A 56,799-nucleotide genomic window follows, 5' to 3' on the forward strand; every position below is an offset into this window, starting at 1 on the left:
TCCGCCATGGGCTTCTTCAGCCGCCTCTACGGTCCCGGCACGGATGCCGCCAGCCTGGCCTGGCTGCTCGTGGGCGGTGTGGTGTCCGTGGCCATCGTGGCCGTGGGCGCCTGGCTGGTGCTGCGCGGCGAGCGGGTGCTCGGTTTCTTCACCGCCGCGCTGGCCGTGGTGGTGGCCTCCCCGGTGGCGTGGACGCACCACTGGGTGTGGGCGGTGCCGCTGGCCGTCGCGCTGTGGGAGTCCGCGCCCCGCGTGGCCCCGATGATGCGCCTGGCGCCCGGGCACCTGCGCGCGCTCGCCGGGCTGGTGGCCCTGGTGCTGGTGGCCGACGCCCACTGGTGGGCGCCGGGCCGCGAGATGAAGGAGCTCCACTGGAACCCGCTGCAGATGGTCGTGGGCAACGACTACCTGCTGGCCTTCCTCGTGCTGCTGCTCGTGCTGGGGGCCGGCGTGGTGCGCGGTGGGGCGCTGGCGCCCTGGCGCGAGGGTGCTGCCAGCCGCGACTCCCGCGCTCAGGCCTCCGGCGAGGCGAGCTCGGCGGGCACCTCCTCGGCATCGAGGATGCGGTAGGCGTACCCCTGCTCGGCGAGGAAGCGCTGGCGGTGCGCGGCGAACTCGGCGTCCACCGTGTCGCGCGTGACCACCGTGTAGAAGTGCGCGGTGCGCCCGTCGCTCTTGGGGCGCAGCACGCGACCCAGCCGCTGGGCCTCCTCCTGGCGTGACCCGAAGGTGCCGGAGACCTGCACGGCCACCGACGCCTCGGGCAGGTCGATGGAGAAGTTGGCCACCTTGCTCACCACCAGACGGGTGATCTCCCCGGTGCGGAAGGCCTCGAACAGCCGGCCACGCTCCTTCTGCGGGGTCTCGCCGGTGATGATGTCGCAGTCCAGCCGGTTGGCGATCTCCTCGAGCTGCTCCAGGTACTGGCCGATGACGAGCAGCTGGTCCCCGGCGTGGTGCTCCACGATGCGCTCGAGCACCGGCAGCTTGGCCGCGGCGCAGGCGGCCAGGCGGTAGCGGGTGTCCGGCTCGGCGGTGGCGTAGGCGATGCGGTCGGACTCGGGCAGGGTGACGCGCACCTCCACGCAGTCCGCCGGGGCGATCCAGCCCTGGGCCTCGATGTCCTTCCACGGCGCGTTGTACCGCTGCGGGCCGATGAGGCTGAACACCTCGTCCTCGCGGCCGTCCTCGCGGACCAGGGTGGCCGTCAGACCCAGCCGGCGGCGGGCCTGCAGGTCGGCCGTCATCCGGAAGATCGGGGCCGGCAGCAGGTGCACCTCGTCGTAGACCACCAGGCCCCAGTCGCGGGCGTCGAGCAGGTCCAGGTGCGTGTACACGCCCTTCCGGCGGGTGGTGAGCACCTGGTAGGTGGCGATGGTGACCGGCCGCACCTCCTTGACCGCGCCGGAGTACTCGCCGATCTCGTCCTCGGTGAGGGTGGTGCGGCGCAGCAGCTCGGCCTTCCACTGCCGGGCCGACTGGGTGTTGGTCACGAGGATCAGCGTGGTGGTCTGCTGGCGGGCCATCGCCCCGGCGCCCACCAGGGTCTTGCCGGCGCCGCAGGGCAGCACCACCACGCCGGAGCCGCCGTCGGCGAACCCGTCCACGGCGTGCTGCTGGTAGGGGCGCAGCTCCCAGTCGCCCTCCAGCGCGATGGGGTGGGCCTCGCCGTCGACGTAGCCGGCCTGGTCGTCGGCGGGCCAGCCGGCCTTGATGAGCTCGCTCTTGAGCGCGCCGCGCTCGGAGGGGTGCACGGCGATCGTGTCGTCGTCCACGCGGGCACCCAGCATCGGGGCGATCTTCTTCTGGCGGGAGACCTCGGTGAGCACCGCGCGGTCGGTGGAGTGCAGCACCAACCCGGCGGTGGGGTGCTGCTCCAGGGTGAGGCGGCCGTAGCGGTCCATCGTCTCGGCGATGTCCACCAGCAGCGGCTGCGGCACCGGGAAGCGGCTGTGGCTCACCAGGGCGTGCACGACCGTCTCGGCGTCCAGTCCCGCGGCGCGCGCGTTCCACAGGGCCAGCGGGGTGATGCGGTAGGTGTGCACGTGCTCCGGCGCGCGCTCCAGCTCGGCGAACGGCGCGATGGCGCGGCGGGCGGCCTCGTAGCCGTCGTGGTCTACCTCGAGGAGCACGGACTTGTCGCTCTGGACGATGAGGGGACCGGTCATGGGGGCGACAACGCGGCGGCCGGTCGCGCTGTTCCGTGGCAGCGGGTCTGCGTGGGGTGTGGGGCGTCGGGGGTGGGCCCCGGCGCGCGGCCCGGCGCACGGGAAGGCTCACCCGGCACGGGAAAGGTACTGACGGCACGGGACGTTTCGCGTGCGGGCACCACCCTTCCCGTGCCGTGTGGGGTTGCGCGCGCGGAGCCGTGGAGCCGCGGCCCGGCCCGGGGCACGCCCTCTCCCGCCCGGCCCGCCCGGTGGCACACCGCACGCGGTGCGAGGATGGGGTGACCCACGTCACCGTCCCCGAGGAGCCCCCGTGCGCACCGCCCAGATCGAGACCGCCCGCGACCTCACCCCGGACCTGGGAGCCGTCGGCGGCATGCCTGAGTCGGTCACCATCTACGAGGTCGGCCCGCGCGACGGGCTGCAGAACGAGAAGGGCGTGATCCCCACCGAGACCAAGGCCGAGTTCGTGCGCCGCCTGGTGGACGCCGGTCTGGACACCGTGGAGACGACGAGCTTCGTCCCGCAGAAGTGGGTGCCTCAGCTGGGTGACGCCGAGGAGCTCATCGGACAGCTCGGTGACCTGGCGAAGGGGCCGAAGCGGCCGGTCCTCGTGCCCAACATGAAGGGCTTGGAGCGCGCGCAGGCCCTGGGGCTCTCCAGCATCGCGGTGTTCGGCTCGGCCACCGAGGCCTTCGCGCAGAAGAACCTCAACCGGGGGCGCGAGGAGCAGTTCGAGATGTTCGCCCCGGTGGTGGAGCAGGCGCGCGCCGAGGGCATGTGGGTGCGCGCGTACGTCTCCATGTGCTTCGGCGACCCGTGGGAGGGTTCGGTGCCGGTGGAGCAGGTGGTGGACACCTGCCAGCGCCTCATGGACCTGGGCTGCGACCAGCTGAGCCTGGGCGACACCATCGGCGTGGGTACGTACGCGCACGTGCACCACCTGCTGGACGGTCTGGAGGCCGTGGGCCTGGGCACCGACCGCATCGGCGTGCACTTCCACGACACCTACGGTCAGGCCCTCTCGAACACGATGGCGGCCCTCTCCCGCGGGGTGCGCGTGGTGGACGCCTCCGCCGGTGGCCTGGGCGGCTGCCCGTACGCCAAGTCGGCCACCGGCAACCTCGCCACCGAGGACCTCGTGTGGGCCCTGGAGGGCATGGGCATCGAGCACGGCGTGGACCTGGAGAAGCTCGTGGCCACCAGCACGTGGATGGCCGAGCAGCTGGGCAAGCCCTCGGCCAGCCGGGTGGTCAAGGCGCTCGCCGGCTGACCGGGCCCCACCCCGCAGACGCAGATCCCCGCCTGCGGTCCAGAGATCCGCCCTCAGGGGCGTACCTCCGGACCGCAGGCGGGGATCCGTGGTTCAGGCGTGCGTCGATGCGGGGGCGACCGTCAGGCGGTGACCTTCCGGTCGTCGTGCTCGCCCAGCACCAGCGCGCGCATCTCGGTCTCGGAGACCTGCGCCACGGCCGTGCGGCGGCTCACCCAGAAGGCCAGGCCCAGGGCCACCCACACCACCAGCGCGATGAGGGAGGGCATCTTGAGCGCGGCCGGCGAGCCCGGCACGAGCAGCAGGCCGAGGAAGACCACGCCCGCCACGGCGCCCAGCAGCGCCATCACCTTGTTGCGGGTGGAGCGGCTGCCCTCCGGCTCGCCGGGCACCGCCGGGCTGCCGGACCAACGGAGCATCTTGTACGCCGCCGCGCAGGTGTACGTGTAGGCGATGGTGACGCCGATGGAGCTCATGTCCACGATCCACGTGAGGGCCTGGCGGCCGAACCACGGGGAGAGCAGGCAGATGCCCATGACGAAGTACACGGCGAACGCCGGGGTGTGGTGGGCGTTGAGCCCGGCGAAGCGCTCCGGGATGATCCGCGAGCGGCCCATGGCGAACAGCAGACGGCTCGAGGCCACGTAGAAGCCGTTGAGGCCGGTGGCCACCCCCATGGCCACGGAGACGCCGAGCACGAGCAGGCCCACGGTGCCGAACAGGGCGCTGATGCCGTCGGCCGTGCCCCAGATGGGCTCCTCCGCCACGAGTTGCTCCCACGGCTGAGTGGCCGCGGTGGCCACCACCATCGCGATGTAGATGGCCGCCGCGGCCACGATGGCGAAGACGATGAGGCCGAAGGCCTTGGCCGGCGGGAAGTCGAACTCCTCGGCGGCCTGGGGCACGTTGTCGAAGCCGACGAAGGCCCACGGCGCGATGGCGACGATCGCCAGGATCGCCGGCAGCGGCCCCACACCCGAGGGGACGCCGGGGGAGACGTTGGACCAGGTGCCGTCCGGGTGCAGCAGCACGCCGGCGAGAATGAGGGCCACGCCCACGAGCATCGCCATCACCATGAGGAACTGCGCGCGTCCCGACAGGGCGGTGCCGCGGGTGTTGAGCCAGGCGAAGGCCGCAAGCGCCAGCGAGGCGACGACCACCTCGCCGAGGTAGACCTGCCACCCGGCCACCTCCCACAGCGGCACCCACTCCACCAGCCACGGCACGAGGCGGCGGAAGAGCAGGGCCACGGCCGAGGCGTTGAGCGCCACGATGGCTGCGTAGCCGAGGGTGAGGAACCAGCCGCACACGAAGGCGTGGTTGCGCCCGAAGGCCTGGAAGGCGTAGGCGAACTCACCGCCGGACACCGGGAAGGTGCGGATGAGGATGCCGTAGCTCACGGCGATGAGGCACATGAGCGCCGCACCGACGGCCAGGCCGATGGCGGCGCCCAGCGGGCCGGAGGTGGCCAGCCAGTCGGTGGGGAGCACGAAGGCGCCCCACCCGATGGCCGAACCGAGTGCGATGGCCCACACCCAGTGGGGTTTGAGGGTCGATTCCAGGCTGTCGCGGTCGGCCAGCACCTCGGCGTGCGTGGCCCCGCTGTCGCGGTTGTCCATGAGTTCTCCGATGAGATGTGAGGGGACTCGTCACGCGGAATTCCACAGCTGTGACGACGGTCCATCATGCCGTGGGGAGGGTGCCGGGGTGCGATGCCGAGCCCCGCGCGCCGCCCGGAGGCCCGGCGGTGGGTGGTGCCGGTCACCGGCAGTGGGATGGACGCACTTGACAGGTCATGTTAGTTACCGTCACTGTGCCCGTGGCACGCGTCCCCGTGCCTCCAGGTTCCCCATGCTCCCTCACCTCCCTCAAGGACATCGCATGCTCACGACCACCCGTTCCCCGCGTGCCGCGGGCGCCGTCTCCGCCACTGCACTCGGCCTCGGCGCCGCAGCCGTGGCCGCGTCGGCCTCCACCGCGCACGCCGCCCCCACCACCTCCTACCTCGCCGCCGGCGACGCCGTCTCCGTCCACGTCGCCCCGGAGCCCGGTTCCGCCACGGTCGACACCCTCCTCTCGGGCCAGGCCGTGCAGGGCACCCCGCTCGACAACGGCTGGGTGCAGGTCGAGGGCGGGTACGTCCGCGCCGCCTCGCTCGTGGTCGACGAGGGCGCCGCCGCCACGGACCCGACCCAGCCCCCCGCCGCGGGTTCCGCCGCCCCCGCCGAGGGCGAGCAGGCCTTCGAGGTGACCACCTGGCTCAACGTGCGCGAGCAGCCCACCGTGGCCTCCGGCATCCGCAAGGTCTACGCCCCCGGCCAGCAGGTCACCGGCACCCCGCTGGGCAACGGCTGGGTGCAGACCGCCGACGGCTTCGTGCACGGCGCCTACCTGCGGGCCACGCAGCCGGCGGACCCCGCCACCCAGCAGACCTACCGCCTCGACCGCTCGGCCAACCTCCGCTCGGGCCCCGGCCTGCGCTTCGGGGTCGTGGGCAAGGTCCCGGCCGGCACCGTGACCGCCGGCGAGCGCGTGGGTGCCTGGATCAAGACCGACCGCGGCTACTTTTGGGGCCCCTTCGCCACCCTGGTCACCGACACCCCGGTGGACCCGCCGGTCGACCCGCCCGTGGACCCTCCGGTGGACCCGGTGGACCCGGGCGAGCAGGTCGTCAAGTACATCGACCCCGCGGGCGGTGCCCAGTTCACCCGGGTGTACACCGCGCCCGGCAGCGGGTACGCGGGCAGCGTGCCGGAGGGCGGCATCCTCCGCGGCTCCTACACCCCTGACGGCCAGTGGTTCCAGGCCGGCCCCACGAGCTTCGTCCCGGCCTCCGAGCTCACCGACGTCCACTACTCCTACACCGGCACCAACGGTCGCCTGGACCCGAGCACGCTGTGCGCCAACCCCCTCCCGGGCAAGGAGCACATGCTCATCCAGTGCGGCGCCGTGCAGCCTCTGGCCGAGCTCAACAAGGAGTACAAGAACACCTTCGGCCACGACATCGGCATCGGTGAGTGCTACCGCACCTACGAGACCCAGGTGCTGTACAAGATCCGCCGCGGCTTCTGGGCGGCCATCCCCGGCACCTCGCAGCACGGCTGGGCCGCGGCCTGCGACATCGCCGAGGGCGAGGCGCAGATCGGCTTCGGCACCCCCAAGTACAAGTGGCTCGACGCCAACGCGCCGCGCTTCGGCTGGGTGAACCCCTCCTGGGCCCGCGAGGGCGCGTACAAGCCGGAGTACTGGCACTGGGAGTTCGCCGCCCTCACCAAGTACTGAGCAGCCCCTGCTCGATGACGGAGCCCCGCACCGCTGACCTGGTCACCGCGGTGCGGGGCTCCGCCGTCTCCGGGGCCCGAGGGTCCGCCGCGGACGTGACCGGTGGCACAGTGTGCCCATGACTGCCAACCTCGGACTCTCCCTGGACCACCGCGACCCGTCGGTGCGCCCCCAGGACGACCTCTTCCTGCACGCCAACGGCACCTGGCGTGCCACCACGCAGATCCCCGACGACCGCTCCAGCTACGGCACCTTCCACATGCTGCGGGAGAAGTCCGAGGCGGACGTGCGGGCCCTCATCGAGGCCGCCGCGGAGCGGGCCGGGCAGGACGCGCAGGACGCCGACGCGGCCACCGTGGGGGCGCTCTACGCCTCGTTCATGGACACCGACGCCGTGGAGGCCGCCGGGGTGGCCGCGCTGGGGCCGGACCTGGCCGTGGTGCGCGAGGTGACCGACGCCCGCAGCCTGGCCGTGGCCCTGGGCCGCCTGCAGGCCGTGGGCGTGGCCGGCCTGGTGGTGCCCTTCGTGGACAACGACAACGAGTTCCCCGACCGCTACTCGGTCTACCTGGAGCAGCACGGCATCGGCCTGCCGGACGAGGCGTACTACCGCGAGGAGCAGCACGCGCAGGTGCTGGCCGCCTACCGCGAGCACGTGGGGCGCCAGTCGCTGGCCAGCGGGCTCGTGGCCGACGAGGAGGACGCCGCCGGGTTCGCGCAGCGCGTGGTGGACCTGGAGCGGCGCATCGCCGCCCTGCACTGGGACACCGTGGCCACGCGCGACGCCGTGAAGTCGTTCACGCCGTGGACCCGCGAGGAGCTGCTCGCCGCCACGGACGGCCTGCGCCTGGACGCGTGGGCCGAGGCGCTGGGCCTGCCCGAGGCGGGGCTGGAGCGCGTCATCGCCCGCCAGCACACCTTCCTGTCCGGGCTGCCGGCGCTCGTGGAGGGTCCCGAGGCGGCCGACGCCGCGACCTGGCGCGACTGGCTGGCGTGGCGCGTGGTGAGCTCGCGCGCGCCCTACGGGCCGGCCGCGGTGGTGGAGGAGAACTTCGACTTCTTCGGCCGCACCCTCACCGGTGCCCCGCAGATGCGCGACCGCTGGAAGCGCGGCGTGGCCTTCGTGGAGGGTGCCGCCGGCGAGCTCGTGGGCAAGCTGTACGTGGCCGAGCACTTCCCGCCGGAGCACAAGCAGGCCATGGAGCAGCTCGTGGCCCACCTCGTGGAGGCCTACCGCCGCCGCTTCGCCGAGGTGGAGTGGATGGGCGACGCCACCCGGGAGCGCGCGCTGGAGAAGCTCGAGGCCTTCCGCCCCAAGATCGGCTACCCGGAGAGGTGGAAGGACTACTCGGACCTGCACGCCGACGCCGGTGACCTCATGGGCAACGTGCGTCGGGCCGCGCAGTCCGAGACCCGGCGCGAGCTGCGCAAGATCGGTCAGCCGGTGGACCGCGACGAGTGGTTCATGCCGCCGCAGACCGTGAACGCCTACTACAACCCCGGCCTCAACGAGATCGTCTTCCCCGCGGCCATCCTGCAGCCGCCTTTTTTCGACGCCACCGCCGACGACGCGGCCAACTACGGCGGCATCGGTGGCGTCATCGGGCACGAGATCGGCCACGGGTTCGACGACCAGGGCTCCCGCTACGCGGCCTCCGGGGCGTTGGAGGACTGGTGGACCGAGGAGGACCGGGCGCGTTTCGACGCGCTGGCCCAGCAGCTCATCGCCCAGTTCGACGCCCTCGAGCCGGTGGACGCCCCGGGCACGCACGTGAACGGTGGCCTGACGGTTGGCGAGAACATCGGCGACCTGGGCGGTCTGGCCATCGGGCTGGCGGCCTACCGCATCTCCCTGGGTGGAGAGCCCGCCCCGGAGCTGGATGGCCTCACCGGTGACCAGCGCTTCTTCCTGGCCTGGGGCCAGATCTGGAACGGCACCGTCCGCGAGGCCGAGGCCCGGCGGCTGCTCGCCATCGACCCGCACGCGCCGCTGGACGCCCGCGCCAACGTGGCCCGCAACCTGGACGCCTTCCACGAGGCGTTCGGCACGCAGCCGGGCGACGGCATGTGGCTCGACCCGGCCGACCGGGTGCGCATCTTCTGAGGCACCCCGGCACGCGAGAACCCCCGTCACCCGAGGGTGGCGGGGGTTCTCCTTGTCCTGAGAAGGCAGTCGTGGTGACGACCGTCATCACACGACAAGGAGGCTCTCGACCCGGAGGGCCGGGAGCCTCGCACGGTGGGCGGGCAGACCCGCCTCACCTGCTCAGAACTTGATCAGACCGCGCTTGACGGCGTTGACCAGACGGCGGGGGATGGTGACCTCCTGGCCGTCGATGGTGCGCGTCTGCAGGGTCGGCGTCTCGGCCTTCCACTGCGAGCGGCGGTGGCGGGTGTTGCTTCGGGACATCTTGCGCTTCGGAACTGCCATGAGGGGCAGTCTACGCGAGTCCGACCCTCCTGCTTACCACGGCTGCGCCGGCGAGGCCGGCGCCACCCCACTGATGCGGTGGATGCTCCACGCCCGCGGCAGGCGCTCGGCGTCCTTCACGCCGAACAACCGGCCGCCGTCCACGCTCGTGGGGGTCACCAGGGTGCTGCGCACCGCGCCCAGGTCGTCGGTGTGCCAGATCCACACCGGGGCGCCGTCGGCGGCGGCATCGCGCAGCGCGGCCTGCACCACCACCGGGTCGCTCGTGGTGCGTGGCGGCGGGGTGGGCCCGGCCGCGCGGGTCGGCTCCCCGGCATCGGGGGTGGCGGCGGTGGCCGCCCGCAGGGCGCGGGCGCGGTCGGCGGCCAGCTCGCGGGTGAGCGGGCGCGAGCGCACCGGCGGGGCGCCGCGGGGCGTGACCCGGGCCGGGCCGGTGGTGGCGTCCTCGCCCACCGACGGGCCGTAGCCGTGGTCGCGCAGGAAGGAGCGGGCCTGGGTCGAGGAGAGGTGGCTGGTGAGCACCGTGGGCGCCACCTGTGTCAGGCCCACCGGGGCCAGTTCCGGGTCGTGGAGCATCCGGCTGGCCAGGGCGGGGTCGTCCACCGCGAGCACGGCGCGGGCGTCGCTGACGTGCACCCGCCCGTGGCCCGCGGAGACCTCGCGCAGCAGGTAGTCCACCGGTTGCGGCAGGCCCGTGGCCGATGCGGCGCTGATCGCCTCGCGCAGGTCTGCCGCCTGGTGGCCGGCGTCCAGGGCGCGGCGCAGGCTGCGTTCGCTGAAACGGTGCGTGGACGCGCCACCGCGGGACTCCACGTCCGTGGCCGCGTGGAGCAACCGGGTGAGCGCGGGGGTGGGCCGGCCGGGGACGACGGCCGTCAGGTCGGCCTGCACCAGCATCGAGGAGGTGGCCTCCGGCAGGGCGTCGGCCAGGGCGGCCGTCACGGGGCCGAGCGGGTCCTCGGGCGTGCTTCCTCCGGCCAGGGCGACCAGCCAGGGGCTCGCGGCCCAGCGGTCGGTGTGGCGCAGCGGGCTGGAGGCCAGCCCCAGCAGCCGGGCCTGCTCCAGCAGGCGGGCCACCTCGGCGGCGGCCGGTGGGCGGCGCAGCGGGTGACGCCAGGCCCAGCGGGCCAGCAGGTCCTCGGCGCCGGCGGTGGTGCCGCCCAGGTCGGCCAGCTCGGTGAGCAGGTCCTGGCGGCGGCGTCGGGCGGTGGGCGAGGCGGCGGCCGGGGCCAGGGCGTTGGTGCGGCGCTCGCCCTCGGTGTGCCCGGCATCGAGGGGGGTGGTCCACCACGCGGCCAGCAGGCGGGCGGCGCGCTCGGCGTCGTCGAGGGCCTGCCAGCGGTCGGCCTCCGGGGTGGGTCCCCACCGGTGCTCCGCGGCGCCGGGCAGGGCGCCGACGTCCACCAGGTCGGCGGCGTGGGCCACGGTGAGCAGCAGGTGGGTGGCATCGGTCTCCAGGCCCAGGCGCCGGCCCAGGGCAGTCACGTCGCGGACGCCCACGCCGCCGTTGGCCAGCACGGGGGCCGGGTCGCGCTCGAGGGTGAGCAGCAGCTCGTCCGTGAGGGCCAGCAGGCCGGAGACCTCTGCCGCGGCGGCGTCCACGCGCTGCGGGTCGTCGCCACGGCCGTCCGTGGCCGTCGGGTCGGTGGGGGTGGGCGGCTCGGTCTCGAGGTGGCGGTGGGTGCGGCCCTCGCGGAGGGCCAGGGCCACCTCGCGGGGCAGCTGCACGCGGGTGGGCGAGAGGTCGGTGAGCACGCCGTCGGCCACCAGGGCGGTGCGGGCCTCGCGGGTGGCCTGCGGGGCGCGGGCGGTCACCTCGCCCACGGGCGGTCCCCAGAGCAGGGCGTCCACGAGGGCGCGCTCCGGGCCGGTGAGGGCGGCCAGGCGGTCGGTGGGCACGGTGGGGGCCGGGGTGGCCGCGGGGGCCAGGCCGGCCGGGGTGGGCAGCAGCTCGGCCAGCACGCGCACCGGGCGGAGGCCCTCCGGGCTGCGCCAGAGCAGGGCGGCGGTCCACAGGGCGTCCAGGTGGGCGGACACGGTGGCGACGTCGGCGCCCGTGGCGGCGGCCACCGCATCGGCGGTGGCGGGGGCCAGCACCATGGCCGACTCGAGGACCTGCAGCTCCGGGCGGGTGAGGGCGTCCAGGGCGCGGGTGAGCGAGGCGGTGGTGGTGGCGGCCGCGGCCAGGGACGCGAGGTCGCCGATGGTGTGGCGCGCCAGGTCGGGGCGGGTCAGGAGCAGGTCGGTGAGCTCGGCCTCGGAGCGGCCGCGCAGGTCGGCCGCCAGGGAGCGGAAGCCGCCGGAGCCGTCGGAGGGGGTCATTCGGCCCACGGTAGTGCCCGGGCGGGGTGGTGGTGGGCGCGGCGCCCGTGTCCACCTCGAGGTCGTACCGGATGCCGCGGTGCACCGCATCGGCCTGGCGGGCGGACCGCTGAGCAGGGCGTCCTCCACGAGCACCCGGCCACGCCGATGCTCCCGTCGGCGGCGAGTCCCGGCCCTCGCCCGAGAGCAGGCGCGGCGGCATCGCCTCGAGGAGGTCGTCCACCGTCAGCCGGAGCCACGGGTCGGCCAGCCTGCCACCGGACCTCACGCGATGCCGGTGACGGGCCCCTCGCCGGTGTCGTGGGCGCGGTACATGCCCGGGGAGTTGAACGCCAGCACCACCTCGCCGGCGGGGGTGACCGCCACGAGGCCGCCGTCGCCGCCGCGGGCACCCACGAGCTCGTCGAGGGCCTCGCGCACCGCATCGGGCAGGGCCTGGCCGGCCCAGCGCAGGCGGGAGTGCACCTCGTGGGCCACCGCGCCACGGACGAACAGCTCGCCGGTGCCGGTGCAGGAGACGGCCACCGTGGCGTCGTCGGCCCAGGTGCCGCAGCCGGCCAGCGGGGTGTCGCCCACGCGGCCCGGCAGCTGCGCGGTGATGCCGCCGGTGGAGGTGGCCGCGGCCACGTGCCCCGAGGCGTCGCGGGCCACGGCGCCCACCGTGCCGTGGCGGTACTCGGTGAACGAGCCGGTCTCGCGGAGCATCTGCAGGCGGGCCTCGGTGACGTAGTACTCGGGCCCCACCAGGTCGAGCCCCCAGTGCTCCAGCAGCTCGCGGGCCGGCGCGGCCATGAGCACGTGGTCGGTGCGCTCCATCACGGCGCGGGCCGCCATGACCGGGTTGCGCGGGCCGGTGGCGCAGGTGACCGCGCCGGTGCGCGAGTCGCCGGACATGACGGCCGCGTCCAGCTCGGCCACGCCCTCGGTGGTCAGGGCCGCGCCACGGCCGGCGTTGAACGACTCGCTGTCCTCCAGCACGCGCACCGCGGCACACACCGCGTCGAGGGCGGGACCGCCGGCGTCCAGCACCTCCCGGCCGGCGCGGACGGCCGCCTCGAGGGCCGCGGTGGCCGTGCGAGCCTGCTCGTCGGTGAGCGATGCCGGGTCGACGCCGGCGCCGCCGTGCAGGGCCAGGGCCGGGCCGTCGCCGGCGGGCAGGTGGGTGAGCTGGACGGTGGGGAGAGCCATGGGGCCATTGTGCGTCGGAGGCCGGGCCACGGGGTGCCGGGGACCAGAGGGGTGGGAATGTCGCTTGCCGCGCCGCGCCGGGGCGGGGCCGGGTTCGCTGGGAGCCATGACCCTGCACGCCGACGAGCACCCCGTGACCGAGGCCGACGTCCGCCGCCTGCTGGATCGTCAGGCGCCGCGATGGGCCAGCCTGCCGCTGCGCCCGGCCGGTGGAGGTGCCCGAACCGGTGGTCGCCGGGGAGCCCGACGAGGGGTACCCCTTCGTCTGGGCCGTGCACCGCTGGATCGAGGGGGAGGAGCCCTCGGAGGCGACGGGCACCGACTGTGCCGAGTTCGCGCGCGGGTGCCGCGACGGCATCGCCGAGGTGCTGGCAGGCTGAGGATCAGCGCAGGGCCCGCTGCCCCGCTCGGACGGGGGTGTCCACGGCTCAGCGGAAGCGGTAGCCCACCCCACGCACCGTCTCGATGTGCTCGGCGCCCACCTTGGAGCGCAGCTGGCGCACGCACACGTCCACCACGTTGGAGCTCGGGTCGTGGTCCACGCCCCACACCTCGGCCAGCAGCTGCTGGCGGCTGAGCACCTGCCCGGGGTGGCGCATGAACTCCGCCAGCAGCCCGAACTCGCGGGTGGTCAACGCCCGGTCCACACCGTCGCCGCGCACCTCGCGGGTGCGGTGGTCGAGCACCAGCCCGCCGGCCTCCACCGTCATCCCGTCGCCGGTGGAGGCGGACTCGGTGCGGTCGGCCAGCCGCACGCGCACCCGGGCCAGCAGCTCGGCGAACTGGAAGGGCTTGGTCATGTAGTCGTTGGCGCCACCCTCCAGGGCGGAGACGGTGTCCTCCACGCTGTCGCGGGCGGTGAGCACCACCACCGGCACCGTGCCGCCCTGGCCCCGCAGGGCCTCCAGCAGCTCGGCCCCGTCCAGGCCCGGCAGACCCAGGTCGAGCACCACCAGGTCGAACCCGCCGTGCAGGGCCAGGGTGAGGCCCGAGCGGCCGTCGGCCACCACCTCGGTCTGGTAGCCGGCGGAGCGCAGGCCCTTCTCCAGGAAGGAGGCGATGCGGTCGTTGTCCTCGACGATCAGGATGTGCGGCATGTCAGGCGTCCTCGTCCGGGCTGTCGTGGGTGGTCGGCACGTGGCCGGGAGTGGGTACCGAGAGGGTGAACGTGGCACCGCCACCGGGGGTCTCGCTGACCTCCACGGTGCCGCCGTGTCCCTCGGCGATGGCGCGGACGATGGGCAGTCCCAGGCCCGCACCCGGGTGGTGGTGGCTGGCCCCCTCGGACCGGTGGAAGCGCTCGAAGACCCGTTGCTCCTGGCCTGCTGGCACGCCCGGCCCGTGGTCGGTCACCGCGAGCTCCAGGAACCAGCGACCGGGCTCGCGCTCCACCCAGCGGGAGGCCAGGTGGATCCGGTCGCCCTCGGCGGTGTGCTGGACGGCGTTGCGGGCCAGCTGCAGCACGGCCTGGGCGAGCCGCTGGCCGTCCACGGCCGCGGTGCCCTCGGCCACCTCGTCGAGCACCCAGTCACGCGGGCCCAGGCGCTGCACGTTGGAGTCCAGCTCCAGCGTCAGGGCGGCCACGTCCTGCGGGCTGCGGCGCACGTGGTCGGGGCGGTCGGCCTTGGCCAGGGTGAGCAGGTCGGCCACCATCCGGCTCATCCGGTCGAGCTCGCTGGTCACCAGGGCCAGGGTCTCCTCGCGCTCGACGGGGTCGTCCCCCATCAGCTCCAGGTGGCCGCGGATGATGGTGATGGGCGTGCGCAGCTCGTGCCCGGCGTCGTCGACGAACTGGCGCTGGGAGGCGAACGCCTCCTCGAGGCGGTCGAGCACCCCGTTGAAGGTGCGGCCGAGGTCGGCCACCTCGTCGTTGCCGGAGACCTCGAGGCGGCGGGTGAGGTCCCGCTCGGAGATCTCCTGGGCGGTGCCCTGGAACCGGCGCAGCGGCGTGAGCACCCGCCCGGCCAGGAACCAGGCGGCCACCCCGGTGAGCAGTAGGGCCACCAGCGCGACCGGGGCCGCCCGGCGCACCACCGCGGTGAGCACCTCGTCGTTGCGGTGGGGCAGGGCCAGCACCGTGAGGGTGCCCCGGGAGCCGCCCACGGTGACCGTGGCGTTGCCGTAGCGCGCCTCGCCGAGTGGGGTCTCCACCACACCGGAGTCCCCGGAGCGGATGTCGTGCCACAGCGCGGTGTCGGCCAGCAGCTGGCGGGTGTCGCCCACCGAGGCGCCGGAGACCTGCAGCACCTGGCCCTCCTGGGTGCGCCCGACGATGAGCTCGGCGGAGCTGGGCTGCTGGCGGGAGAGGAAGGTCTCCAGCAGGCCCTCGGGGTCGGCGAAGGGCTCGCCGGTCTCCGGGTCCACGCCGTTCTGGGTGAACTGGCGGAACTCCCGCAGCTCCTGCACCACGTCCTCGTTGGCGCGGGTGGCGTTGTCGGCGCGCACCAGGCCGTAGGTGAGGGCGATGAGGGAGGCCAGCGCGAGGGCGACGATGCCCACCATCGAGAGGACGATGCGGCCGCGGAGCCCCAGCCGGCGCGGGTGGCGGTCAGTCGTCGAGGTCGTCATCGTCGTCCTGGTCGTCGGCGGTGTCGTCCTGGTCGTCCGCGTCGTCGCCGGTGGGGGCGGGCGGCGTCGGTGAGGGGTCGGACGGCGGCTGCACCGTCCGCGTGACCGTCGGGGGGACCGTGCGCGGCTCGGTGGACGTGGGGCGGGGCGCGGCGTCCGGGGCGCCCTGCCTGGTCGAGGGGGAGGCGCTCGGTGCCGGGGTCGACGGGACGTCCTGCGAGGGAGCACTCGGGGGTGTGCCGCCCGGCTGGGAGGGAGAGGTGGAGTCCGACGGGGTGGGAGCGGAGTCCGACGGGGCGGTGGCGGCCGGGGCCGGCACCTCCCCCAGGTCGGTGGTGTCCGGGGCGCCGGGCGTGCGCAGCCCCATCGCCAGGAGGGGCAGGGCCACGGCCAGCAGCACCAGGGTCAACAGGGCGGGCAGGTACTTGCTCACGGGGTCCTTCCGGGCAGGAGGGCGTTCTCGGGGATGGTGCCGTGCGCGGCCGACACGAGCGACAGGGGGGTGGGGCTGTCCAGGTCCCAGGTGGGCCAGCCCGGTGGGCGGTCGCCCCCGACTGAGAGCACCACGCCGGGGTAGTTCTCCAGGGCACGGTGCACCTGCTGCAGGGCCGGTCCGGAGAGGCGGTCGGCCACCCCGTCCAGCACCAGGAGGCGCGGTGCGCCGTACAGGCCGCGGGCCAGCTGCAGCAGCACACGCTGCTCGCGGTCCAGCGGCTCACCGCCCCGGCGCAGGGTGGTGCGTTCACCCCTCGGCAGCGCCGCCACCACCTCGTCCAGGCCCACGGCCGCCAGCACCGGGTCGATGGGGTCGTCGGAGTCCGGACGGCGGTAGCGCACGGCGCGCGACAGGCGTCCCTGCTCCAGCGGCGCGTCGGCGGCCACATAGCCCAGCAGGCGGCGGCGCCGGCGCGGGGCGACCGCCGTGAGGTCCCAGCCGTCCAGCTGCGCCCACCCGTCGGCCGGGGCCTCGTCACCCACCAGCAGGTCCACCACGTGGGCGGTGCGCTCCGGGTCGGTGCTGTGCACGTGCACACGGCTCCCCGGGGCGGCCAGCAGCTCCGGGAGCGGGGTGCCCAGCCCGTCCTGCAGGCCGCCCAGGTGCAGCAGACCGCGGGCGCTGCCCCGTCGGCGAGGGCGCTCCGCCTCCGTGACGGGGGCCGGCTCATCACGGCGCAGGGCCCTGGCCAGCACGAGGCTCGCAGCCAGGTGCCCCTGGCGGTACTCGCCCACCCGGCCCAGGTCCTGCACCGGGGTGGACACCAGGCCCACCAGCAGCAGGGCCGTGGCGAAGCGCTCGGGGGTCAGGTCGGTCCACGGGGCGGTGAGGCCGGCGAGCACCATGGCCACCACCGCCACCGCGGCGGCCCCGCCCCGCATCACGCCGGCCGCCCGGGCCCGGCGCACGGCGAGGTGGCGCACCCTCTCGCTGTGCTCCTCGACCCGGCGGACCTCCCGTTCCTCGCCTCCCGCGGCGCGGATGACGCTGGCGGCCTGCACCGTGTCGGCGATGTGGGAGGCCATGCGCCCGCGGCGTCGGCGCAGCTCCCGGCTGCGCCGCAGCACGGGACCGGCGAGGGCGAGCAGCAGCACCCCCATCGCCAGCAGCGCAGCGCCCACCGCCACGCCCAGCTCCCAGGCCATGAGCGACAGCGCCACCACGACGCCGACCAGCAGCGGCACGCCCGAGACCAACGGGGCGATCCCCATCGCGATCCACGACCGGACGGCCGAGAGGTCGTTGGTGGTGCGGGCCACCAGCACCCCGAGGTGGGCGTGGCGTCCCGGGCGCAGGGCAGTGCCCACCAGCAGCCGGCGCACCTCCATCACGTAGTGCTGGCCCAGCATCTCGGCCAGCACCCACTCGGCCCACCGCATCGCGCCCACGGCCAGGGCGGCCGCGATCAGCCCCACGGCCAGGGCGGTGCGCGCAGCGGCGTCCGGGGCGCCCAGCAGCTGTGGCGTGAACCAGGCGATGCCGGCCGCGGCCGCCGACTGCAGCAGGCCGCACAGGACCAGACCCACCAGGTGGGTGCGGCGGACGCCGTGCCACACCGGGGGGAGCTCGGCGGCCGCGTCGCGGGCGCTCTGCTCCTCCCCGGGGAGACGGGTGCTGGGGAGGACCCGCATCAGAGGCCCAGCAGGGCGCGCACCGTCTCCGGCTCGGAGAGGGTGAAGGTGTCCACCAGCGGCAGGTCGAGCACCGCGGCGGCCTCGCGGGAGGCCAGCGGGGAGGCGGTCACCGCGCCGGAGACGCCCACCACCGGCAGGCCCGCCTCGCGCAGCGTGCGCACGCCGGCCACCGCCCCCAGGGCCTCGCCCACGGCCAGCACGATGCCGTCGGCGTCGGCCAGCGAGCCGTCGTGGAGCAGGTGGTGGGTCTCGCGCTGGAACAGGCCGTCGGCGATCTCCACAACCACCACGTCGGGGGCGTCGGCGGCCAGCTCGTCGCGCACCGAGCGCACCAGGTGGCCGGTCTCCTCGAGGTCCAGGCGGAAGGTGCTGCCGTAGCCGAAGTCGGTGAAGTCCAGCACCTTGGCGGCACCGGAGTCGGTGAACAGCCCCGGGTCGCCCCACGCGCCGGTGCCGGTGGCCTTGCCCGCGGCAACGGTGAGCCCGGCCCGGCTCAGGCCGCGCACGATGTTGGCCACCACGGTGGTCTTGCCGGCGTTCATGGAGCTGCCCAGCACCACGACGGTGCGGGTGGCGGTGTCGCGGCGCGTGGGGGTCGGCTCGGTGGAGACCGCGCAGGGGGACACGTCGCGGAGGGTGATGCGGCGGCCGTCGGCCTGGGCCAGCAGCCCCAGCGGCTCGAGGACGGTGGGTGCCTCGGTCCTGCCGTGGCGCTCCACCACGTCGGCGGCCAGCCCACCGGCGGCGGCCAGGTGGGTGTGGGCCAGCGAGCCGGGCACGACGGCCTCGAACTGGTCGGGGGCGTAGCGGTCGCCGTAGGCCACCAGCACCTCGTCGCCGGGGTAGAGGGTCTGGCGGCGGCCGCCGGCGCCCGGCACCTTCTTGTGGTGGCCCATCGAGACGACGCGGGCGAGCACCACGTCGCCGGCGCGGGGCGCGACGTCGGCGCCGGCCAGCAGGTGCAGGTCCTCGGCGTCCTCGGCCAGTCGGGCAGCCAGGTGACGGGTGGTGTAGGCCACCTTGGCGGCGCGCAGGCGGGCGGCGTCCACGGGTGTGGTCGTGGAGCTGGTGGGGCGGGTGGCCGCCGAGGGGTCGCCGGCCACCGGGGCGATGCCGGCCACCAGGTCGACGGACGGGGTGGTGCGCTCCGGGTGGCCGGTGGTCGGCGGGGTGGCGAGGGTGGGGGCGGTCTCGAGGGTGGCGGTCACGGGGGTTCTCCTTCGGTCGGCCGGCACGCGCGGTGCCGGGAGGGGTGCCTGCGGGAGGCGGTGCCCTGCACGCTAGGAGCCGGCCGTGAGGGCGCCATGAGCCGCGGATGAGGATCCCCTCATGCAGGGGCGCGCCCGCTGGGGAGTCGGTCACGGCCCGGCAACGGGGCGGTGTGCGGTCCCGGTGGCCGTGGCACAGTGGTCCCCACTGTGATGCCCCTCACGTCCTCAGGAGGACCCATGCCCGCTCCCGCCGCGCTCTCCTACGTCTCCGGCACCTCGGAGCTGCCGCTGCTCGGCCAGACCATCGGTGACAACCTCGACGCCACGGCCGCCCGCTTCGGCGACCGGGACGCCCTCGTCGAGTGCGCCACCGGGCGCCGCTGGACCTACGCCGAGTTCGTGGCCGACGTGGACCGCCTGGCCAAGGGGCTGCTCGCCCGGGGGCTGGGCGTCGGCGAGCGCATCGGCATCTGGTCCCCCAACTGCGCGGAGTGGACGCTGCTGCAGTACGCCACCGCCAAGGTGGGCGCGGTACTGGTCAACGTGAACCCGGCCTACCGCGAGCACGAGCTGGACTTCGTGGTGCGGCAGTCCGGCATGCGCTGGCTGGTGAGCGCCGTGGAGCACAAGACGTCCCAGTACAAGGCGATGGTGGAGCGTGTGGGGGCCAAGATCCCCGAGCTCGAGGAGGTCGTCTTCATCGGGGAGGAGTCCTGGGACGCGCTCGTGGCGGCGGGCGACGGCATCGACGACGCGGCGCTGGCCACGCGCCAGGGCGAGCTGGGCGCGGACGACCCCATCAACATCCAGTACACCTCCGGCACCACGGGATTCCCCAAGGGCGCCACCCTCAGCCACCACAACATCCTCAACAACGGGTACTTCGTGGGTGAGCGCGTGCACTACACGGAGGCCGACCGCATCTGCCTGCCGGTGCCCTTCTACCACTGCTTCGGCATGGTGATGGGCAACCTCGCGGCCACCAGCCACGGGGCGTGCATGGTGATCCCCGCCCCGGCCTTCGACCCCGTGGCCACGCTGCGCGCGGTCTCCGAGGAGAGGTGCACCAGCCTCTACGGCGTGCCCACCATGTTCATCGCCGAGCTGGGGCTGCTCGACAAGGGTGAGGAGGAGTTCGACCTCTCGGCCCTGCGCACCGGCATCATGGCCGGCTCGCCCTGCCCGGCGGAGATCATGCGCCGCGTCATGAACGAGATGAACATGGCCGAGGTGGCCATCTGCTACGGCATGACCGAGACCTCGCCGGTGTCGCTCATGACCATGTCCGACGACGACGTGGCGCACCGCACCGAGACCGTGGGACGCGTCATGCCGCACGTGGAGGTCAAGGTGGTGGACCCGGTGACCGGGCGGCCGGTACCCCGCGGTGAGACCGGTGAGCTGTGCACGCGCGGGTACTCGGTGATGCTGGGCTACTGGGAGCAGCCGGAGAAGACCGCCGAGAGCATCGACGCCGCGCGGTGGATGCACACCGGGGACCTGGCCGTCATGGCCGAGGACGGGTACGTGGCCATCACCGGGCGCATGAAGGACATGGTGATCCGTGGCGGGGAGAACATCTACCCGCGGGAGATCGAGGAGTTCCTGTACCAGCACCCCGCGGTGCAGGACGTGCAGGTGATCGGCGTGCCGGACGAGAAGTACGGCGAGGAGCTCATGGCCTGGGTGGTGCTGCGCGAGGGTGCGGAGACGGTCGATGCCGATGCGGTGCGGGAGTTCTGCACCGGGCAGCTGGCGCACTACAAGATCCCGCGGTACGTGCACGTCGTGGAGTCCTTCCCGATGACGGTGACGGGCAAGGTGCGCAAGGTGGAGATGCGGGAGAAGGCGCTGGCGATCCTGGGGTTGGAGAAGCGCTGAGCCGGGTGGCCCTGTGGGCGGGTGTCCACAGGGCCGGGCGGTTGGCCGGGTGCAGGCGGGTGCTCGTCCACATGTTCGGGTGAGGGTCTGCGGATACTGGCTCACATGTACTACTCTTGGTGCATCGCGTCGGACGGGGGTCTGGCGGGTGGGACCTGGGGAGGCACGGTGGCACCACGCATCACGGAGGGCGGTGGCGGTCCGATGGGGGCTGTGCCGGCGTTGCGCGGTGCCCGGGAACGGGTGGCTGCGGTGCACCGGGAGCTCGACGGGGTGCTGGCGGAGCTTGCGGCGCTCGGTGACGGCCCGGGCGTGGCCGTCGAGGAGCTGCGAGCGCTCGACGATGAGGTCTTCCGGGCCCGCAACCGGCTCGAGGCGGTGCGCTTGCGGATCGCTGGGCTGGCCCGCCGGGAGCGCGAGGCCGGCCGGTCCCACCACCTGGACGAGGGGCAGTTCCTCGGACGGGGCGGGCGGCTGGACGGACCCACGGCGGCGCGGGCCGGACGATTGGCGGAGGAGCTCGGCAGCGGAGTGCTGGCACCGGGTGAGCCGGGCCAGGAGTGCACGGCGGAGGCGCTGGACGCGGGGACCATCACGCCGGAGCACGCGCGATCCGTCGCGCAGGCGTTGCGGGACCTGCCGGAGTGGGTGACCGCGGAGGACCGTCGCCGCGTCGAGCGGCATCTCGTGGAGAAGGCCACGCGGCTGTCCCCTCGGTCCGTCCGGGAGGAGGGACGCCGGTGCCTCGCTGCCCTGCCGGTGCCGCCGGAGGTCGTCGACGCCCACGAGGACGAGCTGCTCAGCGGCCAGGAGCGGGCCGCGCACGAGGCGGCGTCGTTCACCATCCACCACGGCCCGGACGGCGTCTCGCACGGCAGGTTCTCCGTGCCCACGCTGCAGGGGCGCCTGCTGGAGAAGGTGCTGGCCTCGCTGAGCGGCCCGCGGCGGCGGGTACGGCCCGGTGCGGGTGCCGAGGGGCGTGGTCGGCAGGGTGCTCCCGGGCAGGGAGTCGACGGTGCGCCGGTGGCTGACCCGCCTCGCGACCGGGCCCCTGAGAACGCTCGCGACCGGGCCGCCGAGCGGGGTCAGGCGCTCGCCGAGCTCATCGACCACCTGCCCACGGACCACTTCGGTGGGCGGACGGCGTACACGGTCATCGTGTCCACCGACCTGGCGGCGCTCCGGGGTGAGACCGACCGGGCGGGCCTCACCGACGTCGGGGAGAAGGTCTCGGCGGGGCAGGTCCGGCGCATCGCCGCCCAGGCGGGGATCGTCCCCACCGTCATGGGCGGGGAGTCGCTGCCGCTCGACCTGGGCACGCAGCGCCGGTTCTTCACCGAGTCGCAGCGGATGGCGCTGGCCCACCTCTACGCGCGCTGTGCGGCCGAGGACTGCGATCGGCCGTTCGCCTGGACGGAGATGCACCACGTGGATGGCTGGTCCGGGCGGAGGGGTGACGGTCCTGCTGGGACGGGGCGCACGGGAGCGGGCCGAGGCCGGACCGACCTGGCCAACGCGATCCCGCTGTGCGGTCGGCACAACCGGATGGTCGAGGACCCACTGGTGGAGCACGTGGTCACCCGGGACGCCGAGGGGCGGGCCACGGTCCGCCTGCGGAGAAGACCACCGGGCCCGCCACCAGGGCGTCGGGGCGACGGGGGCAGGAGTCCAGAATGGGCCGCGTGAACCCCTCCACCGCTGCTGCCCGCGTCCTGGTCGACGAGCTCGTGCGTTGTGGCGTGACCGAGGCGGTGCTGTGTCCGGGGTCGCGGTCGGCCCCGCTGGCGTACGCGCTGGCCGCGACCGACGCCGACCCCGCGGTGCCGCTGCGCCTGCACGTCCGCACCGACGAGCGCACGGCAGGCTTCCTCGCCCTGGGCCTCGCTGTGGCCTCGGGTCGGGTGGTTCCCGTCGTGACCACCTCGGGCACCGCGGTGGCCAACCTCCACCCGGCGGTGCTGGAGGCCCACCACCAGGGGGTGCCGCTGCTGGCGCTCACCGCGGACCGGCCGCCGGAGCTGCGGGGCACCGGGGCCAACCAGACCACCCACCAGCCGGGTCTGTTGCGGGACGTGCGGCTCGCGGTCGACCTCGGCACGCCCGGCGCGACGGCGGGCACCGCGGGAGTGGCGGGAGTGGACGGTGCCGTCGACCCTGCCCAGGTCGCGTCGTGGCGCACCGCCGTGGACCGGTGCGTGTCAGCCGCCACCGGCGCCCTCGGCGGCGCCGCCGGGCCCGTGCACCTCAACGTGCCCTTCCGCGACCCGCTCATGCCGCCGGTGGAGGTCGCCACGCACCAGGTCACCGACGCGCCGGCGGCTGACGTGATGGCCGGTCGGCCGGACGGAGCGCCCTGGACGGCGGTGGACGGGGCGGGGGACGTCTCGCCGGAGCAGGTCCAGGAGGGGACACACGTCGCGCTGCTGCCGGACGGCCCGGAGCGGACGCTCGTCCTGCTCGGCGACCTGGGGCGACCGGAGCTGGCCCGGGCGGTGCAGGCCGGTGCCCGGGCGCGGGGGTGGCCAGTGGTGGCCGAGCCGTTCGGCCGGTTCGGTGTTGACGGTGCCGTGCCGTTCGGGATCCGCGTGCTCGACGACGAGGGCTTCCTGGCCGACCACGCGCCGGAGCGGGTGCTCGTGGTGGGGCGGCTGACGCTCCACCGGTCGGTGGGACGCCTGGTGCGGCGCGACGGTGTCGTGGTCGAGTCGGTGACCGCCGGCACCACGTGGCCGGACCCCGGCCACCGCGTGCAGCGGGTGCACCCCCTGGTGCTGGGGGAACCTGGCGACGGCGCCTCGAGGGTTGGGCTGTCCGGCACCGCGGCAGAGGGCTCGGACGGCGCCTGGGCGACCACCTGGCGGGCCGCCGGTGAGGCTGCCGGCGCGCTCGCGGCCGGGGGACCGGTCCGGTCCGATGACGCGGTGGGAGGTGCCGGCGCGGCGTCGGGGCTGACCACGGCGAGCGCGGCTGCCGTCGTCGCCGAGGCCACGCAGGGTCTGCTCTTCCTCGGGAGCTCGCGGGCCCCGCGGTCGATGGACCTGTGGACCCCGGGGCCGGGGCCGGGCGTCACCGGCGTGGTGGGCAACCGTGGGCTGGCGGGCATCGACGGGTGCCTGTCGACGGCAGCCGGGTGGGCCCTGACGCAGGGGCCGACCACGGCGCTGGTCGGGGACCTGACCTTCCTGCACGACGCCAACGCCCTGGCGGTCGGGCCGGGGGAGCCCCGCCCGGACCTCACGGTGGTGGTGCTCTCCGACGACGGGGGTGCGATCTTCTCTGACCTCGAGTACGGCCGCGCGCCGTGGCGTGAGGCGCACGGCGAGGACACCTTCCGGCGGGTGTTCACCACGCCCACCGGGGTCGACGTGTCGGCGCTCGCAGCGGCCTACGGGGTGCCCGTGCAGCGGGCCACGAGCGTGGACGGGCTGCGGGCCGCCGTGTCCGACCGGCCGCGCGGCCTCCGGGTGGTGGAGGCCGTGCTGCAGGGCTGAGTGGTGCGGGAGGTGTGAGGTGGCGGGCGGTGCCCGGGGCCCCTGCTGGGTCGGGCGCTGGTGGAGAGCCTCAGTCGCCGGCGAGGGCCGAGCGCATCGGGGCCAGCTTGGTGTGGGTCTCGGCCAGCTCGGCGTCCGGGTCGGACTCGGCCACGATGCCGCCACCGGCCCACATCCGCAGCTGCCGCGGGTCCTCGGGCAGCACCCGGCCACAGCGCAGGGCCAGGCCCATGTCGCCGTCGCCGCGGGCGTCCATCCAGCCCACCGGGCTGGCGTACCGGCCACGGTCGCGTCCCTCGAACTCGGCGATGAGTTCCTGCGCCGCCTCCCGGGGCGTGCCGCCCACGGCCGCGCTCGGGTGCAGCGCCCCGGCCAGCTCGAGCACCGTGGTGCCCGGTTCGGCCCGTCCGTCCAGATCGCTCACCAGGTGGAACAGGTTGGGCAGCGTGAGCAGTGCCGGCGACCGCGGCGCCACGACGGCGCTGCACAGCGGCGAGAGGCGCTCCACCACCGAGTCCACGGCGAACGCGTGCTCCGACAGGTCCTTCCGGCTGGCCAGCAGGGCGTCAGCCGCGCGCTGGTCGTCCTCCACGTCGGCCGCCCGGGCCGCCGTGCCCGCCAGCACCCGGGAGAACACGTGCCCGGCGTCCAGGCGCACGAGCATCTCCGGGGTGGCACCCACCAGCCCGTCCACGGCGAACGCCCAGGTGTCGGGGTAGTCGCCCACCAGCCGGGTGAGCAGCCAGCGCAGGTCGATCGGCTCGGCGGCGGTGGCCACGACGTCGCGGGCCAGCACCACCTTCTGTGCCCGCCCCTGCCGGATGGCGTCCACGCACCGCTGCACCACGTCCGGCCAGCCGGCGTCGGGGGTGTCGCCGGGCTCGTCCACGATGCCGGTCGGGCGCCGCGGGGCGGGGGACTCCGGCGGCAGCCCGGTCACCGCGGTGGACGAGTCCACGGCAGCACCGTCCACGGGAGCACCGTCCGCACCGGCACCAGCGGTGGCACCACCTGCGGCACCGTCGTCGACGACACCCTCTGTGGCCCGGCGGATCCGGGTCACCCACGCCACGTCGCCCTTGCGGCCCACGACCACCTCGGGCACCACGAGCGCCGACCCGGCCGGGGAGTCGTCGCGGAAGGCTGCCGACGCCCAGGTCACCAGCCCCGCACCGCGCGGCAGGGCCGGCTCCCCGGAGGAGCCGTCGGGGGCATCGCCCGCCCGGGCCGCGTCGTCCACCGGAGTCGCATCGCCCGCCGGGGCCGCGTCCCCCACCCAGGTCGTGCCCTCGTCCACGGCGGCCTCGACGACCGCCTGCCACCACCGGCTGAGCAGCTGCCAGCGATCGGGGCCGGCGTCGGTCACGGTCGCGGTGGCCGCCCGTCCCCAGCCGACCATCCCCTCACGGCGCCGCACCCAGGCCACCACGTCGCCGGCGGCCACCTCGGGCACCACGCGGCCGAGCCCGACGCCGTCGGCCGGGTGCACCTCGGTGCGGACCACGAGCCGCGGCACCGGCGGCAGGGACGGGGACGGAGTGCTGAGGGGGGTGTTCATCGCCGGTGAGCGTAGCCACCGGTCCGCCCGTCGCCACCGGAGGTGGCCACCACCGCCTGCCCCGCCCCGGGGTGGGAGACTGGCCCCATGAGCCGCGCCAGCCTCGCGAAGGACCCGTCCCACGTCTCCGAGATGTTCGACGAGGTCGCCCCTCGCTACGACTGCACCAACGACATCCTCTCGATGGGGCAGGCCCGTCTCTGGCGTCGCGCCGTCACCCGGGCCGTGGCACCCCGACCGGGCCTGCGCGTCCTCGACCTGGGCGCCGGCACCGGCACCTCCAGCGAGCCGCTGGCCGACGCCGGCGCCGACGTGGTGCCCGCCGACTTCTCCGAGGGCATGCTCGCCGAGGGCCGTCGTCGCCGCCCGGACCTGCCCTTCACCCGGGCCGACGCCATGGACCTGCCCTTCGAGGACGCCTCCTTCGACGTCGTGACCATCAGCTTCGCCCTGCGCAACGTGGCCGACCCGGCCGTCGCCCTGCGCGAGATGGCCCGCGTCACCCGCCCCGGCGGCCGCCTCGTGCTGTGCGAGTTCTCCACCCCCACGCTCGCGCCCTTCCGGGCCGTCTACGAGCGCTACCTCATGAAGGCGCTGCCCGCCATCGCCGGCCGGGTCTCGTCCAACCCGGAGAGCTACGAGTACCTGGCCGAGTCCATCGAGGCGTGGCCCGCCCAGGCCGGCGTCCGTGACCTGGTGGTCGGCTCCGGCTGGACCGACGTGCGCTGGCGCAACCTCTCCGGTGGCGTGGTGGCCCTGCACACCGCCCAGCGCGCCGACGTCCCCGCCCTCGCGCGATACTGACCCCCTGCACGACCATCCCCCTGCAGGGACCCGCCCCGCCGGCGGCCTGCAGACCCGGCCGGCAGGGTGACCTGCCCGGCCCGCCGCACCCCGACACGCACACCCGAGGACTGACTGTGGAGAACGCCCGCCAGCACGCCGTCGACGGCGTCGCCGCCGGACTGGAGCGGGTCGACACCCTGCTCCACGAGGTCGTCCGCCACGACGACCCGTTCATCGCCGAGGCGTCGGCCTACCTGCTCGAGGCCGGGGGCAAGCGCTTCCGCCCCCAGCTGACGCTGCTCGTCTCCCACCTGGGGCAGGGCGTCACCGACGAGGTGGTCAAGGCCGCGGCCGCCGTGGAGCTGGTGCACCTGGCCTCGCTCTACCACGACGACGTCATGGACGAGGCCGAGCTGCGCCGTGGGGTGTCCAGCGCCAACGCCCGCTACGGCAACGCCACCGCCGTGGTGGTGGGCGACCTGCTCTTCGGGCGGTCCTCCGCCCTGGTCTCCGAGCTGGGCCCCGATGCGGTGCGCCTGCAGGCCGACACCTTCATCCGCCTGTGCGCCGGCCAGATCCGCGACGAGCGCCCCGTGCCCGAGGGCGTGGACCCGGTGGAGCACCTGCTGGGCGTCCTCGCGGACAAGACCGGCGCCCTCATCGCCGCCGCGGCCGAGTACGGCGCCCGTCTGGGTGGCTGCGACGAGGCGACGGTGCGGCTCATGGCCGAGTTCGGGGAGCGGCTGGGCCTGGTCTTCCAGCTGGCCGACGACCTGCTCGACGTGGCCTCCGACGCCGAGGAGTCCGGCAAGACGCCCGGCACGGACCTGCGCGAGGGCAAGGCCACCCTCCCGGTGCTCTTCGCCCGTCGCAGCACCGACGACGAGGGCGCCCGACTGCGGGAGCTGCTGGCCGGCCCGGTGGTCGAGGCCGACCTTCCCGAGGCGGTGGAGCTGCTCCGCGCCCACCCGGCCCTGGCCGAGGCCCGCGCGTACACGCTGCGCTACGCCGAGGACACCGCGGCCGTGCTGGACCCGTTGGGCAGCAACGAGGTCACCGACGAGCTGCGCCGCCTCGTGCGCGCCGTGGCCGACCGCGTGGCCTGAGCCCCGCCGGCACCCACACCGCGACGCCGCCACCACGACGTGCAACGGCCCGCCCCCATCGGGGAGCGGGCCGTTGCCGTGCGAGGGGGGATCAGCCGAAGAGCGAGCCCACGCGCGACTGGGCGGAGCCGAAGGCCGAGCCCGAGGCCACACCGGTGTCGACGATCGGGCCGGGGGCGTCCTTGGTGCGCTTCACCTCGACCACGCCCGGGCGCGGGAAGCCGTCACCCTTGTACGGGAACTGCGAGAACACGTTGGTGGTGCTCGCGCCGTCGATCTCGCCCGGGTGCTGCACGGCGACGAACACCGAGGTGTTGTCGGTGGACACCAGCGGGCCGGAGCACTCGGCACCGGTGGGCACCGAGAGGAACTGGGTCAGCAGGCCCATGTTCTCGCCGGCCACCGGCATCGCGTAGAGGCCGTCGCAGTGGCCCAGGGTGCCGGGCATGCCGTCGGTGGAGATCCACAGGTTGCCGGCCTTGTCGAAGGCGACGTTGTCCGGGCAGGAGATGGGGGCCACCATCGACTTGTCGTAGCCGTTGAAGTAGGTGGTCGGGTCGGTGGGGTCACCGCAGATGAGCACCAGCTTCCAGGTGAACTTCGTGCCGGTGTGGTCGCCGCCGGCCTCGGTGATCTCGATGACCTGGCCGTGCTTGTTCTCGGCGCGCGGGTTGGCCTCGTCGATCTCGCCGGGGGCACGCTTGGAGTTGTTGGTCAGGGCGCCGTAGATGCGGCCGTTGACCGGGTTGGGCTCCACGTCCTCGGGGCGGTCCATCTTGGTCGGGCCCACCTTGTCGGCGGCCAGGCGCGTGAGCACCAGCACCTCCTCGGTGGACATGCCCGGCACCACGGACTTGCCGTTCTGGGTCAGCGGGATCCAGATGCCGGAGCCGTCGGAGACGCCGTCCTCGAAGCCGTCGCCGGAGAACTTGGCCACGTAGAGGTCGCCGTCCTCGAGCAGCGTCATGTTGTGCTGCTTGTTGCCCTCGACGTACTTCTTGCGCGAGACGAACTTGTACATGTAGTCGAAGCGCTCGTCGTCGCCCATGTAGGCCACGGCGTGGCCGTTGGCGGCGATGGTGACGTTGGCGCCCTCGTGCTTGAAGCGGCCCAGCGCGGTGTGCTTGCGCGGGGTGGCGGTCGGGTCCATCGGGTCGATCTCGATGATGTAGCCGAAGTGGTGCAGCGCGTTGTTCTCGTTGCGCAGGTCGAAGCGCGGGGCGGCGTCCAGGAAGTAGTTGGACAGCTCGTCGGCGCTGGTGACCACGCCGTAGCGCTCGTACTCCTCCTGGGCGGCGGCGTTGTCGGCGTCGCCGAGGAAGTAGCCGTTCCAGTTCTCCTCGCCGGACAGGATGGTGCCCCAGGGGGTCACGCCACCGGCGCAGTTGTTCATGGTGCCGAAGGCGTTCTTGCCCTTCGGGGTGGCCTTCGTCTTGAGCAGGTCGGAGCCGGCGGCGGGGCCGGTGAAGGCGAACTCGGTGTCCAGGTGGATGCGGCGGTTCACCGGGGAGTTCAGGTCGCGCTCGTAGAAGTCCTCGGCGGAGGCGCGCTGCAGGGCCGTGATGGTCAGGCCGTGGGCGGCCAGCAGGACGGCCTGCTGGTCGGCGGTCGGGCGCGCGTCGGCCAGGCCGTCGAACATGAGCTCGGGGTTGACGTACTCGTTGTTGAACGAGAGCACGGCGGTGTTGTCGCCGGTGGGGATCACCGAGACGAAGTCCGCGTTGTAGCCGGCCTGCTGCTTCTGCGCGGCCTCGGACTGGTTCTTGATGTCGAACGCCGGGGCGTCGGGGGTCAGCGGGTCGCCCCAGTTGCACAGCGGGTTCCAGGCGAAGCCCTCGGGCACCTTGAACTCGTCCACCTCGGCCGGGGTGGGGGCGATGCCCTTGAAGCCCAGCGGGCCCTCGGAGGCCTCGGCGATGTCGGCGGCCACGGCCGGGGTGCGGGTGTCCGCGGCGGCGAAGGCAGCGGCGGTGGCCAGGCCCAGGCCACCGGTGATGAGCACCTGGCGGCGGGAAGCGCCCTCGGCCACGACCTCGGCGAAGGTCTGGTTGTCCGAGGTGTTGGGCACCGGGCGCGCACACGCGTTGTTGCAGCGGTAGTGGCAGGTGACCGCCTGGCGGCCACCGGTGATCGGCGAGTTCAGGATGGGCAGCAGGCGACGTCCGTCGTTGCGCATTTCGAGCCTCCGCAGGGGATCAGAGAGGGTGGTTGGGGGCAGGTAGCCCTCGCGCGATCCTAGGAAGCGCGCATGGAGGAGCGGTGTTCGCCCGGTGAACTCCCGGTGACGGCTGCGTGGCCGATGGGGGAACGTCGCCGTGGTCGCCCGCAGCCGGTCCCCGCGCCGCGCCTCAGCTGCCGCTCAGGCCCCCGGCGGCCCGCGCCAGCCGGTCGTGGCGGCGCCGGCGCCCGGCGGCCACCACGGTGTCGGTCATGAGCACCACCAGGGCGCACCACACCATCGCGAACCCGATCCAGCGGCTCACCGAGAGGTGCTCGCCCATCACCAGCACGCCCACCAGCAGCTGCAGCACCGGGGTGAGGAACTGCAGCAGGCCGATGGTCACCAGGGTCACCCGGGAGGCGGCGGCCGCGAAGAGCAGCAGTGGGATGGCCGTGGCCACACCGGCCGAGGCCAGCCACAGCATGTGGCCCACCCCGTGGCCGGTGAAGGTCTGGTGCGTGGTGGTGGACCCCGTCGGGGAGGTGCCGAGCCACACGAGGATGCCGGTGGCCACCGGCAGCAGCGCGACGGTCTCGGCGGTGAGCGAGTGCAGCGCCGGCACCGAGGCCCCCACCTGCTTCTTGAGCAGCCCGTAGGTGGCGAAGCTCAGCGCCAGGGCCAGCGAGATCCACGGCGGTTGGCCGTAGTCGACGGTGAGGTACACCGCGGCCGCTGCGGCGATGCCGACCGCCACCCACTGCCAGCGGCGCAGGCTCTCGCGGAGCACCACCACGCCGATGACGACCGTGGCCAGCGGGTTGAGGAAGTAGCCCAGGGCGGCCTCGGTGACGTGGCCGGTGGTCACCGCGGCCACGTAGATGGTCCAGTTGACGCCGATGGTGAGGCCGGCGGCGGTCATGGCCAGGGCCCGACGGCGGGTGCCCAGGACGCCGCGCAGCGCGCCGAGCTGGCGGGTGGCGGCCAGCAGCACCAGGCAGAAGAGCAGCGACCAGACCACGCGGTGGGCGAGGATCTCCCACGGCCCGGCCGGGGCGAGGGCGGCGAAGTACAGCGGGAAGGCGCCCCAGAGCAGGTAGGCGCCGAAGCCGTACAGCACGCCGCGGCCGGCAGCCGGCGAGGGCGTGCCGGCGGGGGTGGCCGCTGCGGGGTCACCTCCCGTCGGCGCCGCCGGGGCGGGGGTGGGGTGGGTGCTCATCGGGGGGTCCTCCTCTCACGGCGCAGGTCGACCACACTGACGGCCAGGGCCACGGTGGCCAGGGCGACGATGGTGAGCAGCGCGGTGCGGAACGCCACCGACCACGACTGCCCCGCATCCAGGACGGCGAACAGTACGCCCGGCACCAGGGCGGTGCCCACAGCGGTGCCGATGCGCTGCCCCAGGGACATGAGCCCACCGGCCACCCCGCCCTGCCGGGGATCCACCGCCTGCAGGGTCAGCGTGGTGTTGGGGCTCACCACGCACCCCTGGCCCGCGCCCACCAGCGCGGCGGCCGCGGCGCAGGCCCACCACGGCACCCGCCCGGACTCCACCAGCGGGGTGAGCGCCACGAGCAGCAGCAGGGCGCAGATCACCACGAGGAAGCCGCCGATGACGAGCCGCCGCCCCCAGCGCAGCACGTGGCGCCCTGCGAACTGGGCGGAGAGGCCGGCGCCCACCGACGAGGGCAGCAGCACCAGCGCCGCGGCGAACGCACTGTGGCCCAGGTGCATCTGCATCCACAGCGGGATGACCAGGAAGATGCTCGTGGCCCCCACGAAGTGCACCGACACCACGGCGATGCCGTTGCGGAAGGGCTCCACGGAGAACATGCGTGGGTCCACCACCGGGGAGCCGCCGCGGTCCCGGTAGCGGCGCTCCCAGACCACGAAGAGCGCGGCCAGCAGCATCCCGACCGGCAGGGGCGCCCAGGCCGCGGGGCCGCCCCGCTCCACGAAGGGCACCATCAGGCACAGCACCGTGGCTCCCAGCAGCAGGGTGCCCACGGGGTCCAGGTCCGGGCGCGTCCCCACCGAGGCGCGGTCGTCCGGGGCCCACCGCGGGGCGAGGACGAGCACGGCCAGCCCCAGCGGCAGGTTGAGGGCGAACATCCACCGCCACCCCGCCTCGGGGCCGAGGGCCTGGATGAGGAACCCGCCGAGCACGGGACCGACGGCGGTGGCCAGCGCCACGGTGGTGGCCATGGCCGCGAACGCGCGGGCGCGCTGCTCGCCGCGGAAGTGCTGCTGGATCAGGCCGATGGTCTGCGGGTTCACCAGGCCCGAGCCGAGCCCCTGCACCACCCGCGCGGCGTTGAGCACCCCGGGCGAGGGGGCCAGCGCGGCCACCAGCGACCCGGCGGTGAAAAGCGCCACGCCCCAGCCCAGCAGCCGTCGTCGCCCGATCTGGTCGCCCAGCCGCCCGGCGGGCACCAGCAGCAGCCCGAAGGCCAGGGCGTAGCCGGAGACCACCCACTGCAGCTGGGAGCTGCTGGCCCCGAGCGAGTCCCCGATGGGGGCCAGGGCCACGTTCACCACCGAGACGGCCACCAGGGCCATGAAGGTGGGCACGAGCAGCACCACCAGGAGGCGCCACCCCTCCGCGCGCTCGGTCGGGGCGGAGGGGGAGGTCGTCACCCGGGCAGTGTAGGAGCGGGGCCGCGCGGTGCCCCGGGGTGGGAGGATCGCCCCATGCACCGACACCACAACGGGCTCAAGACCGTGATGCTGTTCGGCCTCATCTGGGCCCTCTTCCTGGGCCTGGGGGCCGTCGTGGGCGGGGGCCGGTTCATCTGGCTGTTCGCCGTGTTCGGCCTGCTCTCCACGGCGTACACCTACTGGAACTCCGACACGCTGGCCATCCGTGCCATGCGGGCCCGGGAGGTGGGGCCGCACGAGGCGCCGGCGATGCACCGCATCGTCACCGAGCTGTCCACGGCCGCCGGCCAGCCGATGCCGCGCCTGTACGTCTCGCCCACCATGGCGCCCAACGCGTTCGCCACCGGCCGCAGCCCCTCGCACGCGGCGGTGTGCTGCACCGCCGGCATCCTCGAGCTGCTCGACGAGCGTGAGCTCCGCGGGGTGCTGGGCCACGAGCTCATGCACGTGTACAACCGCGACATCCTCACCTCCGCGGTGGCCTCGGCCATCGCCGGCACCATCACCTCGGTGGCGCAGATGATGATGTGGTTCGGCGGCGGGCAGGGGGAGAACCGGCCCAACCCGCTGGTGATGATCGCGATGGCGCTGCTCGCCCCGCTGGGGGCCACCGTCATCCAGCTGGCCATCAGCCGCACCCGCGAGTTCGACGCCGACGAGGACGGCGCGCGGCTCACCGGTGACCCGCTGGCCCTGGCCAGTGCGCTGCGCCGCATCGAGTCCGGGGCGTCGGCCCGCCCGCTGCGCCCCGAGCCGCGGGTGGAGACCGTCAGCCACATGATGATCGCCAACCCCTTCCGCGGGGCGGGGGTGGCGCGACTGTTCTCCACCCACCCGCCCATGGACCAGCGCATCGCGCGGCTGGAGGCGATGGCGGGGCAGCGCCTGGGCTGAGGGGCGCGGCCCCCGTCCACATCCCCCGTGACCTGCGGCCGGGTCTCGGGGCAGGATGGCCCCCATGCCCTCGCTGACCCGTGACGAAGCCCAGACCCGTGCCGCGCTCGTCGAGGTGGTCTCGATGGACGTGGAGCTGGACCTGACCACCAGCTCGCGCACCTTCGAGTCCGAGACCACCATCGTCTTCACCGCCGCCGCGGCCGAGCCCACCTTCGTGGACCTCAAGGCCGTGGACGTGCACGAGGTGGAGCTCAACGGCGTCGCGGTGGAGCCGGCCACGGTGGTCGACGGGCGCCTGCCCCTCACCCCGGCGCAGGGCGAGAACACGCTCGTGGTGCGCGCCACCATGCCCTTCTCCAACGACGGGCAGGGCCTGCACCGCTCGGTGGACCCGGCCGACCAGCGCGAGTACGTCTACGGCCACCTGTTCCTGGACGCCGCGCCCAAGGTGTTCGCCTGCTTCGACCAGCCCGACCTCAAGGCCCCCTACGCCGTGGTGGTCAAGGCGCCGGACGAGTGGGTCGTCACCGGCAACGGCGACCCCACCCACGAGGGCGGGGGTGTGTGGCGCCTGGCCACCACCAAGCCGCTGTCCACCTACTTCGTCACCGTCTGCGCCGGCCCCTACGTGCAGCAGCGCGACACCTGGCGCGGACCGGACGGCCAGGAGGTGCCGCTGGTGGTGCACACCCGCGCCTCCCTGGCCGAGCAGCTCGAGGCCCAGGCCCCGCAGGTGTTCGAGGTCACCCGCCAGTGCATGAGCTTTTTCCACGAGCTCTTCGGCATCGACTACCCGTTCGGGGAGTACCACCAGGTGTTCGTGCCGGAGTTCAACGCCGGTGCCATGGAGAACCCCGGCTGCGTGACCTTCCGCGACCAGTACGTGTTCACCGGCGCCATCACCCGGCAGGACCTGCTGCTGCGCTCCAACACCATCGCCCACGAGATGGCGCACATGTGGTTCGGCGACCTCGTGACCCCGGTGTGGTGGGACGACCTGTGGCTCAACGAGTCCTTCGCCGAGTACATGGCCCACCGTGCGCTGGTGGGGGCCACCGAGTTCACCGAGGCGTGGGTGGACTTCGGCATCGGCCGCAAGCCGTGGGGCTACGCCGCCGAGCGCTCGCCCTCCACCCACCCGGTGGCCGGGGCGCCGGCGCCGGACGGCGACACCGCGCTGCAGAACTTCGACGGCATCAGCTACGCCAAGGGCGCCTCGGCGCTGCGCCAGCTCATCGCGTGGATGGGGGACGAGGCCTTCGTGGCGGGCGTCCGCGACCACCTGGAGGGCCACGCCTACGGCAACGCCACGCTGGCGGACTTCCTCGGCTCGATGGGGCGCGCGTCCGGCCGCGACGTGCAGGCCTGGGCGGCGGCCTGGCTGGAGACCGCCGGCCTCGACCGCATCGCGGTGGAGCTCACCACGCGGCAGGACGCCGACGGGCTGCCCGTCATCGACACCGCCACGGTGGTGCGCCAGCAGCCCACCGGTGAGGTGTTCACCCGTTCCTCGGGGGAGCCGGCCGGGCGCCCGCACGCCCTGACGGTGGCCGGGTGGACCGACGGCGACCGCGCCTGGCAGGTGGACGTGGAGCTCGACGGCGACCGGGTGGAGGTGCCCGAGCTGTCCGGCCGCCCCGTGCCGCGCCTGGTGGTGCCCAACGCCGCGGACACCACCTGGGCCACCGCGGTGCTCGACGAGGACTCGTGGGCGGCGCTGCCCACCCAGCTGCCGCAGGTCACCGAGCCCGTCACCCGCGCGATGCTGTGGGCGGCCCTGTTCGACGGCGTCGCCGAGGCCACCGTGGACCCGCGCCACCTGGTGGAGGTCTTCGTCCACGCCTTCCCGGCCGAGACCGACGCGTCGGTGCTGGCCATCTCCGGCGGGTACACCCAGCGGGCCGTGCGCACCATGGTGCCGGCAGCGGAACGCGAGGGGCTGCTGGAGCGCATGGCCGCCGCCGGCCGCGAGCGCCTGCGCACCGCCGAGCCGGCCACCTCCGCCGCCTGGCTCGGCGCGCGCGTGGTGGCGGTCTGCTCCACCGACGCCGAGGAGGTGCGCCGCTGGGCCCGGGGCCAGGCCCTGCCCGAGGGCCTGGAGGCCGACCACGAGTTCCGCTGGTTCGCCGTCAAGCGCCTGGCCCAGCTGGGGGCGCTGGACGGTGAGGTGGAGCTCATGGAGGGCCACGACGGTTCGCTGACGGGGCGTCTCTCGGCGCTCACCGCCCGCGCCGCCGAGCCGACGCCCGAGGCCAAGCAGTGGGCCTGGGAGCAGCTGGCCGGTCGGGACTCCGGCCGCAGCAACTACGAGCGCAACCACCTGGCGCAGGGCTTCTGGTCCTCCGGCGACGACGCCCTGCTCGAGCCCTACGTGGAGCGCTACCTCACGGACGTGCCGGCGCTGTCCGGCGTCCTCGGCGAGGACGCGCTGGCCCGGGTGGCGCAGCTGGCCTTCCCGCTGCCGGTGGCCACGCAGCGCACCGCCGACGCGGTGGACCGCGTGGTGGCCAGCGGGCTGCTCTCGGCCGCGGTGCGTCGCAGCATGGTCGACCAGCGCTCCGTGCTCGGCGAGGTGCTGGCCAGCCGGGAGCGCTTCGGCGGCTGAGGCAGGGGCCGCCGGGGCCGGGGACCGATCCCCCCGGCCCCGGGTGCCCGTGGTCAGGCGGCGGCGGGCACCCGCAGCCCGGCGAGGTACTCCGCCGGGGCGGTGCGCACCGGCATCAGGTAGGCGTTGTCGCCCCACTCGGTGGCCAGGTCGATGGTCCGCTGGGCGAACTCCCGCTGGGCCTGGAGCTCCATCCGGAAGTCGCGGGGGAAGGCCACGAGGTTGCGGCGCCGCCAGTAGCCCAGCGCGGCCAGCGTGGTCACCGTCGTGGCACCCCACCACACCTCCACCTCGTCCGGCAGCACCCGCCGCCAGGAGCGCAGGTGGTCGACGTCGAAGAAGGGCTGGGTGAACACGCCCGAGGCGCCGGCCACCAGCTTGCGCTCCACCTGCCGCAGCTCGGCGCTCATGCCGGTGCGGTAGGGGTCGAGGGCGGCGTAGACCCGCACCCCGGGCAGCTCCTGACGGAAGCGGCGGATCACGTCCACGGCGTCCACCGGGTAGGTGTGCTGGCTGAAGTAGTCGGCGTCGTCGCCGCTGACCACCAGCACCTCGGTGATGCCGGCGGCGCGGAACTCGGCCGCCATCGGCAGCGGGGCGTCGGGGTCCACGTCGCAGGCGCGCACGTGGGGGATCACGCCGTAGGGGCTGCCGTCGGGGCGGCGCGTGGCCTCCCGCACCTTGCGGCAGCCCACCCACGGGCGCAGGTCGAACTTCACGAGGTCGGGGACGTTGATGGTGTCGGCCCAGGGCGCCACCTCGGACAGGCTGGCGGCCTCGGTGAGCAGCGACTCCTCGCTGCGGGGGACGAGCTCGACGGAGATGCGGGTCATGGGGTCCTCCCGGGGATGTGCGGGTGGTCGGTGGGGTGGGTGGTCGCGGGGGTGCGTCAGCGCAGCAGCGGCGCCAGGTGGGTGCGGGCCTCCTCGGTGCCCCACCCCTTGCGGCGCGCGTAGTCCGCCAGCTGCTCGTCGTCGATGCGGCCGATGGAGAAGTACTGCGCGTCCGGGTGCGCCAGGTAGAGGCCGCTCACGGCACTCACGGGTGTCACGGCGCAGTGCTCGGTGAGCCGCAGCCCCACCCCCTCGGCCCCGAGGAGGCGCCACAGGGTGCGCTTCTCGGTGTGGTCCGGCTGGGCCGGGTAGCCGGGCGCGGGGCGGATGCCGGTGTAGCGCTCGCGGATGAGGTCCGGCACGGGCAGGTCCTCGTCGGGGGCGTACCCCCACAGCCGGGTGCGCACCTCGCGGTGGGCCCACTCGGCGAAGGCCTCGGCCAGCCGGTCGGCCAACACCTGCACCATGATCGCGCCGTAGTCGTCCTGCTCGGCGCGCAGCGCGGCGGCCAGCTCCTCGGCCCCGTGCACGCCCACGGCGAAGCCGCCCAGGTGGTCGTCGGCGGGGGCCACGAAGTCCGCCAGCGAGGCGTACCCGCCGGAGCCGCGGTGCTTCTGCTGGCGCAGCCCGTGGAAGGTGGCCGGCGCTCCGTCCGTCCCGCCGACCCCGTCCGGGGCCCCGGGCACGCGGGGGTCCACCACCACGTCCTGCCCGTCGGCGCCGCGGTGCGCGGGCCACAGGCCCACCACGCCGCGGGCGGTGAGCAGCCCCTCGTCCACGATGCGCCGCAGCCACGCCTGCCCGTCGGCGAAGGTGGTGCGGGCCTGCTCGCCCACTCGCGGGTCCTGCAGGATGCGCGGGTAGCTGCCGCGCAGCTCCCAGGCGCTGAAGAAGGGCGTCCAGTCCACCACCTCGGCCAGCTCGGCGACGGTCGGCTCGAGGCGGTGCACGCCCAGGTGCGCGGGGGCGGGCGAGGGCTCGGTGACCGCCCGGGTGTCGGCGCAGGCCTCGCCCCACGGCACCAGCCGCACCTCCTTGCGCCCGTAGCGCTCCCGCAGCCCGGCGTGGGTGGCGGCGGTGCGCTCGGCCAGGTCCGCCGGGCGGTGCAGCGCCTCGTTGACCACCGGCACGGCGCGCGAGGCGTCGGTGACGTGCACGACGGTGCCGGAGTACGCCGGGTCGATCTTCACCGCGGTGTGCGCCGCGGAGGTGGTGGCCCCGCCCACGAGCAGCGGCGTGGCCAGCCCGCGTCGCTCCATCTCGGCGGCCAGGGACACCATCTCGTCGAGGCTGGGGGTGATGAGCCCGGAGACGCCGATGACGTCCGCCCCGGTCTCGGCGGCCCGGTCCAGCAGCTGCTCGGCCGGCACCATGACGCCCAGGTCCTCCACCTCGTAGCCGTTGCACGAGAGCACCACGCCCACGATGTTCTTGCCGATGTCGTGCACGTCGCCCTTGACGGTGGCCATGAGCACCCGTCCCTTGGCGTGCCCGCCGGTGTCCTGCGCGGCGGCCTCCAGGTAGGGGGTCAGGTGGGCCACGGCGCGCTTCATGACGCGCGCGGACTTCACCACCTGCGGCAGGAACATGCGCCCGCTGCCGAACAGGTCGCCCACCACGTCCATGCCGGCCATGAGCGGCCCCTCGATGACGGCCAGCGGCGAGCCCAGCTCGAGGCGCGCCTCCTCGGCGTCTTCCTCGGCGAACTCCGCGATGCCGTGCACCAGTGAGTGCCGCAGCCGCTCGGCCACCGGCTCGGCGCGCCACGCGGCTTCCTGCGCGGGGGCCTTCTCGCCGGACTCGTGGCGGTACGACCCGGCCAGCTCCAGCAGCCGCTCGGTGGCGTCATCGCGGCGGGCCAGCACCACGTCCTCCACGGCCTCGCGCAGGGGCGGGTCGATCTCCTCGTAGACCCCCAGCATCCCGGCGTTGACGATGCCCATGTCCAGCCCGGCGGCCACGGCGTGGAAGAGGAAGACAGAGTGCATCGCCTCGCGGACCACGTTGTTGCCGCGGAACGAGAAGGACACGTTGGAGATGCCGCCGCTCACCAGGGTGCCGGGCAGGTTCTGCTTGATCCACCGGGTGGCCTCGATGAAGTCCAGCGCGTACCGGTCGTGCTCGGGCATGCCGGTGGCCACGGTGAGCACGTTGGGGTCGAACACGATGTCCTGCGGCCGCCACCCGGCGCCCACCAGCAGGTCGTGGGCGCGCTGGCAGACCTCGATGCGGCGCTCGAAGGTATCGGCCTGGCCCTGCTCGTCGAAGGCCATCACCACGGCGGCCGCGCCGTGGCGGCGCACCACCTCGGCCCGCTCCAGGAAGGCCTCCTCGCCGTCCTTGAGCGAGAGCGAGTTCACGATCCCGCGGCCCTGCAGGCACTCCAGGCCCGCCTCGAGCACCTCCCACCGGCTGGAGTCCAGCATGACCGGCACGCGGGCCACGTCGGGCTCGGCGGCCAGCAGGTTGAGGAAGTGCACCATCGTGGCGGGGCCGTCGGTCATGCCCTCGTCCACGTTGACGTCCACCAGCTGGGCGCCGTTCTCCACCTGCTGCCGGGCGATGGAGACTGCGGCGTCCCAGTCGCCCTCGGCCACCGCGCGGGCGAACCTCGGCGAGCCGGTGATGTTGGTGCGCTCGCCGATGTTCACGAAGTTCGTCTCGTCGGTGAGCACGAACGGCTCCAGCCCGCTGGCGCGCAGCCGGGGCTCGGGCTCGGCGGGCACGCGCGGGGCGTGGCCGGCCACCGCCTCGGCGATGGCGCGCACGTGCTCCGGGGTGGTTCCGCAGCACCCGCCCACGATGTTGAGCACCCCCTCGGCAGCCAGGTCGCCGAGCACGGCGGCCATGTGCTCGGGCGTCTCCTCGTACTCCCCGAAGGCGTTGGGCAGGCCGGCGTTCGGGTGCGTCGAGAGAAGCGCCGGGGTGGCGGCGGAGAGCTCGCGCAGGTGGGGGCGCAGCGCCTCGGCGCCCAGGGCGCAGTTGAGGCCCAGGCTGAGCAGGTCGGCGTGCTCGGTGCTGATGGCGAAGGCGGTGGGCGTCTGGCCCGAGAGCGTGCGGCCCGAGGCGTCGGTGACGGTGCCCGAGAGCATCACCGGGATGCGGCGGCCGGTCTCGCGCTCCACGTCGCCCACGGCGTGCAGGGCGGCCTTGGCGTTGAGCGTGTCGAAGACGGTCTCCACCAGCACCAGGTCGGCGCCGCCGCGCACCAGGGCGGCCACCTGCTCGCGGTAGGCGGCGCGCAGGGTGGCGTGCGTGACGGTGCGCAGCTCGGGGCGTTCGACGTCCGGGGAGAGCGAGGCGGTGCGGTTGGTGGGCCCCACCGCACCGGCCACCCAGCGGGGACGTCCGTCGGCGGCCTGCACCGCGTCGGCCACCTGCCGGGCGGTGCGGGCGGCGGCCTCGTTGAGGGCGGCCACCAGGTGCTCGCAGCCGTACTCGGCCTGCCCGATGGCGGTGGAGCTGAAGGTGTTGGTGGTGGTGATGTCCGCGCCGGCCTCCAGGTAGGCGCGGTGCACGCCGGCCACCAGGTCGGGGCGGCCCAGGTTGAGCAGGTCGAAGTTGCCGGCCAGCGCACGGTCGTCGGGCGTGTCGTCGGCGTGGAAGTCGGCCTCGGTGAGCTCCATCCGCTGGAACATCGAGCCCCACGCGCCGTCGAGCACGAGGATGCGCTCGCGGGCGGCGGCGTGCAGCGCCGCGGCCGCGGGGGAGGGGGCGAGGGGCTCGGCGGCGGCGGTGCCGGCGGTGGGTGCGGTGACGAGGGGCGCGGCGCTCATCGACACCCACCCCCGGCCCGCTCGAGCCCTGCGGCGACGTCGGCGGCTAGGTCGGCCGGGTCCTCCAGACCCACCGAGAGGCGCAGCAGCCCCTCGCCGATCCCGGCCACCTCGCGCGCCTCGGGCGTCATCGAGGCGTGGGTCATGGTGGGCGGGTGCGCCACGAGCGACTCGGTGCCGCCGAGGGACTCCGCGAGGGTGAAGCACTGCAGCCCGTCGAGGAAGCGCGCCACCGCCTCGCGCCCGCCGGCCAGCTCCAGGCTCACCATCGCCCCGAAGCCCTGCTGCTGGCGAGCGGCCACCGCGTGACCGGGGTGGTCGGGCAGGCCCGGGTGGTGCACCGCGGCCACGGCCGGGTGGCCCACCAGGGCGTCCAGCACGGCGGCGGTCCCCTCGGCGTGGGCGCGCAGGCGGGTGGGCAGCGTGCGCAGGCCGCGGAGGGTCAGGTAGCTGTCGAAGGGCGCGCCGGTGATGCCCAGCACGTTGGACCAGTACGCCAGCTGCTCGGCCAGCTCGTCGGTGCCGGCCACCACCGCGCCGCCCACCACGTCGGAGTGGCCGTTGAGGTACTTGGTGGTGGAGTGCACCACCAGGTCGGCGCCGAGCTCCAGCGGCTGCTGCCACAGCGGGGTGCAGAAGGTGTTGTCCGCGGCCACCAGGGCCCCGGCGCGGTGTGCGGCGTCGGCCACGGCGCGCACGTCGGTGACGCGCAGCAGCGGGTTCGAGGGCGTCTCCACCCACACCAGGGCGGCGCCGGGGGCGAGGGCCTCGGCCAGGGCGGCGGCATCGGACTGGTCCACGGCCACCACCTCGAGCACGCCCCGGCGGTGCAGCTCGTCGAACAGCCGCCAGGTGCCGCCGTAGGCGTCGTGCGGGATCACCACGCGCTGGCCGGGCCGGGCGAAGCCGGTGGCCACCAGGGTGACGGCAGCCATGCCGGTGCAGGTCACCGCGGCGCCGGCGCCCCCCTCGAGGGTGGTGAGCGCCTCGGCGAGCAGGTCGCGGGTGGGATTGCCCGAGCGGGTGTAGTCGTACCGGCGCGGCCGGCCGAGGCCCTCGAAGGCGAAGTTGCTCGAGAGGTGCAGCGGGGGGATCACCGCGCCGTGCGCCGGGTCGGTGTCGATGCCGGTGCGCAGCGCGCGGGTGGTGCGGGAGAGGGAGGTGCGGGTGAGCGTGCTCATGCTGGGGCCTTCCTCAGGGGTCCGGCACCGCGGTGACCATCTCTCGGGGTGCGACGGTGTGCCGGAGGAAGACCCGCGGGGAGGAGCTCGCCCGTCGGTCCCATCTTCCGGCGAGCCGAGGCTCCCCGCAGGAGGTGGCACCGTTCCTCGTGGTCGCCCACGAGGCGGTTGCCCCGGCGTCATCGGTCCTGATCCCTCAGCCGGTCGTGATGGATGTGCGCAGCACGGTACAACACGTCCGGCGCCCGCCCACGCGCTCGGGGTGCAGGGTGGCGGGTGTCACGTCCGGCCGGGGTCAGGGCACCGGGTCCGGGTACCGGGTCCGGGTACGCGCGAGGGCGGGCCCACCGTGGTGGACCCGCCCTCGCGCGGGGGACGCCGGGCCCGCGAGGCCCGCGTCGTGCCGCGTCAGCGGTAGTTGGTGAAGGTCAGCGCGGCGTCGATGTCGTCGTTGGCCTTGAGCGCGCGCTGCACGGCCTGAAGGTCGTCGCGGCTCTTGGAGCTCACGCGCACCTCGTCGCCCTGGATGACGGCCTTGACGCTCTTGCCGAACTCGTCGCGGATCTGCTTGGAGATCTTCTTGGCGACCTCCTGGCTCAGGCCCTCCTTGAGCACCCCCTCCAGGCGGTACTCCTTGCCGGATGGCTTGGGCTCGGCGTCGTCGCCGAAGTCCACGGACTTCAGGCTCACCCCGCGCTTGACCAGCTTGGTCTGCAGCACGTCGAGCACGGCCAGGCAGCGCTCGGCGGTGTTGGCGCGCAGGGTCAGGGCGTCGCCCTTGAGCACCACCTCGGCGCCCACGTTGCGGAAGTCGTAGCGGGTGCCGATCTCCTTGGCGGCCTGGTTGACGGCGTTGTCCACCTCCTGGCGGTCGACCTTGCTCACGACGTCGAACGAGGACTCACTGGCCATGGGTGCTCCTGTCATCGAGGGGGTGGAGCCGCCCCGGGGCGGCTCGGTTTGTCCGATCAAGGGTAGGGCGGCTAGTATCCAGCCCGCAGTTTGGCAGGTTGTCCGAGCGGCCAATGGAAGCGGACTGTAAATCCGTCGGCGAAAGCCTACGCAGGTTCGAATCCTGCACCTGCCACGCACACGACCCCCGAGGAACCGTTCCTCGGGGGTCGTCCCGTACCCGGGCCCCCGCGGATCGAGGGGTGGGCCGCCGGCTCAGACGCGGCCGGGCCGGGTGCCGCGCAGGTCGTCCACGATGGGGAACAGGGCCAGCACCAGCAGCAGTGCGGCGGGGACCACCACCGCCCGGTAGCCCACGGCCACCCCGGCCAGCGCCCCGGCCACGCCTCCGAGCACGAAGGCGCCGACCAGGGTGGCGTGCAGCGCCATCCGCTGCCGGTCGGCCCGCACCGGGTCGGGGTCGCCGGGCGGGTTGCGGTAGAGCCACTTGCCCAGCTCGATGCCGAGGTCGGTGACCATCCCGGTGACGTGCGTGGTGCGGATGGTGGCCCCGGTGACCTTGGTGACCAGCGCGTTCTGCAGGCCCATCGTCCAGCAGAGCACCGCCACCGCCGCCCAGCCGTGGCCCCACGCGGTGACGCTGTCGGCGAGCAGCCCCACGAGCAGCATCGCCAGGGCCTCCACCACGAGCACCACCGCGAACCGGCTGGCCACCTGCCGGCGGCGCAACGCATTGAACAGCAGGGCGCAGCTGGCCGCACCCACCACGAAGGACGCGATGCCCAGGGCCGCGAGCAGGGCCAGGCGGTGGTCGCCGAGCACCAACTGGTCGGCCAGGGTGGCGGTGAGCCCGGTCATGTGCGAGGTGTAGACCGCCACCGCCAGGAAGCCCACCGAGTTGAGCATGCCCGCGGTGAACGCCAGACCGGCGGCGAGGTGGCGGTTGTCGGCCGCGGTGCGGCCCGGACCGGCCACCCGGCGCAGGTGGGTCACGGCGCGGACGAGGGCTGGGTGCACGGCGCGACCGTAGCAACGCCGTCCCGATCCCTCGCCCTTGTGGCCCGTATCACGTCGCGGCCCGACGACCCGGGTGGATTGGCCGCGCGAACCTCGCCGGTCGTACCGTGGTGGCATGACCGAGACCGTGAAGACCGTTGACCTTCCCTCCGAGAACAGCTCCACCGACCCCAGCTGGTACATCCAGATGGAGGACGAGCACGCGGCCCACAACTACGGCCCGCTGCCCGTCGTCCTCGCCGAGGGCAAGAACGCCCGGGTCACCGACGTCGCCGGCAAGACCTACATCGACGCCCTGGCTGGCTACTCCGCGCTGAACTTCGGCCACGGCAACGAGGAGCTCATCGCCGCTGCCAAGGAGCAGCTGGACAAGATGACGCTCACCTCCCGCGCCTTCCACTCCGACCGTCTGGGGCCGTTCACCCGCGACCTGGCCGCCCTCACCGGCAAGGACATGGTCCTGCCGATGAACACCGGCGCCGAGGCCGTGGAGACCGCCCTGAAGATCGCCCGCAAGTGGGGCGCCGACGTCAAGGGCGTCGAGAACGGCAAGCAGCACATCATCGTGATGGACGGCAACTTCCACGGCCGCACCACCACCATCATCAGCTTCTCCACCGACGAGGAGGCCCGCGCCGGCTTCGGCCCGTACGCGCCCGGCTTCTCCGTCGTGGAGTACGGCAACGCCCAGGCCGTGCGCGAGGCCATCACCCCGGACACCGTCGCCGTGCTGCTCGAGCCCATCCAGGGCGAGGGCGGCGTCGTGATCCCGCCGGAGGGCTACCTGGCCGAGGTCCGCGAGATCACCCGCGAGAACAACGTGCTCATGATCTGCGACGAGATCCAGTCCGGTCTGGGCCGCACCGGTACCACGCTGGCCTCCCAGTACGAGGGCGTCGAGGCCGACATGTACACCCTGGGCAAGGCCCTGGGCGGCGGCATCGTGCCGGTGTCCGCGGTCGTGGCCAACGAGGACGTCATGGGCGTCATCACCAAGGGCACCCACGGCTCCACCTTCGGTGGCAACCCGCTGGCCTGCGCCGTCGGCCACCAGGTGGTCAAGATGCTGGCCACCGGCGAGCACCAGAAGGCCGCCGCCGAGCGCGGCAAGCAGCTGGCCGAGGGTCTGGAGGCCCTGGTGGGCAAGGGCCTGGTGGCCGTGCGCACCCGCGGCCTGTGGGCCGGTCTGGACATCGACCCCGAGCTGATGACCGGTCGCGAGGCCTGCGAGAAGCTCATGGAGAACGGCGTGCTGGCCAAGGACACCCACGGCTCCACCATCCGCCTGGCCCCGCCGCTGACCGCGACGGCCGAGGACATCGACGCCATCGTCGAGGCCGTGCGCAAGGCCCTGGGCGCCGACGCCTGATCCGGCGCACCCCGTGACGATGGGGGCCGTTCCGCAGCAGCGGAGCGGCCCCCATCGGCGTGTCCGGGGGTCGGGAGGGAGCCCTACCATCGGGACGTGCTGTCCGCGAGCCTGCTGGTCCCCGTCCTCGTCGGCGTCCTCGTAGGGCTGCTCATGGGCTCCCTCGGTGGTGGCGGGGCCATCATCGCCGTCCCGGCGCTCATCTACCTGGTGGGCCAGTCCCCGCTCGAGGCGTCCACCACGTCGCTCGTGGTCGTCGGCCTCACGAGCGTGGTGGGCGTGCTCCAGCACGGGCGCGCCGGGCGCGTCGCCTGGGGTGAGGGAATGGTCTTCGGGCTCCTGGGAGCCGCAGGCGCGGCCGGCGGCTCCGTGGCCTCCCAACGGGTGCCTGAGGCGGTGCTCATGACCGCGTTCGGGCTGCTCCTGCTGTTCGTGGCCCGCACCATGTGGCGCAGGGCCCGCTCCGGGGCCCGCCGCGCCGACGCCGACGACCTGCAGGCGGTGCCGCCGCTGCTCACCCTCCGCCCGGTGCGCGTGGACGCCTCACGGGTGCTGCCCGTGCTGCTGGCGGCCAGCGCGGTGGGCTTCCTCACCGGCTTCTTCGGTGTGGGCGGCGGGTTCGCCGTGGTCCCTGCCCTCACGCTCGTGCTCGGCCTGCCGATGCGGCGCGCGGTGGGCACCTCGCTGCTCGTGATGATCCTCAGCGCCACCGTGGCCCTGGGGGTGCGGGCCGGCAGCGGGTTGCAGCTCGACTGGCCGCTGACCCTCACCTTCGCCGGCGTCGCGATGGCGGCGAGCCTCGTCGGCGGCCGCATCGGCCAGGCCGTGCCCGCCCACCGGCTGCAGAGCGCGTTCGCCCTGCTCCTCGTGGCCGTGGCCGTGCTGACCCTGGTGCAGACCGCGCTGGGCTGACCCCTCAGGCGGTGAGGCCGGCGTCGTCCTGCCCGTCGAGCAGGCTGCTGGCCAGCCAGGCGTCCGGGATGCCAAAGGCGTCCACCAGCACGCCCGCCACCGGCCGCAGCTGCGCGCACAGGGCGTTGACCGTGGCCGTCACCGCCTTGGACTTGGCCCCGCGCAGGTGCTCGTGCTCCAGGAACCAGGCCGCGTTCTCCTCGATGACGCTCAGCGCGTAGAGGTCGCACACCTGGTCCAGCAACGTGGCCAGGTCGGGATCCCGGACGCCCTGCACCACCTCGGCGAAGGCGTCCAGCACCACCCGGTCGATGTGCGCGCGGGCGGCCAGCAGCAGGTGGTCCTGCACGTCGTTGAACGCGGCGAACTGCTCGGCCTCGCTGCCCCGGCGCGACCGGCGCATCCGGGCCGCCGCCGTCTCCAGGGTGTGCTGCTCGCGGTACTGGAAGCACTCCACCTGCCAGGCGCGGTCCATCACCACGTCCTCGATGTCTCGCCGCCGGGCCAGCTCCACCATCCGGTTCACGAAGCCCTTGGCCGCGGTGCGCTCCACCACCACGCCGGAGAACTGCGTGGCCCCGTAGCGCAGCATCCCGGTCATGTTGAGCGAGCCGAGCGCCTTGACGTAGTTGGTGAGCAGCCCCTTGGCCACCAGCTGCAGCAGCACCGTGTTGTCGCCCTCGAAGGTGGCGAACACGTCGGCGTCGTGGCGACGCTGCGTGATGCCGGAGGTCGCCATGTAGCCCGCCCCGCCGCACGCCTCGCGGCAGGTCTGCAGCACCCGGTTGGCCTCCTCGGTCTGCAGGGCCTTGAGACCGGCGGCGTGGGACTCCAGGGCGCGCTGGGCCCGCTCGTCGCGCTCCAGCGGGCTGGTCTGCTGCACCGCGTGGAGGGTGCCCACCAGCTCGTTCTGCGCGAACTGCAGCGCGTAGCTGCGGGCGATGGCGGGAAGCAGCCGCCGCTGGTGGGCGCGGTAGTCCAGCAGGGTCACCTCCCCGTCGGGGCCGGCGAACTGCGTGCGCCGGTCGGCGTAGCGGGTGGCGATGGTCAGCGCGGAGCGGGCCGCGGCGCTGGCGCCCCCGCCCACCGAGACCCGGCCCCGGACCAGGGTGCCCAGCATCGTGAAGAAGCGGCGCCCGGGGGAGTCGATGGGGGAGGAGTAGCGTCCCGCGGCGTCCACGGCGCCGAACCGGTCCAGCAGGTTCTCCCGGGGTACGCGTACGGAGTCGAAGCGCAGGGTGCCGTTGTCCACGCCCGGCAGCCCGCCCTTGGCCCCGTTGTCGCCGATGGTCACGCCCGGCAGGGGCGCACCGGCCGCGTCGCGGATCGGCACCACGAGGGCGTGGATGCCCCGGTGCGTCGGCTCCTCGGCGTCCACCCCCTCGGGCAGGGAGGAGTCGTCCGGCGTCACCAGCTGGGCGAAGACCACGGCCATGCGCCCGTCGCGGGCGGCGTTGCCGATGTAGGTCTTGGTGGCCGAGCGGGTGGGCGAGTGCACCACGAACTCGCCGGCCGCCGCGTCGTAGGTGGCCGTGGTCTCCAGCGACTGCACGTCCGAGCCGTGGCCCACCTCCGTCATCGCGAAGCAGCCGAGCAGCTCACCGGCGGAGGCGGCGGGCAGCCACGTGGCGTGCTGGGCGTCGGACCCGAGGTTGGCGATGGCCCCGCCGAACAGCCCGAACTGCACGCCCATCTTCACCGCGAGCGAGAGGTCCAGGGCGGCCACGGTCTCGAAGGCGGCAACGGTGCCGCCGACGTCCGCCGGTCCGGCGTCGGGCCCGGGGGCACGCAGCCCCACCAGGCCCTGCCGCGTGAGCTGCAGCAGGGCGGCGGTGGTGGTGGCGCGCTGCTCCTCGAGGGTGGCCTGCGGGTCCAGCAGGACGTCGGCGGCGTCCACCCCCTCGCGCAGGCGCCGGCGCACGTCGGCCCACGGGCCGTCGAGCAGGGCGCCCAGCGCCGTGCGGAGCTCGTCCGCCGTCGTCGCGGGGCCGTCGTGCACGGGGTCGGGTGCCGGGCGGGTCATCGGGTGGTCTCCGCGGCGAGGGCGTCGAACCGGGCGCCGTAGAGCTCGGCCACCTCCTGCACCAGCTGGGAGCGCGGCGGGCGGTCGTCGCCCCGGGCCACCCAGTCCTCGGCGATGAAGCGGACGCACCCCACGAGCCCGTGGGCCAGGGTGCGGGCGGCCTCGGCGGTGCCGGCGGCGGGCTCGCTGCCGGTGCGGGCGGCGGTGCGCAACAGGTGCTCCAGCACGGGGGTGAGGCGTTCGCCCATCCGGTTGGTCATGCCGGCCACGGGGTCCTCCCCGTCGGTGTCGTTGAGCGGACGGGTCACCACGAAGCGGTAGATCTCCGGGTCGCGCTCCACGAGGGCCAGGTAGGAGTCGGTGACGGCGGCGATGACGGTGCGGGGCGTGGTCTGCGCGGTCTTCTCGCTGGCGCGGGCCAGGTCGCCCCAGATGTTGGCGTCCACGGACTCGATGACGGCGCGCCAGGCGCCGGCGCGGTCGCCCAGGTGGCGGTAGAGCACCGTGCGGGAGGTGCCGGCCTCGGCGGCGATCTCCTCCATGCCGATGCCGGGGCCGTGCTTGCGCAGGGCGCGCAGGGCTGCTTGCGTGAGCTCGGCGCGGCGGCGGGCCCGGTGCGCCTCCCAGCGGGTCGTGCGCCCGTCCACGCGGCGGCCTGCGATCTGCTGCACGGGATCCATGGCCACACTGTAGACCGGATCGACAGTATGTGGAACACTGCGTACCTGTAACTTCGGGGCCGGCTCCACCCGGTGCCACGGCCCCGGACCCCGCCAGACCGAGACGGACCCCGCGGTCCGCACCCAGGAGGGCTCCATGGCCGACCCGCGTTCCCCCCGCCCCCGCAGCGCCCTGGTGGTGGGCGCCAACCGCATCCCCTTCGCCAAGGCCGGCGGCCGCTACGCGCAGGCCTCCAACCAGGACATGCTCACCGCCACCCTGGACGGCCTCGTCGCCCGCCACGGGCTGCAGGGCGAGCGCCTGGGCGAGGTGGCGGCCGGTGCCGTGCTCAAGCACGCCCGCGACTTCAACCTCACGCGTGAGGCCGTCCTCGGCTCCGCGCTGGACGCTCGCACCCCTGCCTACGACCTGCAGCAGGCCTGTGGGACGGGGCTGGAGACCGTCGTCCAGGTGGCCAACAAGATCGCCCTCGGGCAGGTCGAGGCCGGCATCGGGGCCGGGGTCGACACGGCCTCGGACGCGCCGCTGGCCCTCGGTGACGGGCTGCGCCGCGCGCTGCTGGAGGCCTCGCGCGCCAGGTCCGCCCCGGCCCGCCTCCGGGCCCTCGCCCGCATCCGCCCCGGTGACCTCGCGCCCGAGGCCCCGCAGAACGCCGAGCCCCGCACCGGTCTGTCGATGGGGGAGCACATGGCCCGCACGGCTGCCGAGTGGAGGATCTCCCGCGAGGCCCAGGACGCGCTGGCCGCCCGCAGCCACCACCGCCTGGCGGCCGCCTGGGACGAGGGCTTCTTCGACGACCTCGTCACCCCCTTCCTCGGCCTGACCCGGGACGAGTTCCTCCGCCCCGACACCTCCGAGGAGAAGCTCGCCGGCCTCAAGGTCGTCTTCGGCAAGGACGGCTGGGCCGGCCAGCCGGGCACCCTCACCGCCGGCAACTCCACCCCGCTCACCGACGGCGCGTCGGCGGTGCTGCTCTCCTCGCCGGAGTGGGCGGCCGCGCACCACCTCACCCCGCTGGCGCGTTTCGTCGACGCCGAGGTGGCCGCGGTGGACCACGTCCACACCGGGGAGGGCCTGCTCACCGCACCGGTCTTCGCCGTGCCCCGCCTGCTGGAGCGCCACGGCCTCTCGCTGCAGGACTTCGACTTCTACGAGATCCACGAGGCATTCGCCTCCACCGTGGAGGTCACGCTGAAGGCCTGGGAGGACGAGGAGTTCTGCCGCACCCGTCTGGGGCTGCGGGGTGCGCTCGGCCCCGTCGACCGCGAGCGCCTCAACGTCAAGGGTTCCTCGCTGGCCGCCGGTCACCCGTTCGCCGCCACCGGTGGGCGCATCGTCGGAACCCTCGCCTCGCTGCTGCACCGGAAGGGCAGCGGCCGGGGCCTCATCTCCATCTGCGCTGCCGGCGGGCAGGGCGTCGTCGCGATCCTGGAGGCCGTGTGATGAACCAGCCCACCCCGAACCCCACTGACCAGGCCGCCCCGACCACTGGCGAGAAGCGCCCCGCGGCGAGCACGCGGTCGCAGGACGGCTGGCTCGGCTTCGTGAACACCCCGCTGGGCGCCCGCCTGGCCGGCTCGCTCGGCCTGCCCCGGCCGGTCCCGCTGCGCCGCTACACCCCCGGTCAGCCGATGCTGGAGGGCCCCGTCGCGCTCGCCGGTGCCGGGGCCGCCCCGGTCCTCGGCCAGGTCGAGGCGCTCCTCGTGGGCCACGGCATCGCGTCGGAGCGCCCGGAGCTGCCGCTGACCCCGGACGAGGCCGGTGACCTCGCCGCCTCCGCCCTCGTGGTGGACATGACCGCCGCCACCACGCTGGCGGATCTCGACCTGCTGCGCCGGGCCGCCCGGGCCACGCTCAGGCGGCTGGCCCCCAGCGGCCGGGTGGTCGTGCTCGGCACCACCCCGGAGGTCCTCGTGGCCGCTGGCGCCCCCACCGAGCAGGTGGCCGCCGCGCAGGCGCTCGAGGGCGTGGTGCGCTCCATCGGCAAGGAGCTGCGCCGCGGGGCCACGGCCAACCTGCTCTGGCTCGACCCCGCCGTGGGCCGGGACCGCGAGGTCGCCGCCACCGGGGCCGCCGTCGCGCCCGAGCTCGTGGAGCCGCTCACCTTCCTGCTCTCGGCCCGCTCCGCCTACGTGTCCGGCCAGCCGCTGCGCGTCCGCGAGGCCGACCGCAGCCGGGCCGAGGAGTCCCTCGGCTGGCTCCACCCCGTCGAGGCCCAGGAGTGCGCGTTCGCCGGCACCACCGTGGTGGTCACCGGGGCAGCCCGCGGCATCGGGGCCGACATCGCCCGCACCTTCGCCCGCGACGGCGCACGGGTCGTCGCCGTGGACGTGCCGCAGGCGGGCGAGTCCCTGGCCGCCGTGGCCAACGAGGTCGGGGGCGTGGCCCTGCAGCTCGACATCACCACGCCGGACGCCGGGCAGCGCATCGCCGCCGCCGTGGCCGCCACCGGCGCCGAGCAGCTGCACGCGGTGGTCCACAACGCCGGCATCACCCGCGACAAGCTGCTCGTCAACACCGATGCCGACCGGTGGCGCTCGGTGCTCGAGGTGAACCTCGCGGCCCAGCTGCGCATCAACGAGGTGCTGCTCTCCGGCGTCCCGGGCGGCCTCGGCGAGGGCAGTTCCGTCGTGGGGGTGGCCTCCACCTCCGGCATCGGCGGCAACCGCGGCCAGTCCAACTACGCGGCCTCCAAGGCCGGCGTCATCGGCGCGGTGCGTTCGCTCGCCCCGCAGCTGGCCGGGCGCGGCATCACGGTCAACGCCGTGGCACCGGGCTTCATCGAGACCGAGATGACCGGCCGCATGCCGGCCCTCACCCGCGAGGTGGGGCGCCGCATCAACGCGATGGCGCAGGGCGGGCTGCCGGTGGACGTCGCCGAGGCCATCGCCTTCCTCGCCCGTCCCGCCAACGGCGGCGTCACCGGCCAGGTGCTGCGCGTCTGCGGCCAGAGCCAGCTGGGGGCATGAGGTGGCCACGCGCATGAACCTGCCGACCCCCTCGTCGCCCCCGGCCGTCGGCGAGCAGGCGGTCCCGGACGTCGACGTCGAGCTCCTCGACGCGGTGCCCAGCCCCGTGTCGCTCTTCGGGCGCGCCGTGCGGGCCCGCGGACGCTCCACCGTCTGCGCGGACGACCTGCCCTCCCGCCGCCTCGTGGTGGCCGAGGCCGGGTGGACCCCCGGGGAGCTCGCCGCCTACTCCCGCCTCTGTGGCTTCCGCTACGGCGCGCCGGTGTCGGCCACCTGGCTCCACGTGCGCACCTTCGGCCTGCAGATGCAGCTCATGACCGCCCCGGACTTCCCGCTGAAGGTGCTCGGCCTGGTGCACCTGGCCAACCGGTGGCGTGTCCACGCCCCGGTGGCGCCCGATGCGGTGCCGGCCGTGACGCTCTGGGCAGACCGCCTCGTGCCCCACCCCAAGGGCGCCCTGGTGACGCTGGCGGCCACGGCCGAGGTGGACGGTCAACGGGTCTGGGAGGGCTGGAGCGAGTACCTGGCCCGTGGCGTGGAGGTCACCGGTGCCTCGGAGGGCGCGCCCTCCGGTGGTTCCCGCGACCCCGCTGAGGCTGCCGGTCCCGCGTCCGCCGTGGACGCCGCGGCCCTGCCGGAGCGTGCCCGGTGGCGTCTGGCGGCCGACACCGGCCGGCGCTACGCCGCGGTGGCGGGCGACGCCAACCCCATCCACCTCTCGGCCCTGACGGCCCGGGCCTTCGGGTTCAAGCGCGCCATCGCCCACGGCATGTACACCGCCGCGCGGTCGTTGGCCGCCCTGGAGCCGCACGTCCCGGACGCGTACGCCTACGACGTGGCCTTTGCCAAGCCGCTCCACCTGCCGTCCACCGTGGTCCTGGCCACGGGCCGGACGGGTGGCGGCGCCGACCCGTCGGGCCGCCGGGGTGTGCAGCAGGTCGCCGTCCGGGCCACGGACCCCTCGGTCGTGCACATGACGGGGACGCTGAGGGCCCTCTGAGGCAGGTGGCGCGGGTTCCACCGAGGCCGGGAATCCGCGCCACCGCGCCGTTTTTGCACATTCCAGAAGCTGTGTGTATTGTTCTCCGAGCGGTCACGGCCGCGACGCCCCTATAGCTCAGTCGGTAGAGCGTCTCCATGGTAAGGAGAAGGTCAGCGGTTCGATTCCGCTTGGGGGCTCTGGTGGTGGCCGGCCTTCGGGTCGGCCCACCCGCCGAGGCGGGGTAGCTCAGCTGGTTAGAGCGCACGACTCATAATCGTGAGGTCAGGGGATCGAGCCCCCTCCCCGCTACTGGCAGACGGTCCACCCAGTGGACCCGCCGCCGTGCCCCATCGGGGCGCACCACGAACAATCCGTCCGAGAGCAGGTTGCCCCATGGCCAGCAAGAGCGCTGACGTCCGCCCGAAGATCACTCTGGCGTGCACGGACTGCAAGGAGCGCAACTACATCACCAAGAAGAACCGTCGGAACAACCCCGACCGTCTTGAGCTGAAGAAGTTCTGCGCGCGCTGCCAGTCCCACACCGCGCACCGCGAGACCCGCTGAGGTCCGCACACCAGACCACGAGGAGGGCCGCCCCGCACGGGGCGGCCCTCCTCCGTGCGTGCGGGGTGTCGCATAGGCTCGCGGCATGACGTCCGCCGACACCCAGGCCGCCGCCGGCACGCTCGCCGAGCGGGTCACCGGCCGCAACTGGACCCTGCAGGAGCCCTACCAGGTGGCCCGCCCCGCCGTGCGCGAGTTCGCCCGCGCGGTCGGCGCGGAGCACCCCGTGCACCACGACGTGGCGGTTGCCGCCGAGGCCGGGTACGCCGACCTCGTGGCACCCCCCACCTTCGTCGTCAAGGTCACGCAGGCGGCCGACTTCCTCCTGCTGTCCGACCCGGACCTGGGCATCGCGCTGCAGAACGTCGTGCACGGCGAGCAGTCCTTCACCCACGAGCGCCCCGTGGTGGCCGGTGACGAGCTCACCGCCACCACCGAGGTCACCAGCGCCAAGATGATGGGCTCCACGTGCATGCTCGCGCTGCGCACCACGGTGCTGGACGAGTCCGAGGACCTCGTGGCCACCGGCACCTCCACCCTCGTCATCTCGACCGCCCCGGCGCAGGAGGCCTGATGTCCGACCAGACCCCGCAGCAGCCCACCGCCGCCCCCGACGTCGCGTCGCTCACCATCGGCGACGTCGCCTTCGAGCGCGAGGTCCGCCTCACCCGCGCCGACCTCGTCTCCTACGCCGGCGCCTCCGGCGACCACAACCCCATCCACTGGAGCGACCGCGTCGCCGCTGAGGTGGGCCTGCCCGGCGTGCTGGCCCACGGCATGCTCACGATGGGGCGCGCGGCCACCTGCGTCGGGGACTGGGCCGGCGACCCCGCCCGCGTCCTGGGCCTCTCCACCCGCTTCTCCGCGCCGGTCGTGGTGCCCGACCCGGGTGAGGCCGTGCTCACGGTGACCGGCACCGTCAAGCAGGTCGAGGGCGACACCGTCACCCTGGCGCTGGCGGTCACCCAGGAGGGCGCCCCCAAGCCGGTGCTCGGCCGGGCCACCGCCACGGTCGACCTCTCCGGGGAGGACGCGTGAGCACCCCTCCGCTCTCCGAGGCCTCCCGCACCGAGCACGACGCCCCGCTGGCCCCGCTCACCACGCTGCGCGTCGGCGGCCCCGCCCGGACCCTCGTGCGTGCCGCCACCACCGACGACCTCGTGGCCGCCGTGCGCGCCGCCGACGCCGCGGGGGAGGACCTCCTGCTGGTCTCCGGCGGCTCCAACCTCGTCATCAGCGATGCGGGGTTCCCCGGCACCGTCGTGCAGGTGGCCACGCGCGGCATCGAGGTCGAGGACGCCGGGGACGGGCGGGTGCGCGTGCGCGCCGCCGCCGGCGAGCCCTGGGACGCCTTCGTCGCCCACGCCGTGCAGAACGGCTGGAGCGGCATCGAGGCCCTGTCGGGCATCCCCGGGTGCGTGGGCTCCACCCCCATCCAGAACGTGGGCGCCTACGGGCAGGACGTCTCGCAGACGGTGGAGTCCGTGCGCGTGCTCGACCGTGAGACCGGCGAGGTGCAGGAGATGTCCGCCGCCGAGTGCGCCTTCGCCTACCGGGACTCGCTGTTCAAGCGCACCCAGAAGGGCTCCACGGGCCGCTACGTCGTGCTCGCGGTGACCTTCCTGCTGGAGGCCACCGACCGCTCCCAGCCGGTGGGCTACGCCGCCCTCGCACAGGGCCTCGGCGTGGAGATGGGGGAGCGCGTCGCCCTGGCCGACGCCCGCGAGGCCGTCCTGGCCCAGCGCCGGCAGCGCGGCATGGTCTGGGACGCCGACGACCACGACACCTGGTCGTGCGGGTCCTTCTTCACCAACCCGATCATCACCGCCGCCCAGATGGACGAGGTGCGGGCCCACGTGGTGGAGCGCTTCGGCCCCACCGCCCCGGAGCCGCCGGAGTTCCCGGCGGGCGACGGGATGGTCAAGACGAGTGCGGCCTGGCTCATCGACAAGGCCGGGTACGGCAAGGGCTATGCGATGCCGGGGCCGGCCGCGCTGTCCACCAAGCACCCGCTGGCCATCACCAACCGGGGCTCGGCGACGGCGGCCGACGTGGCCGCGCTGGCCCGCGAGGTGCGCCTCGGGGTCGAGGAGGCCTTCGGGGTGCGCCTGGTCAACGAGCCCGTCTTCGTCGGCCACCAGCTCTGAGGACGCGCCCGCGGGCCGGCCGCGCCGACGCCGAGGGGACCCCGTCCGGCGGGCGGGGTCCCTTCGCGCGTGCGGTGGCTCAGGCGCGGCGGTTGCGGGCCACGAGCGTGCCACCGGCCGCCACCAGGCCCAGCCCCGCCAGGCCGGCCCAGGGCGAGGCGTCCGGGCCGCTCGCCACACCGGTGTCCACGATCGGCCCGTCCTGGCCCACCTCGTGGGTCCGGAACGAGAAGACCTCCTCGGTGGAGGGGTCCACGGTCATGCTCAGCCACTGCGTGGCCGTGTCGCCGAAGGTCTCCACGCGCGTCAGGTTCTGCACCCCGCCGTAGTGCGCCTCCTCCTCGTGCTGGTGCTCGTCGCCGTGCAGCAGGAGCACCGGGCCGTCGAAGGCGGCGGCGCGCTCCAGCAGCAGCGCTCGCTCGGCGGCGTAACCGGGCTCGCCGGCCACCGGCTCGGCCTGCATCATGATCGCCACGGCGGCGTCGCCCCGCTCCTGCGCGGTGTCGAAGGCGGCGTCGATCCAGTCCAGGTTCGCCGCGCGGCGCTGGCGCACCTCGGCCATCCGCTCGGCCGGGTGGTCGCCCTCGGCCAGCTCGTCCCAGGGGGCCTCGCCGTTCTGGCTGCCCACCACGTGCACGGTGGCGAAGGTGGTGCCGGCGGCGTGGAAGCGCACGTTCTCCACCGACTGTGCGTGCTCGGGCTGCTCGGCCGACTGGGGAACCACCTCCATCGACCGCCCCCCGATGGTGCCGCGGGGGTTCGGGTAGAAGAGCGCGCGGGTGTGCTCCAGGCGCTCGGTGGGCAGGTACTGCCCGGCCTTCTCGCGGTGGCAGTCGGTCCACTCGTTGTCGCCCGGGGTGAGCACGAACGGCGCCTCGAAGGTGTCGTACAGCGCGCGGGAGGTGGCCAGCAGCTCGTCGGAGCAGGGGGTGGACCCGCTCTTCACGTCGCCGGCGTGGAGGACCCAGTCGAACCCGTGGGCGTTGACGTCGTCCACGAGGGCGGGGAACTGCTCGGTCTGCTCGGGGCCGTAGGGGGTGTCGCCGAGCACGGCCACGTGGGCCACGTCGTCGGGTGCCGAGGCCGTGGCCGGTGCCCCGACGGCGAGGGCGGCCAGGGCGGCGACGGAGGCGGACAGGGACAGGGACAGGGCCAGGGGGGTGCGTGTGTGCATGGCCCCACCGTGGCCCTCGCGGGTGACCCCGGGGTGGCCGCCGGGTGACGGCCCGGTGGCGCTCAGCCGGCGGCCACCCACGCGACGATGTCCCGCTCGGCGGCCTCGACCACCTCGCGCGGGGCCCGGCTCGCGGCGAAGGAGGCCCGCGCGAGGTCCCCGAGGGCGGCGGCGTCCAGCCCGTGCACGTCGCGTGCGGCCACGTACTGGTCGGCCAGCCGGGAGCCGAAGAGCAGCGGGTCGTCCGCGCCGAGCGCCACCGTCGCCCCGGCGTCGAGCAGGGCCCGCAGGGGCACCTGGTCCAGGGCGGAGTACACGCCCAGGGCCACGTTGCTGCCCGGGCACACCTCCAGCGCGATGCCGCGGCGCACCACCTCCGCCAGCAGCTCGGGGTCCTCGCTGGCCCGCACCCCGTGGCCCAGCCGGTCCGGCGCCAGGGCGTCCAGTGCGTCGGCCACGTGGCGGGGACCGAGCAGCTCCCCGGCGTGCGGCACCGAGGCGAGCCCCGCCCGACGCGCGATGGAGAACGCCTTGGCGAACTCCGCG

43 protein-coding genes, 3 tRNA genes, 1 pseudogene and 1 riboswitch (1 of these 48 cut by a window edge) are annotated in these 56,799 nt (G+C 74.4%); of the genes and pseudogenes, 24 read left to right on the plus strand and 23 right to left on the minus strand.

The window, feature by feature from the left end:
• Nucleotides 1-570 (plus strand): annotated as a pseudogene (locus tag CYJ76_RS12375) (hypothetical protein); the annotation flags it as partial.
• Here CYJ76_RS12375 and CYJ76_RS02890 read toward each other — a convergent pair.
• The gene (locus CYJ76_RS02890; RefSeq protein WP_101849207.1) at nucleotides 513-2,168 is read right to left on the minus strand and encodes a DNA repair helicase XPB; all 1,656 of its coding nucleotides are present in this window, start codon (nucleotides 2,166-2,168) and stop codon (nucleotides 513-515) included. The pseudogene CYJ76_RS12375 and the gene CYJ76_RS02890 sit on opposite strands and share 58 nt — an antisense overlap.
• Nucleotides 2,169-2,544: 376 nt before the next feature.
• On the opposite strand from CYJ76_RS02890, the gene CYJ76_RS02895 reads away from it, so the two are divergent.
• Complete coding sequence (locus CYJ76_RS02895) at nucleotides 2,545-3,441, plus strand: hydroxymethylglutaryl-CoA lyase (RefSeq protein WP_070705639.1); 897 nt, start codon at nucleotides 2,545-2,547, stop codon at nucleotides 3,439-3,441.
• 122 nt (nucleotides 3,442-3,563) lie between these two features.
• On the opposite strand, the gene CYJ76_RS02900 is transcribed toward CYJ76_RS02895, so the two are convergent.
• Nucleotides 3,564-5,060 (minus strand): APC family permease, encoded by a 1,497-nt coding sequence (locus CYJ76_RS02900; RefSeq protein WP_070705633.1) that lies wholly within the window; start codon nucleotides 5,058-5,060, stop codon nucleotides 3,564-3,566.
• A 262-nt stretch (nucleotides 5,061-5,322) separates the two neighbouring features.
• Here CYJ76_RS02900 and CYJ76_RS13050 point away from each other — a divergent pair, with 262 nt between their 5' ends.
• Nucleotides 5,323-6,723 (plus strand): D-alanyl-D-alanine carboxypeptidase family protein, encoded by a 1,401-nt coding sequence (locus CYJ76_RS13050; protein ID WP_070705632.1) that lies wholly within the window; start codon nucleotides 5,323-5,325, stop codon nucleotides 6,721-6,723.
• A gap of 118 nt (nucleotides 6,724-6,841) precedes the next feature.
• Nucleotides 6,842-8,827, plus strand: a complete 1,986-nt coding sequence (locus CYJ76_RS02910) for a M13 family metallopeptidase (RefSeq protein WP_101849208.1) — start codon at nucleotides 6,842-6,844, stop codon at nucleotides 8,825-8,827.
• A gap of 162 nt (nucleotides 8,828-8,989) precedes the next feature.
• Here CYJ76_RS02910 and rpmF read toward each other — a convergent pair whose 3' ends face one another.
• The 3 genes from rpmF to CYJ76_RS02925 form a co-directional block, all read right to left on the minus strand.
• Complete coding sequence (gene rpmF, locus CYJ76_RS02915) at nucleotides 8,990-9,154, minus strand: 50S ribosomal protein L32 (RefSeq protein ID WP_070705630.1); 165 nt, start codon at nucleotides 9,152-9,154, stop codon at nucleotides 8,990-8,992.
• 33 nt (nucleotides 9,155-9,187) lie between these two features.
• On the minus strand, nucleotides 9,188-11,476 hold the full coding sequence (locus CYJ76_RS13055) for a helicase-associated domain-containing protein (RefSeq protein ID WP_101849209.1): 2,289 nt from the start codon (nucleotides 11,474-11,476) through the stop codon (nucleotides 9,188-9,190).
• Between the two features lie 264 nt (nucleotides 11,477-11,740).
• The gene (locus CYJ76_RS02925) at nucleotides 11,741-12,664 is read right to left on the minus strand and encodes an isoaspartyl peptidase/L-asparaginase family protein (protein WP_101849210.1); all 924 of its coding nucleotides are present in this window, start codon (nucleotides 12,662-12,664) and stop codon (nucleotides 11,741-11,743) included.
• Nucleotides 12,665-12,879: 215 nt separating this feature from the next.
• On the opposite strand from CYJ76_RS02925, the gene CYJ76_RS12380 reads away from it, so the two are divergent.
• Complete coding sequence (locus tag CYJ76_RS12380) at nucleotides 12,880-13,044, plus strand: hypothetical protein (RefSeq protein ID WP_180802190.1); 165 nt, start codon at nucleotides 12,880-12,882, stop codon at nucleotides 13,042-13,044.
• A 48-nt stretch (nucleotides 13,045-13,092) separates the two neighbouring features.
• Here CYJ76_RS12380 and CYJ76_RS02930 read toward each other — a convergent pair whose 3' ends face one another.
• From CYJ76_RS02930 to CYJ76_RS02950, 5 genes are read right to left on the minus strand one after another with little or no spacing between them, the layout of a single operon-like run.
• Entirely contained in the window at nucleotides 13,093-13,761 is a 669-nt protein-coding gene (locus CYJ76_RS02930) for a response regulator transcription factor (protein WP_070705934.1), read from the minus strand.
• A gap of 1 nt (nucleotide 13,762) precedes the next feature.
• The gene (locus CYJ76_RS02935; RefSeq protein WP_070705932.1) at nucleotides 13,763-15,232 is read right to left on the minus strand and encodes a sensor histidine kinase; all 1,470 of its coding nucleotides are present in this window, start codon (nucleotides 15,230-15,232) and stop codon (nucleotides 13,763-13,765) included.
• Nucleotides 15,213-15,665 carry a hypothetical protein gene (locus CYJ76_RS02940; protein WP_101849211.1) on the minus strand — a complete coding sequence of 151 codons (453 nt, stop codon included), beginning with the start codon at nucleotides 15,663-15,665 and terminating at the stop codon, nucleotides 15,213-15,215. Before CYJ76_RS02940 ends, CYJ76_RS02935 begins: the two co-directional genes overlap by 20 nt.
• Nucleotides 15,662-17,359 carry an ABC transporter transmembrane domain-containing protein gene (locus tag CYJ76_RS02945; RefSeq protein WP_101849212.1) on the minus strand — a complete coding sequence of 566 codons (1,698 nt, stop codon included), beginning with the start codon at nucleotides 17,357-17,359 and terminating at the stop codon, nucleotides 15,662-15,664. Before CYJ76_RS02945 ends, CYJ76_RS02940 begins: the two co-directional genes overlap by 4 nt.
• Nucleotides 17,359-18,570 carry a hypothetical protein gene (locus CYJ76_RS02950; RefSeq protein WP_083323716.1) on the minus strand — a complete coding sequence of 404 codons (1,212 nt, stop codon included), beginning with the start codon at nucleotides 18,568-18,570 and terminating at the stop codon, nucleotides 17,359-17,361. Before CYJ76_RS02950 ends, CYJ76_RS02945 begins: the two co-directional genes overlap by 1 nt.
• A 240-nt stretch (nucleotides 18,571-18,810) precedes the next feature.
• On the opposite strand from CYJ76_RS02950, the gene CYJ76_RS02955 reads away from it, so the two are divergent.
• The 3 genes from CYJ76_RS02955 (at nucleotide 18,811) to menD (ending at nucleotide 23,945) form a co-directional block, all read left to right on the plus strand.
• Nucleotides 18,811-20,454, plus strand: coding sequence for an AMP-binding protein (locus CYJ76_RS02955; protein WP_101849213.1), 1,644 nt, complete (start codon nucleotides 18,811-18,813; stop codon nucleotides 20,452-20,454).
• Nucleotides 20,455-20,658: 204 nt separating this feature from the next.
• Complete coding sequence (locus CYJ76_RS02960; RefSeq protein WP_101849214.1) at nucleotides 20,659-22,140, plus strand: HNH endonuclease signature motif containing protein; 1,482 nt, start codon at nucleotides 20,659-20,661, stop codon at nucleotides 22,138-22,140.
• On the plus strand, nucleotides 22,137-23,945 hold the full coding sequence (gene menD, locus CYJ76_RS02965; RefSeq protein ID WP_180802191.1) for a 2-succinyl-5-enolpyruvyl-6-hydroxy-3-cyclohexene-1-carboxylic-acid synthase: 1,809 nt from the start codon (nucleotides 22,137-22,139) through the stop codon (nucleotides 23,943-23,945). The genes CYJ76_RS02960 and menD overlap by 4 nt, the downstream gene beginning before the upstream one ends.
• 70 nt (nucleotides 23,946-24,015) lie before the next feature.
• Here the strand turns inward: menD and CYJ76_RS02970 are convergent, their stop codons facing one another.
• Complete coding sequence (locus CYJ76_RS02970) at nucleotides 24,016-25,503, minus strand: isochorismate synthase (RefSeq protein WP_101849216.1); 1,488 nt, start codon at nucleotides 25,501-25,503, stop codon at nucleotides 24,016-24,018.
• An 87-nt stretch (nucleotides 25,504-25,590) separates the two neighbouring features.
• Here CYJ76_RS02970 and CYJ76_RS02975 point away from each other — a divergent pair, with 87 nt between their 5' ends.
• Together CYJ76_RS02975 and CYJ76_RS02980 are read left to right on the plus strand one after the other, a co-directional pair.
• Complete coding sequence (locus CYJ76_RS02975; RefSeq protein WP_101849217.1) at nucleotides 25,591-26,307, plus strand: demethylmenaquinone methyltransferase; 717 nt, start codon at nucleotides 25,591-25,593, stop codon at nucleotides 26,305-26,307.
• Between the two features lie 116 nt (nucleotides 26,308-26,423).
• The gene (locus tag CYJ76_RS02980) at nucleotides 26,424-27,395 is read left to right on the plus strand and encodes a polyprenyl synthetase family protein (protein ID WP_070705329.1); all 972 of its coding nucleotides are present in this window, start codon (nucleotides 26,424-26,426) and stop codon (nucleotides 27,393-27,395) included.
• A 91-nt stretch (nucleotides 27,396-27,486) separates the two neighbouring features.
• On the opposite strand, the gene CYJ76_RS02985 is transcribed toward CYJ76_RS02980, so the two are convergent.
• The 3 genes from CYJ76_RS02985 to CYJ76_RS02995 all read right to left on the minus strand — a co-directional run bounded on the left by CYJ76_RS02985 (nucleotide 27,487) and on the right by CYJ76_RS02995 (nucleotide 32,190).
• Nucleotides 27,487-29,571 (minus strand): PhoX family protein, encoded by a 2,085-nt coding sequence (locus tag CYJ76_RS02985; RefSeq protein ID WP_070705328.1) that lies wholly within the window; start codon nucleotides 29,569-29,571, stop codon nucleotides 27,487-27,489.
• Between the two features lie 172 nt (nucleotides 29,572-29,743).
• Nucleotides 29,744-30,772, minus strand: coding sequence for an EamA family transporter RarD (gene rarD / locus CYJ76_RS02990; RefSeq protein WP_083323586.1), 1,029 nt, complete (start codon nucleotides 30,770-30,772; stop codon nucleotides 29,744-29,746).
• The gene (locus CYJ76_RS02995; RefSeq protein ID WP_070705327.1) at nucleotides 30,769-32,190 is read right to left on the minus strand and encodes an MFS transporter; all 1,422 of its coding nucleotides are present in this window, start codon (nucleotides 32,188-32,190) and stop codon (nucleotides 30,769-30,771) included. The genes rarD and CYJ76_RS02995 overlap by 4 nt, the downstream gene beginning before the upstream one ends.
• A 54-nt stretch (nucleotides 32,191-32,244) precedes the next feature.
• Here CYJ76_RS02995 and htpX point away from each other — a divergent pair, with 54 nt between their 5' ends.
• Both htpX and pepN read left to right on the plus strand, forming a co-directional pair.
• Entirely contained in the window at nucleotides 32,245-33,105 is an 861-nt protein-coding gene (gene htpX, locus CYJ76_RS03000) for a zinc metalloprotease HtpX (RefSeq protein ID WP_070705326.1), read from the plus strand.
• Between the two features lie 64 nt (nucleotides 33,106-33,169).
• A complete protein-coding gene (gene pepN, locus CYJ76_RS03005) occupies nucleotides 33,170-35,713 on the plus strand; it encodes an aminopeptidase N (RefSeq protein WP_101849218.1) in 2,544 nt (847 codons plus the stop codon).
• A gap of 53 nt (nucleotides 35,714-35,766) precedes the next feature.
• On the opposite strand, the gene CYJ76_RS03010 is transcribed toward pepN, so the two are convergent.
• From CYJ76_RS03010 to CYJ76_RS03025, 4 genes are all read right to left on the minus strand, one after another.
• Complete coding sequence (locus CYJ76_RS03010; RefSeq protein WP_070706016.1) at nucleotides 35,767-36,546, minus strand: methylenetetrahydrofolate reductase; 780 nt, start codon at nucleotides 36,544-36,546, stop codon at nucleotides 35,767-35,769.
• Between the two features lie 56 nt (nucleotides 36,547-36,602).
• Entirely contained in the window at nucleotides 36,603-40,322 is a 3,720-nt protein-coding gene (gene metH, locus CYJ76_RS03015; RefSeq protein WP_101849219.1) for a methionine synthase, read from the minus strand.
• Complete coding sequence (metB, locus tag CYJ76_RS03020; protein WP_101849220.1) at nucleotides 40,319-41,503, minus strand: cystathionine gamma-synthase; 1,185 nt, start codon at nucleotides 41,501-41,503, stop codon at nucleotides 40,319-40,321. The genes metH and metB overlap by 4 nt, the downstream gene beginning before the upstream one ends.
• A gap of 97 nt (nucleotides 41,504-41,600) precedes the next feature.
• A riboswitch (SAM riboswitch) is annotated at nucleotides 41,601-41,719 on the minus strand.
• Nucleotides 41,720-41,911: 192 nt separating this feature from the next.
• Nucleotides 41,912-42,415 (minus strand): YajQ family cyclic di-GMP-binding protein, encoded by a 504-nt coding sequence (locus tag CYJ76_RS03025; protein ID WP_070706020.1) that lies wholly within the window; start codon nucleotides 42,413-42,415, stop codon nucleotides 41,912-41,914.
• A 92-nt stretch (nucleotides 42,416-42,507) separates the two neighbouring features.
• Here CYJ76_RS03025 and CYJ76_RS03030 point away from each other — a divergent pair.
• Nucleotides 42,508-42,590, plus strand: a tRNA-Tyr gene (locus tag CYJ76_RS03030).
• Nucleotides 42,591-42,670: 80 nt separating this feature from the next.
• Here the strand turns inward: CYJ76_RS03030 and CYJ76_RS03035 are convergent.
• The gene (locus CYJ76_RS03035) at nucleotides 42,671-43,432 is read right to left on the minus strand and encodes a YoaK family protein (protein WP_238138129.1); all 762 of its coding nucleotides are present in this window, start codon (nucleotides 43,430-43,432) and stop codon (nucleotides 42,671-42,673) included.
• Between the two features lie 115 nt (nucleotides 43,433-43,547).
• On the opposite strand from CYJ76_RS03035, the gene rocD reads away from it, so the two are divergent.
• On the plus strand, nucleotides 43,548-44,801 hold the full coding sequence (gene rocD, locus CYJ76_RS03040; protein ID WP_070706022.1) for an ornithine--oxo-acid transaminase: 1,254 nt from the start codon (nucleotides 43,548-43,550) through the stop codon (nucleotides 44,799-44,801).
• A 96-nt stretch (nucleotides 44,802-44,897) separates the two neighbouring features.
• Nucleotides 44,898-45,713 (plus strand): sulfite exporter TauE/SafE family protein, encoded by an 816-nt coding sequence (locus CYJ76_RS03045; RefSeq protein ID WP_238138130.1) that lies wholly within the window; start codon nucleotides 44,898-44,900, stop codon nucleotides 45,711-45,713.
• A gap of 4 nt (nucleotides 45,714-45,717) precedes the next feature.
• Here the strand turns inward: CYJ76_RS03045 and CYJ76_RS03050 are convergent, their stop codons facing one another.
• On the minus strand, nucleotides 45,718-47,736 hold the full coding sequence (locus CYJ76_RS03050) for an acyl-CoA dehydrogenase family protein (protein ID WP_101849222.1): 2,019 nt from the start codon (nucleotides 47,734-47,736) through the stop codon (nucleotides 45,718-45,720).
• Entirely contained in the window at nucleotides 47,733-48,416 is a 684-nt protein-coding gene (locus tag CYJ76_RS03055) for a TetR/AcrR family transcriptional regulator (RefSeq protein WP_070706032.1), read from the minus strand. The genes CYJ76_RS03050 and CYJ76_RS03055 overlap by 4 nt, the downstream gene beginning before the upstream one ends.
• A gap of 136 nt (nucleotides 48,417-48,552) precedes the next feature.
• On the opposite strand from CYJ76_RS03055, the gene CYJ76_RS03060 reads away from it, so the two are divergent.
• The 9 genes from CYJ76_RS03060 (at nucleotide 48,553) to CYJ76_RS03100 (ending at nucleotide 55,079) form a co-directional block, all read left to right on the plus strand.
• The gene (locus tag CYJ76_RS03060) at nucleotides 48,553-49,860 is read left to right on the plus strand and encodes an acetyl-CoA C-acetyltransferase (RefSeq protein WP_101849223.1); all 1,308 of its coding nucleotides are present in this window, start codon (nucleotides 48,553-48,555) and stop codon (nucleotides 49,858-49,860) included.
• A complete protein-coding gene (locus CYJ76_RS03065; protein ID WP_101849224.1) occupies nucleotides 49,860-51,386 on the plus strand; it encodes a 3-oxoacyl-ACP reductase in 1,527 nt (508 codons plus the stop codon). The genes CYJ76_RS03060 and CYJ76_RS03065 overlap by 1 nt, the downstream gene beginning before the upstream one ends.
• A gap of 13 nt (nucleotides 51,387-51,399) precedes the next feature.
• Nucleotides 51,400-52,386 (plus strand): MaoC family dehydratase, encoded by a 987-nt coding sequence (locus CYJ76_RS03070; protein WP_101849225.1) that lies wholly within the window; start codon nucleotides 51,400-51,402, stop codon nucleotides 52,384-52,386.
• Nucleotides 52,387-52,492: 106 nt separating this feature from the next.
• Nucleotides 52,493-52,565: transfer RNA gene (locus CYJ76_RS03075), tRNA-Thr, on the plus strand.
• 38 nt (nucleotides 52,566-52,603) lie between these two features.
• Nucleotides 52,604-52,677: transfer RNA gene (locus CYJ76_RS03080), tRNA-Met, on the plus strand.
• A gap of 84 nt (nucleotides 52,678-52,761) precedes the next feature.
• Nucleotides 52,762-52,932 (plus strand): 50S ribosomal protein L33, encoded by a 171-nt coding sequence (rpmG, locus tag CYJ76_RS03085; protein WP_015780047.1) that lies wholly within the window; start codon nucleotides 52,762-52,764, stop codon nucleotides 52,930-52,932.
• Nucleotides 52,933-53,017: 85 nt separating this feature from the next.
• Nucleotides 53,018-53,506, plus strand: coding sequence for an FAS1-like dehydratase domain-containing protein (locus CYJ76_RS03090; protein ID WP_083323585.1), 489 nt, complete (start codon nucleotides 53,018-53,020; stop codon nucleotides 53,504-53,506).
• Nucleotides 53,506-53,970, plus strand: coding sequence for a MaoC/PaaZ C-terminal domain-containing protein (locus tag CYJ76_RS03095; protein ID WP_070705318.1), 465 nt, complete (start codon nucleotides 53,506-53,508; stop codon nucleotides 53,968-53,970). The genes CYJ76_RS03090 and CYJ76_RS03095 overlap by 1 nt, the downstream gene beginning before the upstream one ends.
• Nucleotides 53,967-55,079, plus strand: coding sequence for a UDP-N-acetylmuramate dehydrogenase (locus tag CYJ76_RS03100; protein ID WP_101849226.1), 1,113 nt, complete (start codon nucleotides 53,967-53,969; stop codon nucleotides 55,077-55,079). The genes CYJ76_RS03095 and CYJ76_RS03100 overlap by 4 nt, the downstream gene beginning before the upstream one ends.
• A 79-nt stretch (nucleotides 55,080-55,158) precedes the next feature.
• On the opposite strand, the gene CYJ76_RS03105 is transcribed toward CYJ76_RS03100, so the two are convergent.
• Nucleotides 55,159-56,253, minus strand: a complete 1,095-nt coding sequence (locus tag CYJ76_RS03105; protein WP_144043024.1) for a metallophosphoesterase — start codon at nucleotides 56,251-56,253, stop codon at nucleotides 55,159-55,161.
• 62 nt (nucleotides 56,254-56,315) lie between these two features.
• Nucleotides 56,316-56,799: the 3' portion of an adenosine deaminase gene (locus tag CYJ76_RS03110; RefSeq protein WP_238138136.1), read on the minus strand. The gene runs 482 nt beyond the window's last position; 484 of the gene's 966 nt are visible here — the last part of the coding sequence; its start codon lies off the right edge, out of view; it ends in the stop codon at nucleotides 56,316-56,318.

This window comes from Kytococcus schroeteri, assembly GCF_002847825.1.
Lineage (GTDB): Bacteria > Actinomycetota > Actinomycetes > Actinomycetales > Dermatophilaceae > Kytococcus > Kytococcus schroeteri.

Coding starts and splice junctions, on each gene's coding strand:
- CYJ76_RS02890 (WP_101849207.1), bottom strand. CDS start 2,168: ATGACCGGTCCCCTCATCGTCCAGAGCGACAAGTCCGTGCTCCTCGAG.
- CYJ76_RS02895 (WP_070705639.1), top strand. CDS start 2,545: ATGCCTGAGTCGGTCACCATCTACGAGGTCGGCCCGCGCGACGGGCTG.
- CYJ76_RS02900 (WP_070705633.1), bottom strand. CDS start 5,060: ATGGACAACCGCGACAGCGGGGCCACGCACGCCGAGGTGCTGGCCGAC.
- CYJ76_RS13050 (WP_070705632.1), top strand. CDS start 5,323: ATGCTCACGACCACCCGTTCCCCGCGTGCCGCGGGCGCCGTCTCCGCC.
- CYJ76_RS02910 (WP_101849208.1), top strand. CDS start 6,842: ATGACTGCCAACCTCGGACTCTCCCTGGACCACCGCGACCCGTCGGTG.
- rpmF (WP_070705630.1), bottom strand. CDS start 9,154: ATGGCAGTTCCGAAGCGCAAGATGTCCCGAAGCAACACCCGCCACCGC.
- CYJ76_RS13055 (WP_101849209.1), bottom strand. CDS start 11,476: ATGACCCCCTCCGACGGCTCCGGCGGCTTCCGCTCCCTGGCGGCCGAC.
- CYJ76_RS02925 (WP_101849210.1), bottom strand. CDS start 12,664: ATGGCTCTCCCCACCGTCCAGCTCACCCACCTGCCCGCCGGCGACGGC.
- CYJ76_RS02930 (WP_070705934.1), bottom strand. CDS start 13,761: ATGCCGCACATCCTGATCGTCGAGGACAACGACCGCATCGCCTCCTTC.
- CYJ76_RS02935 (WP_070705932.1), bottom strand. CDS start 15,232: ATGACGACCTCGACGACTGACCGCCACCCGCGCCGGCTGGGGCTCCGC.
- CYJ76_RS02945 (WP_101849212.1), bottom strand. CDS start 17,359: ATGCGGGTCCTCCCCAGCACCCGTCTCCCCGGGGAGGAGCAGAGCGCC.
- CYJ76_RS02955 (WP_101849213.1), top strand. CDS start 18,811: ATGCCCGCTCCCGCCGCGCTCTCCTACGTCTCCGGCACCTCGGAGCTG.
- CYJ76_RS02960 (WP_101849214.1), top strand. CDS start 20,659: ATGGGGGCTGTGCCGGCGTTGCGCGGTGCCCGGGAACGGGTGGCTGCG.
- CYJ76_RS02970 (WP_101849216.1), bottom strand. CDS start 25,503: ATGAACACCCCCCTCAGCACTCCGTCCCCGTCCCTGCCGCCGGTGCCG.
- CYJ76_RS02975 (WP_101849217.1), top strand. CDS start 25,591: ATGAGCCGCGCCAGCCTCGCGAAGGACCCGTCCCACGTCTCCGAGATG.
- CYJ76_RS02985 (WP_070705328.1), bottom strand. CDS start 29,571: ATGCGCAACGACGGACGTCGCCTGCTGCCCATCCTGAACTCGCCGATC.
- rarD (WP_083323586.1), bottom strand. CDS start 30,772: ATGAGCACCCACCCCACCCCCGCCCCGGCGGCGCCGACGGGAGGTGAC.
- htpX (WP_070705326.1), top strand. CDS start 32,245: ATGCACCGACACCACAACGGGCTCAAGACCGTGATGCTGTTCGGCCTC.
- pepN (WP_101849218.1), top strand. CDS start 33,170: ATGCCCTCGCTGACCCGTGACGAAGCCCAGACCCGTGCCGCGCTCGTC.
- CYJ76_RS03010 (WP_070706016.1), bottom strand. CDS start 36,546: ATGACCCGCATCTCCGTCGAGCTCGTCCCCCGCAGCGAGGAGTCGCTG.
- metH (WP_101849219.1), bottom strand. CDS start 40,322: ATGAGCGCCGCGCCCCTCGTCACCGCACCCACCGCCGGCACCGCCGCC.
- metB (WP_101849220.1), bottom strand. CDS start 41,503: ATGAGCACGCTCACCCGCACCTCCCTCTCCCGCACCACCCGCGCGCTG.
- CYJ76_RS03025 (WP_070706020.1), bottom strand. CDS start 42,415: ATGGCCAGTGAGTCCTCGTTCGACGTCGTGAGCAAGGTCGACCGCCAG.
- rocD (WP_070706022.1), top strand. CDS start 43,548: ATGACCGAGACCGTGAAGACCGTTGACCTTCCCTCCGAGAACAGCTCC.
- CYJ76_RS03050 (WP_101849222.1), bottom strand. CDS start 47,736: ATGACCCGCCCGGCACCCGACCCCGTGCACGACGGCCCCGCGACGACG.
- CYJ76_RS03055 (WP_070706032.1), bottom strand. CDS start 48,416: ATGGATCCCGTGCAGCAGATCGCAGGCCGCCGCGTGGACGGGCGCACG.
- CYJ76_RS03060 (WP_101849223.1), top strand. CDS start 48,553: ATGGCCGACCCGCGTTCCCCCCGCCCCCGCAGCGCCCTGGTGGTGGGC.
- CYJ76_RS03065 (WP_101849224.1), top strand. CDS start 49,860: ATGAACCAGCCCACCCCGAACCCCACTGACCAGGCCGCCCCGACCACT.
- CYJ76_RS03070 (WP_101849225.1), top strand. CDS start 51,400: ATGAACCTGCCGACCCCCTCGTCGCCCCCGGCCGTCGGCGAGCAGGCG.
- rpmG (WP_015780047.1), top strand. CDS start 52,762: ATGGCCAGCAAGAGCGCTGACGTCCGCCCGAAGATCACTCTGGCGTGC.
- CYJ76_RS03090 (WP_083323585.1), top strand. CDS start 53,018: ATGACGTCCGCCGACACCCAGGCCGCCGCCGGCACGCTCGCCGAGCGG.
- CYJ76_RS03095 (WP_070705318.1), top strand. CDS start 53,506: ATGTCCGACCAGACCCCGCAGCAGCCCACCGCCGCCCCCGACGTCGCG.
- CYJ76_RS03105 (WP_144043024.1), bottom strand. CDS start 56,253: ATGCACACACGCACCCCCCTGGCCCTGTCCCTGTCCCTGTCCGCCTCC.